Below are 42753 nucleotides of genomic sequence, written 5' to 3'. Positions count from 1 at the left end.
TTCAGCGGCACGTTTCACGCCTTGCGATTCGATAAGTACGCCGACCGCTACCTGGGCGCCTTCACTTACCGCTTCAACCGGCGCTTCAATCTTTCGGCGATGACGGACCGGGTGGTTCATGCCGTCTATATCTGCACCGCACGTCCCGAGCGTCACCTCAGGAATGCGGAGCTTGCTACCTAATCAAGTAAGGTGTTGCTCAAAGGCTCATTTCTTTCAAGCCATACTTGTACAACGATAATTGTTGCTAACTATTTTGCGAACGTGTTGCGCCTCGCCGGCTTTCATTCCATCCGTGCTGACGTGCAGGCGGCGATGCACGACATCAAGGCGCTGCTGGCAATGGCGCGGCGACAGCCACAGCCCAACCCGTACTGAGGGCCTCCTGAGAAAGCGAGAAGAACCAGCCCTAGGTCAACAAGGTGTGGAGGGCCCGGCTGAACTCTGAGTGTTGCGCAGGCTGCGGCCGGTTGATTGCTCAAGAGGTCGCTCCTCGCCTACGCAAGTGGCGCAGAACCACGACCGTACCGGTGGTTCAGCTATTGATGGACAGAGCACCCGTCATGCCGGCTACGAGAAGTCAAACGATACCCGCCGGGAGATCGATAATGTATTCGTAATGCATTGGATCAAGGCGTTCGCCGGGCTGCGCCAGTTCAAACTGCATAGATTCGAGAAAATTGAAGCATCGCACTTCCACCATGCTGCTGCCCTGCCCTCTCTGTCCCCTGTCTGCCGCCAGGATCGCCGGGCTGCGGGCCACGGTGCTGCTGCTGCTCACCCTGCTGATCAAGGCCAGGATTCAGATCAAGGCGGCGTCGGCTCTGGGGGTGTTCCTGCTGGCCCTGCAGACGCTGGTGTTCTTGGTCGCCAGTGGCGCCCTGGGGGTGGCAGCCCTTGCTGCTGGAGTCGTTGCCTTCAGCCGGCGGCAAGCCCAGGCGGTGTGACGCGGTTGCCTCCTCACATTCAGTTGCTGCGCGTCCGCCGTTGAGCAGAATCAGCCCATGGAGCTCCGTGCCGATCTGAGCCAACGGGTGATGCTGGACACCACCAGCCTCCCCTGGGCACCATCCCCCCTGGCCGGAGTCGAGCGGCGCCTGCTCGATCGCCTTGGCGGTGAGGTGGCCCGCGCCACCTCAATCGTGCGCTACGCCCCCGGCAGCCACTTCGATCGCCACAGCCACGGCGGTGGCGAGGAGATTCTGGTGCTGCAGGGTACCTTCTCCGACGAGGCCGGCGACCATCCGGTCGGCACCTACCTGCGCAACCCCGCCGGCTCCAGCCATGCGCCCTTCAGCGCAGAGGGCTGCACGCTGCTGGTCAAGCTGCACCAGATGCACCCGGCCGATCAGCAGACCGTGGGGATCGCCACCCCCAGCCGCGACTGGCTGCCTGGCCTGGTGCCGGGGCTGGAGGTGATGCCCTTGCACGCCTACGGCTCGGAGCATGTGGCCCTGGTTCGCTGGGCGCCCGGCACGGTGTTCCAACCGCACGGCCATCCTGGTGGCGAGGAAATCCTGGTGCTGGAGGGCGTGTTTCAGGACGAACAGGGCACCTATCCGGCCGGCAGCTGGCTGCGCAATCCCCCGGGCAGTGCGCATCGGCCCTGGAGTGACTCGGGCTGCACCATCTGGGTGAAGACAGGCCACCTGCCGGCCACCGTGGGACCTGACGAAGCCGCAGCCTGAGCGCCACCCTCAGTCGACGAAGCGTTGGTACAGCCAGCGCACGAAGCCGCCCACCACAGGCACCGGCGCAAAGGTCGGCCCCACGAAGTCGAAGTAGTCACGGTGGTCGATGATCTTGCCGGCGTCGTTCAGGTACAGGCGGGTTGTGCCGGGATAGATGAATTCGATGCCCTTGATCATCAGGCCCATCTCCCATTCGATGAACGCGGTCTTGCCCTGAATCGCGATCGCCCCTGCTGTGAGGTAAACGTCATCGCAGCGTTTCACCAGACCCTGCTGAGCCTCGATATACGACGCGATCCCCTGGCGCTCCTGGGTGGGGTCCTGAAAGTGCACATCATCGTCATAGAGGGCGCGCCATTGATCTTCTGCCGGGGCTGGTGTGCCGTAGGGCTTGGTGAACAGGGCTCGCAGGCTGGCTTCATCCATGGTGTTGCGTACGCGCAGGTGGTGGAGGCAAGAACCGGGGCCGGTATCAGCGGCCGAGGGGGGTGGTCAGCTGTTGGAGCAGGGTTGCGTTGAGCTCGTTTTCACACGTGAGCCAGAGGATCGGCAGGATGCTGCCCCCCTGACTCCGCTGGGCCGAGCGCTCACACACTGAATGGCGGACGCTTCTCCAGCGCTCCAGCGGCAGGCTGCCGCCCAGCAGGGGCAACAGACGTTGATCGGCCTGGTCCCGCTCCTGCCAGAGACAGGCTGCCATCTCCTGGGTGTTGCCGTTGCAGTCGGGGCGGAAGGGGAAGGCCTGGCGCCGCTGGATGGATTGCTGCAGGGTCTCCTGCTGCAGCGTCTCCTTCTGCTGCGGCGTGGTGAGCGGTTGCGCCCACCCAGCCAGTCCTGAGAACAGTGCGAAAGCGACGATCAAGCTGCCCGTTCGGTTGGCCCATGCCATGGGATCGTCCTGCCTCTGCCCTTGAGTCTGGCCCGGTGTGTGCTGGGTAAAGTTCTCCGCACAGCCGATCACCCGCGGCTTGTCCACACCGAGAGCTGCATCGCCTGGGCCTTGTAAAAGGCCGGGTTTGCCAAGGCTATCCGGCGACAACCTGGTTGACGGGTCGCCAGGTCCTCCTCGTCGATGAAGCTGAGATCGAGCGGATGGGCGCCGCTGGTGGCGGTCTGAATCACGGTCTGCAGCCCCGCTGCCTGGGATCCTTCTGCAGCGGCAGGGCGATCAGGTTGCCGAAGCCGCCTTTCGGCAGGGTGTCCTGGTTGGGGAACAACCGGTCGTAGGAGCTCAACTACAGCTGACGCGTGGCATTGCAGGTGTGGCTGATCAGGGCCGCCCCCGGCTGGCGAGTCTCCAGCGCTGCCGGCACCGCCAGCTCCCGGCACGAGCGCAGAAAGGCCCGGGCGTCGTCACGCCAGTCCTGCTCGTCAAAGTCGACGGCCAGCAGGTGGCAATGGTCGTTGTCCAGCAGGGGGTAGAGGCCGATGGTGTGGTCTCCGGCCAGATGGCCGTAGATCGCTGCATCGCTCAGGGGCAGCAGCTCGCGGTGGTTGCAGTCGCGGCAGGAGATCCGTGGCTTCTCGCAGATGCCTGGCCGCCACTCATTGGCGCAGGCCGGTGCATAGCCCGAGCGCCCGCTGCTGTTGCTCTTCCAGCGCAGGGCATGCACGTCGTCGCGACCGCGGAACAGGCGCCGGAATAGCGCCACCTTCTCCTGCGTGGAACCGGGACCGTTGGCAGGTGCTGCCTCCAAAATCGGCACGGGTTCTGTTGGGGCAGGTCCGCCGGATCTCCAGGCGATGCCGTGGGCCTCCAGCAGCTCAATCAAGCGAGCGTTCTCCCGGCGCAGCTGATCCAGATCAGAGGGCATGGAGCCAGCCATAGGGCTTCAGCGCTGATCGGCCTGGCGGTAGACAGCATTGCGCTCCCGCTTGCCCACCGCCACAACCAGCACCAGCACCTCGTGGTCACGCACCTCGTAGACCAGGCGGAAGCCGGCGGAGCGGAGCTTGATCTTGTACCGATCACTGGAGTCCCGCAGCTTGCTGGCGGGAATTCGCGGGACAACCAGCCGCTCAGCCAGCTTCTTTTTGAACTGCTCGCGAATCCCCGCGCTCAGCTGTCGCCATTCACGCAGAGCCTCGGGATGAAACGCCAGTTCAAAGGGCATCGAGGCTGACCCGCACCGGCTCCTGGCCGTCCGTCAGCCGGGCATCGGCGAGGCGACCCAGCTCCAGGTCGTCCACCAGATCCATCAGCTCTTCGTAGGCCCTGGCCGGCACGCAGTAGAAGGCCGGCTCGTTGCGGTTCAGCACTGCGACGGCCATCCCCTCTCCGGCTGCCACGGTGGCCATGGGGTTTTTCTTGTGCTCCGAGATGCTTACTGCTGTCTCAGCGAGAACGCGGTGGACCATCAGCGGAGCAGGAAGGCAATGCACCACATTCTAGGTCTCCAGTCAGGTCTCTGGACAGGTCGCTAGGCGGGTCTGGATCGAATGGGTGGCGCCCGGCTGATCTCCAGCGATTCTGGAGACCGTCCTGGGACATTTTTTCCCTGTTATTGCAGCGTCAGGCGATCGGTCGTTGATGCTGAAGCGGCTTGCCCTGATCACCTCCGGGCATGATGTTGGGCCGAATTCAGTTGGCAACCTCCGCCCAGTCGTGATTCCGGACGATCCAGTGCTGGGCGGACCATGAGTTCACCCCGCGCAGATGAATGCCTGACCAATCAATGGCGCAGTCGCGAGAGAAGCTTTGTGAGAAGGTCGATGTCACCCCTTGGCACTGCCGGTCATTGCCAAGCTCCGACTGGACTCCTGCCAGCCGATGGGAGAGAGGCCGCACGCTTGATCTTCGGCGCTTTTCAGTTCTTGACTAAAAGCGGGTGACCGGACTCGAACCGGCGACGTTCAGCTTGGGAAGCTTCTCGATTGATCGGCCGAACCGCTTGCGCCGCTGTGGGTCTCCTATGCCTTCAGGCTTGGACGTGAGAAGGTCTGTGAGAAGCTTTCGCTCAGACGCCTGCCATCGATAGCTGATCTGCAAGCAGCGCGTAGCCCATGGCCCGATAGCCCCGCAGCCGTCGCTCCCACATCCGTTGCGTGATCGGATGGCCGAGATCGACCCAGTCGATGATTCGCACGCTTGTCTTGCCGCTCTGTTGCCGATGCAGGCGGCCGGCGTATTGCTGCAGTGTGCCTTTCCAGGACACGGGCATCGCCAGCAGCAGAGTGTTGAGTGGCGGATGGTCGAATCCTTCTCCCACCAGACGGCCTGTGGCCAGGACGATGCGGGGTTCGTTGAGAGGCAACGCCTCCAGCGCGGCAAGGGTGGTGCTGCGCTGGCGTGCACTCAGCCGGCCATGCAAAAGGAATAGGTTCGGCACCTCCCCAGCCAGAGCGGTGGCGATCGTCGTGATGTGATCGGTGCGCTCGCTCAGGAGCAACAGATTGCGGCCGTCACCCCAGCAGGCGAGAGCCTCGTCCACGATCCGCTCGGTGCGGCGTGGGTCCTCCGCTAATCGGCGCATCAGCTCCTGGATCGGCAGATCGGTTGGCAGCCCCTCGAGCTGATGGGTGCGGCTCACCAGCTCCAGGATCTGGGGCGCTCCGGCAGGCCGCTGGGCGGTGTGGCGAATGGGGCCGCACTGCATGAACAAGATCGGCTGCAGACCGTCGCGGCGGACCAGGGTGGCGGACAGCCCCAGCACATAGCGGGCCTTCACCTGCCTGAGGATCGTTTCAAAGGATGCCGCCGCGATGTGGTGGCACTCGTCAACGATCACCTGCCCGTAGCCCTGGACCACGGGATTCATCTCGCCTTTGCGCACCAGCGACTGCATCACAGCGATGTCGAGTTGCCCGGTGGGCTTGGCTTTGCCACCACCGATGCAACCGATCGCCTGAGGAGCGACATCCAGGAAGGCGTGGAGCCGCTCCTGCCATTGGCGCAGCAGCTCAGCCCGATGCACCAGCACCAGGGTGTTCACACCCCGCCGGGCCAGGATCGCTGCTGCCACCACCGTTTTCCCGAAGGCCGTCGGCGCCTGCAGCACGCCGATGTCATGGTGCAGCATCGCCTCCACGGCGGTCTCCTGGTCAGCGCTCAGCTGCCCTGTGAACGACAGCACCAGCGGTGAGCCGTTCAGGCGCTCATCCACAAGTTCCCAGCCGATACCCTGCCCCTTCAGAAGGGTCAACGCCGGCTCCAGGCAGCCCCGCGGCAGGGCGAGGTGATGGGGGAACTGTTCAGCGCAGCCGATCACCCGCGGTTTGTCCCACACCGACAGCCGCATGGCCTGGGCTTTGTAGAAAGCGGGATTGGCAAAGGCCGCCAGACGGATCAGTCGATTGAGCAGCGGTTGCGGCAGGCCCCAGCGCGCCACATAGAGACGATCGGCCAGGGTGAGGGTGATCGAGGCGGGCAGCGGTCCGCTGAGCTTCGCAATTGCAGGAGGTGCCTTCCACGGGGTCGCCAGGTCCTCCTCGTCGATGAAGCTGAGATCGAGCGGATGGACACCGCCGGTGGCGGTCTGAAGCACGCTCTGCAGCCCGGCCACCGACAACCTCTGCAGGCTTGCCAGATAGGCCCACTGATCGGGATAGGGCTGCAGGTCGTCATCCACGAACACGCTGCAACCCCGCTGCCGGGCTTCCTTCTGCAGCGGCAGGGCGATCAGGTTGCCGAAGCCGCCTTTCGGCAGGGTGTCCTGGTTGGGAAACAGCCGGTCGTAGGAGCTCAACTGCAGCTGACGCGTGGCGTTGCAGGTGTGGCTGATCAGGGCTGCCCCGAGCTGGCGAGCCTCCCGGGCCGGTACCGCCTCCTCGAAGAACACCCACGCGTGAGCACCTTCCCCGGAGCGGGAGATCTCCAGCGCTGCGGGCACTGCCAGCTCCCGACACGAGTGCAGAAAGGCCCTGGCGTCGTCGCGCCAGTCCTGCTCATCGAAATCCACTGCCAACAGATGACAGGTGTCGTTCTCCAGCAGGGGGTAGAGGCCAATGGTGTGCTCGCCGGCCAGATGCCCGTAGATCGCCGCATCGGTGAGGGGCAGCAGCTTGCGGTGATGGCAGTCGCGGCAGCTGATCCTGGGCTTCTCGCAGATGCCTGGGCGCCACTCATTGGCGCAGGCCGGTGCATATCCCGAGCGCCCGCTGTTGTTGCTCTGCCAGCGCAGGGCATGCACGTCGTCGCGACCGCGGAACAGGCGCCGGAACAGCGCCACCTTCTCCTGCGTAGAACTGGGGCCGTTGGCAGGTGCTGCCTTCGAAATCGGCGCGGGTTCCGTTGGGTCAGGTCCGCCGGATCGCCAGGCGATGCCGTGGGCCTCCAGAAGCCCAATCAAGAAGGCGTTCTCCCGGCGCAGCTGGTTCAGCTCGGAGGGACTGGAGTCAGCCACGGCATGCGCTCACTCAGGCGAAACCAATGCCCAGCACCCCCAGTAGCGCTCGCTCCAGCTCCGCCAGTTCGTCCCCGCCGAGGGTGGTGAGGGGGCCGTCGCCAAGGCGGGAGCGATCCAGGGAGCGGAGCTGATCCGCCATGGCGAAGGAGTCGCAGAGCAGGCGGTCGCGGGCACGGATCGGGACCCGCAGCGCCCGGGTGCCAGGCCGGTCCTGGGTGGTGAGCGGCACCACGATCACCGTGGCCAGGCCGGCCTGGGTGATCGGATCAGCCTGAAGGATCACGACGGGACGCAGCTTTCCCACCTCCGCGCCCTGGTTGGGATTCAGACGCGCCACCCAGATCTCACCCCGACGCATCAGCGCCACCACGGTTGGGGGCTCGGTTGGCCGGTCAGCTCCCGGGAGGTCGTCTCCTCCGCCAACGCCAGAGCCTCGCAGTCGGCCGGCAGGAAATCTGCCGCCACATCCAGGCTTTCAGCGCGGGCTGAAGGATCCCTCATCAGCGCTTCGGCGGCGGCGACGAGCCCGGCCATGAAGCGCTGCTGCTCCCGGCGGCGCAGCAGCTCCTCCAGTGCCTCGCGGATCAGCTCCGAGCGGGGCTGGCCGCAGTGGAGGGCTTCCTCGCCCAGTCTGCGCTCCAGGTCCTGGGGGAGCCGAAGACTGAAGGCCGGCATGCAACATGAACAGATGATCTGTCATCCATTCTGTCATGCACGGCGTGATGCGCGCGGCCGGGTCCGTCGGTCGGCTTCAGCGCTGATCGGCACGCTGGTCGACAACATTGTGCTCCCGCTTGCCCACCGCCACGACAAGGACGAGGAGCTCATGGTCACGCACCTCGTAGACCAGACGGTACCCGGCGGCCCGCAACTTGATCTTGTAGCGGTTGGAGGATCCACGCAATTTGCTCGCGGGGATCCTGGGCTCAGTCAGCCGCCCGGCCAACTTGTTCCTGAACTGCTCCCGGATTCCTGGCGTCAGCTTCCGCCACTCCCGAAGGGCTTCCGGGTGAAAGGCCAGCTCAAAGAGCATCGAGGCTGACCCGCACAGGCTCCTGGCCGTCCGTCAGCCGGGCATCGGCGATGCGGCCCAGCTCCAGGTCGTCCACCAGATCCATCAGTTCTTCGTAAGCCCTGGCCGGCACGCAGTAGAAGGCCGGCTCGTTGCGGTTGAGCACCGCGACGGCCATTCCCTCTCCTGCCGCCACGGTGGCCATGGGGTTTTTCTTGTGTTCCGAGATGCTCACCGCTGTCTCGGTGAGTACGCGGTGGGCCATCACAGGGTCAGGCCGGGTCAGAACCGCATCTTGGGTCGCCAGTCAGGTCTCAGGTTCGGTCGATCCACGGCGACAACCCGGGGCGATCAAGGACGGTCAAATCAGGCCATGAAACGACCCGGAGGTGAGAAGCCCTGTGAGAAGGTTGAACCAATCGCGGCTATTACCTGTCATTCACAGTCAGCTTCTGGCGTGCTGCAAGCGAGTGCCAATCGAGATGATCGATTGAGGAACAACAAATTTCCAGGCCTGAACTGGTAAGCGGGTGACCGGACTCGAACCGGCGACGTTCAGCTTGGGAAGCTGACATTCTACCACTGAATTACACCCGCACGAGTAAATCCTAGCAAGCCGGGCATCGATTGGCTCTGGGCGCCCGGCTTGCTGTTGCAGCCTCAGGGCTTGGCGGGGCTGCAGTTCACCTCGGCGGTAAGTTGCTTGTGGGCGGCGAGCAGGGGCTGGGCCTTGCCTTTCAGCTGGCCGGCGGCTTCCTCCAGGGTGAGCTTCTTGCTGTTGGCCACCGTGGCCACATCTTTCTTGAAGGTCTTCACCTGCTTGCGGAAGTCCTGCAGGCGGAGTTCCTGGAGCTTCTTCTCTTCGTCAGCCAGGGCCTTGAGGGAGCCGCCGAGTTCCTTGTTGGCTGCTTCGGCCTCGCCGACGGTCGACTGGGGGGTGAGGGCAGCCGTCTTCTCAAGGGCCGCACCGACCGCTGCCAGCTGGGTGCAGATCTCCCCTTCGGTCTTCTGCTCCATCTTGGCTGTGTCCTGCTTCTGGCAGGCGGCCAGAGCCAGGCTGAGAACGGCCCCAAGGGCCAGCATTGTGCGACGCATCGCGAACACGCAAGTGCTTCAACGGTAGGTGGGCCCCTCCAGGGGACCCACCGCCCTGATGCAACCCGTTAGCCGGGCAGCTTTCCCCAGACCTGCAAGGGCTGCGCTGCTCTCCTCCGGATCGAAGCGCCATGGTCGGGTTGGGACTGGCCTGGCGATGACGTTGCACTTTCGGGTCCTTGCCGCCCAGCCGTCGCCCTTTGATGGACGCATTGGAAGGACTGCTCCGCCTCGCTCGGCCTATGGATTGCCTGCTGTTGCCCCGATGGTCTCACCAGCTCAGCCGGTCTCGCCAGCTCAGTCTCGGCCTGCTGCTGGTTCTGCTCCAGGGGGTGTCGGCGCTGCTGGGATCTCCGGTCAGCGCTGCCGAAGCCAGTGCTGCTCAAGCCAGCTCGCCCCGGCAGCGTCCCAACGTGCTGCTGCTGGTGGCCGACGATGCCGCTTTCGGCGATGTGCCCTGGGGTGGTGGCAATGCCGCCATGCCCAACCTGGAGTCCCTCGCCGAGGAGGGTGTCGCCTTCGGGAGCTTCCACACGTCGCCGGTCTGCTCCCCTACCCGGGCCTCGATGCTCACCGGCAACGATCCGATCGATGTGGGTCTGGGCGCCTTCGACTACGCCATCTACCCACCCACCAAAGGCAGGCCCGGGTACGAGGGCTACCTCACTCGCAACACCGTCAGCGTTGCTGAGCTGCTGCGCGATGCCGGCTATCGCACCCTGATGGTGGGCAAATGGCATCTGGGCGGCCCCGGTCACGGCGGCTGGGGCCCCCGGGATTGGGGTTTCGAACGCTCCTACGGGATCCTTGCCGGTGGCGCCAACCACTGGAACCAGAAGGTGTTCCTACCCAGCCCCAACAATCCCGAGCACCAGCAGCTGATGGCCCAGAGGATCCTGCCGGATGAGCCGTGGTACGAGGACGGCCAACAGGTGCAGCGGTCGGTTGGCCTCTATTCCGACGATCTCTTCACCAGCAAACTGATCAGCTATCTGGAGGAGGGTCGCGGCAGCGGCCGCCCCTTCTTTGCCTATCTGGCCTTCACCTCGCCGCACTCGCCGTTGCAGGTGCCGCCGGTGTTGATCGAACGCTACATCGATTATTTCTACACCCATGGCTATCAGGGTCTGAAGCGCCTGCGCTACGAGGCTCAGAAACGCTCGGGGCTGATCGCCGCCGATGCTCCCTTCCCCGATCAGAGCCACAACTGGCTGTTGCAGCAGTGGTCTGCTCTCAGTGAAGAACAGAAACAGCGCGAAGCTCGCGCCATGGCCACCTACACCGCCATGCTCGAGTATCAGGACCAGAGCATCGGTCGGGTGCTCAACTACCTGCGTGAGACGGGTCAGCTCGAGAACACCCTGATCATCTACCTCTCTGATAATGGACCTGAGGGCATGGACACAGAAGGTCCCGGTGCCAATCCGGATCTGGCGCGCTGGGTGAGCGAGAACTTCAGTCAGGACCCCGCCGATCTCGGCCGGGGTAACACCTTCATCGAGATGGGGCGCAACTGGGCCAACGCCTCCAATGGCGTGCTCCAGTGGTGGAAGTGGTACCTGGCCGAGGGAGGTGTGCGGACACCGATGGTGTTGCGGCCGCCCCGGGGTTATGACCTCAGCCAGCGCGGCGGTATTCGCCAGGCCTACGTCAACGTCAAGGATCTGCCGATCACGATCCTGGATTACAGCCGCGTCCCCCTTCCTGCCGGTCGCTACCGCGATCGCACCATCGTCACTCCCACGGGAGTCTCGATGCGTCCCTATCTGGAGGGCCGCGCCGATGCCGTTCGCAGCGAGCAGCAGTGGGTGGTGAGCGACATTTTCGGCAACAGTTCGATCGTTGCCGGCCGCTACAAGGCCTCCCGCCAGAGCCGGGCGATGTTCGGTGATGGTCAGTGGCGTCTGTTTGATATCCAGGCCGATCCCGGAGAAACCCAGCCGCTCAACGCCTCCGAGCCCGGCCGGCTGACGCGGCTGATCGGGCTCTACGAGAGCTATGCCAAGGCTAAGGGCATTGGGCCTGTGGCCGATCACTGGAGCCCCTGGCAGGGCTATCTCAAGGAGCTGCCCAAGCCAGCGCTTGCACCTCTTCCTGTCCCCCTGAGCCGCTGAGGCACCATCCGCTGATTCGCCATGTCCACCTCCATTCCCCTGCGCCGCCCTGGTCTGCTGGATCGCGCGATCACCTCTGCCCTGTTGCTGATTACTCCGGAATATCGGCGTGTGCGTCGAGCCCAGCAGCAGAACGGCCTTGGCCTCTCCCCCACCCTGCCTGAGCCGGCGGCGATGCCCCTGGACACGATCCCCCTGCTGGGGGAGCAGATCCGCATCGCCCGTCAGCAGCGGCCTGGCGCTCCAACGGTGCTGCTGATCTGTCCGTTACCCCAGAGCCTGCTCGCTTTCGCGCCGATCTGGCCCGCCCTGGCGGAGCGGTTCGATCTGGTGGCGGTGGATCTGCCGGGTTTCGGGCGCAGCAGCGGTGGGCTGGAGTGGATGAGCTTCGCCGCCCAGGGTCGCTTCGTGGCAGCCCTGATCGATCATCTGCAACTGCAGCGTCCCCACCTGGTCGGGCCTGATATCGGTATGGCGGCGGCGATTGCCTGCGTTGCCGAGCACCCGACCATCGCCGCCAGTCTGGTGCTCGGCGATGGTCCGGCCATCGCCCCTTCCTGCAACGGCAGCATCATCAACAAACTGGTGGATTCCGGCTTCTGGCGCTTCATGGTGACCATGGCCGGTGCGGGCACCTTCGTGGAGGTGGGCAATCGACTGGCCTGCGTGAACTATGTGCCGAATGCTGTGGAGGTGGACGACTACATCCGCTCCTATGCCGGGCGTGTGGGTGCCATCTGCCGCTGGTTCCGCGACTATCCAGCCAGCCTTGGCAGCACGGATCCGGCCCTGGCAGGCCTCGATCTGCCGGTGCAACTGTTCTGGGGTCGGCACGACGCCCTGCTGCTGGAGCAGAACGCCGACCAGCTGCTGCAGCGGTTGCCCCGCGCCCAGCTGCAGCTGCTCGAGAACGCCGGCCACTACAGCTACCAGGACGCTGCTTCGGAGTTCAGCGCGATGGTGATCCGCTGGGTGGAGACCGATCACCTCAGACTCTGATCCTTGCCCTCGTCTTGCTCACCGACAGATCCCAACCCCAGTCTTCTGCTCAGCGCTCCGATGAAGTACAACCTCAACTTCGGCACTTCCGTGCTACTGAATGTGCCGGTCGAGAAGTTCGATCTGGCCGACTGGATCGTGAATTTCTCGTGTGAAGAGTATGTGGCCTGCACGCCGGCCTCGCGCTCCCACCGATATTCGGGTCTCTACCGCGACGCCGACGGTGACATCGTGATCCGCAATGACGAATATTGTGGCGGCTTCATGATGACCCAGTTCTATCGGCCGAAGCTGATGGAGGCACAGCATGTGCGGATGGAAAGTCGCACCAAGGCCCGCTTTCTGCAGGTGTGGCCGATCATCTTTCCGCTCTACTGGGACCTGCGCGTTGAAGCCCTCAATCCCGCTCAGACCCTGTTCCACTGCCGCATCGGTGCGAGGCTCCCATTCGTGTATTTCCTGGCCAGCAAGCTGATCCAGATGTTGTTCTGGTCACAGCAGCATGCGGATGAGGAAACGCCGCTCTTCGCGCACTACGCCGCTCGCTGGGCCACCCGTAATGATCCAGACCAGCCCGCCCGCTTCTGGCTGTAAGCGAGGGTTTCCGCCGGCGCTTCTCCGAAGTGCTGGCGATAGACGCGGTTGAAGTGGCTGCCGCTGGCAAACCCGAACCGATGGGCTGTGGCCAGCACCGAGGTGCTCCCCGGTGGGGCTGTAGCCAGGGCATGGCGGGCCCCATGCAGGCGCTGCAGCCGCAGAAAGCGCATCGGCGCCATCCCGAACACCTCATCGAAGGCGTACATGAGCGTGCGGCGCGAGGTGGGCACCGCGCTGTAGAGATCCCGCAGGCTGAGCGGGTCGGCCAACCGCTCCAGCATCAGCTGCCGAGTCCGCTGGGTGATCTGCAGCCGCTCGCCGCGGCGGCTGGCCGGTTTGTGGCGGCAATGGGGCGTCTCGATGGCTGCGATCAGCAGCGGCAGCAGGTCGTCGCGCAGCTGCTGCACGGCGGCGGTCGCCACGATCGGATCGCCGGCGGCTGCCTCGGGCTGGCAAAAGGCTTGGTTCAGCTGCCGGCGCAGATCTCCGCCGCAGGCCGGATGGATGCGGAAGGCATTGCGGGTCAGCAGATCCGGCTCCAGGTCCTGTCGGCCGATCAGAGCCGCCGTCTGCCAGAACAGCGGCTGCTGGACCAGCATCACCGCGAACCGGTGGGCGGCCGGTGCCTGGAAGTGGATCTCCAGCTGCGGATCGAAGCCCACCAGGTTCTCGGCATCCAGGTCGCGCCCGTGCACCCGGGGTGGCTCCTGGACAGCCCGCAGGGTGATGTTGCAGAAGATGAGCCCGGCCGGCTTCGGGCCGCAGATGAAGGTGCGTCGGCTGAACTGCATCCGCAACAGGCTGATGCCGCCACCATCAACAAGCTCCAGGCGGCTGGGATTGGCGCCCGCCTCCAGCTGCACGAAGCGAGAGCGGAAACCGAGCAGCCGCGCCGCCTCTTCAAGGAAACCCAGATCGTCATGCTCCAGCCGCAGCCTCCGCACCGCTGGAGGGCTCAGTGGTTGAGCGGCTGGATGGTGCTGCACTCCCCGTCAACCGCTACAGCCCATGCTCGCAGAACCAATGGAGCAGCAGTTTTTCTGGAGCGTCGGCAGCGGCTACAACAATGGCCTGGAGATCAAGCTGAAGGTGGTCGTCTGAACCCAGCACCTGGTGCTGCGTCGGTGTGCCGGGCACGCCCCCCCTCCAAGACCCACGGGCTCAGAGCGCCCGTGGGATGTCCGTTTGAATCTGCGCTGGATCAGCCGGCCAGGGCCGCCGCCGTGGCCGCCATCCCTGCCCCAGGGGTGCCCTTGTGCAGCCCCAGGCCCTGCAGGGTCGCCTCGATGGCCGCGACGGCCGTGAGCACGTCGCGATCACACACGAAGCCGAGGTGGCCGATGCGGAACACCTTGCCCTTGAGGTGGTCCTGGCCGCCGGCCAGCAGGATGTCGAAACGCTCCTTCACGGCCTTGCGCAGCACCTCGGCGTCGACCCCCTCCGGAGCCACGGCGGTGATGGCGGGGCTGCCATGGCCGGCGGCGGCATAGAGCGGCAGGCCCATGGCCGTCATGCCGGCCTGGGCGGCGGCGCGGTGGCGGGCATGGCGGGCGAAGATGGCCTCCAGGCCCTCTGCCTGCATCATCTCGAGGGCTGCCTCGAGGGCGAAGTAGAGATTCACCGGCGGGGTGAAGGGGTTGCTGTCGGCATGGGCCGCTTTGCGGTACTTGCCCAGATCCAGGTAGAACTTCGGCAGATCGGAGCGCTCGTAGGCCGTCCAGGCGCGATCGCTCATGCCCACGAAGGCCAGGCCCGGAGGCATCATGTAGCCCTTCTGGGAACCGGAGCCCACCACGTCCAGGCCCCAGGCGTCCATGGGCACATCGCAGGCGCCCAGGCTGGTGACGCAGTCGGCGATGGTGAGGGCGGTGCCGTGGGCACGCACGTGGCCGGCGATCGTCTGCAGGTCGTTGATCACCCCGGTGGAGGTTTCGGAGTGGGTGAGGATCACGGCCCGGATCTCCTTGGCGGTGTCGGCCTCCAGGGCGGCACGGAACGCCTCCGGATCCAGGGGCTGGCCCCACTCAGCCTTGATCACCTGCACCTCAAGGCCAAAGGCCCTGGACAGCTTCACCCAGCGTTCGCCGAACTTGCCGTTGTCGCCGCAGAGCACCTTGTCGCCCCGGCTGAGCACGTTGATGATGCCGGCCTCCATGGCGGCGGTGCCGCTGCCGCTCATCACCAGCACGTCGCCGCTGGTCTGATGGAGCCACTTCAGCTGCTCGGTGGTGCGCTTGACGATCTTCTGGAAGTCGGCGCTGCGATGCCCGATCGGATGGCGACTCATCGCCAGCAGGACGGTTTCCGGCACCGGGGTGGGGCCGGGGATCATCAGAGTGAGCTTGTCCTGCATGGGGCTGGGGCGAAACGCGGCGCGACGCGACAGCGGCGCAATCAATCACTGTAAAAAAACGTTCTCCCAGGGCCATGCTCCCCTCGGCCGCCGGCTTCACCGCCACTGGCTTCACAGCTCCCAGACCAGCTGACGCCGAGGCAGTCGGCCCTGCAGGCACCGCCACGGGTTACACGCTGCCGGTGTGGCTTGCTGCCGCCGCCAGGGCAGCTCTGGTGGCCCTGAGGGAGGAGACGTTCTGCCCTCATCAGCCGCTTCTGCTCGAGGAACCCGATCAGGTCGCCGTGGCCACGGCAATTCCCGTGGAGTCGGCAGCCCTGCTGGCCGATGGCTGGGCCCTGGGCATCAGCCGCTGCGACCCCGGCGAGGAGGTGCTGGATCTCACCCGTGGTCTGGCCGTCTGGGCCCTGCTGCGCTGGTGGGAGCCAGGGTCTGTCGCCTCTGCTGATCCGAGCGCAACGGCCCCCGACCCCCACTGGTTGCGGCTGGAGGCGGGTGAGGGGGCCGGGGTGGAACAGGTCAGTGGCCGCCTCTGTCTGTCGGCCTATGCCCAGGGCCTGCTCGAGCGCACCCTGCGGCCCCTGGTGCCCGAGGGGCAGGGGCTGTGGCTGAAGGTGGTGCTGCCGGAGGGCCGGCGCCTGGCCGAGCGCACCAGCAACGCCGCCTTCGGGGTGGTGGACGGCCTCGCCCTGATCGGCACCCAGGCCCAGGTGCAGCGCAGTGCCGCCCCCGATCGGCTCGAGCAGGCCCTGGCCGAACTGGCGGAGCGCCTGGCAGCGCCTGATTTCGGCGGCGATCTCGTGCTGGTGATCGGCGAGAACGGACTGGATCTGGCCGTCCGGCTGGGTCTTCCCGCGGCCCAGGTGATCAAGGCCGGCAACTGGCTCGGCCCCCTGCTGGTGGCCGCGGCGGAGGGGGGTGCGCAGCGGCTGCTGCTGTTCGGCTACCAGGGCAAGCTGATCAAACTGGCCGGCGGCATCTTCCACACCCACCACCACCTGGCCGATGGACGCGCTGAGGTGCTCACGGCCCTGGCGGCCCTGGAGGGGCTGCCAGGGCCTCAGTTGGAGGCACTCCACGCCGCGCCCACCGTGGAGGCGGCCCTGGTCGAGCTGATGGCGGTGGATCCAGGCGTGGCCGGCCGGCTGCGGCGGCGGATCGCCGCCACGGTGGAGCAGCGCAGCTGCGCCTACCTGGCCCGTTACGGCCACCACTCCATGGCCGTGGGGGCCGTGCTGTTCGATCGGGGGCGGCAGATCGTGGCGACGGGGCCAGTGGGTGCGATGCACTGGGCGCGGGCTGGAGCAACGCCGTTGGCGCCGGAACGGGTGGGTGCCCACGGCGGCGACACCTAGGCTGGCCCGAATGCTCAAACGGCCGCAGGCCCCGATGTCCGAGTCCTCCCAGTCGTCCCGCTATCCGGCGATCGTGATCCTCGATTTCGGCTCCCAGTATTCGGAGCTGATCGCCCGCCGGATCCGGGAGACGGAGGTGTTCTCCCTCGTGCTCGGCTATGCCACCAGCGCCGAGGAGCTGCGCGCCATGGCTCCGAAGGGCATCATCCTCAGCGGTGGCCCCAGTTCGGTCTACGAAGAGGGGGCGCCGGTGTGCGACCCCGCCATCTGGGATCTCGGCATTCCGGTGCTGGGCGTCTGCTACGGCATGCAGTTGATGGTGCAGCAGCTCGGTGGCGCCGTCGTGGCGGCTGGCCGGGCCGAATACGGCAAGGCGCCGCTGCAGGTGGACGATCCCACCGACCTGCTCACCAACGTGGACCAGGGCTCCACCATGTGGATGAGCCATGGCGATTCGGTGGAGCGCCTCCCCGCAGGCTTCGTGCGCCTGGCCCATACCGACAACACGCCGGAAGCGGCGATCGCCAATCACCAACGGCACCTGTACGGCGTGCAGTTCCATCCCGAGGTGGTGCATTCCACCTGCGGCATGGCGATGATCCGCAACTTCGTGTATCACATCTGCGGCTGCGAGCCCGACTGGACCACCGCCGCCTTCATCGACGAAGCCATCGCCGATGTCCGCGCCCAGGTGGGCGACAAGCGGGTGCTGCTGGCCCTCTCGGGCGGGGTTGATTCCTCCACCCTGGCGTTTCTGCTGCACCGGGCGATCGGTGATCAGCTCACCTGCATGTTCATCGACCAGGGCTTCATGCGCAAGGGCGAGCCTGAGTTCCTGGTGGAGTTCTTCGATCGGCAGTTCCACATCAATGTCGAATACATCAATGCCCGCGAACGCTTCATCAACAAGCTCGCCGGCATCACCGATCCGGAGCAGAAACGCAAGATCATCGGGGCCGAATTCATCCGGGTCTTCGAAGAGGAAAGCAAGCGCCTCGGCCCCTTTGATTACCTCGCCCAGGGCACTCTCTACCCCGACGTGATCGAAAGTGCCGGCACTAACGTCGACCCCAAGACCGGCGAACGGGTCGCCGTGAAGATCAAGAGCCACCACAACGTCGGTGGCCTGCCCAAGGATCTGCAGTTCAAGCTGGTGGAGCCCCTGCGCCGGCTGTTCAAGGATGAAGTGCGCAAGGTGGGTCGCAGCCTCGGCCTGCCTGAAGAGATCGTGCGCCGTCACCCCTTCCCTGGACCGGGCCTGGCGATCCGCATCCTCGGCGAGGTGACCGCCGAGAAGCTGAACATCCTCCGCGATGCGGATCTCGTCGTGCGGGAGGAAGTCAGCAATGCCGGCCTCTACCACGACATCTGGCAGGCGTTCGCGGTGCTGTTGCCGGTGCGCAGTGTCGGCGTGATGGGCGATAAGCGCACCTATGCCTTCCCGGTGGTCGTGCGCTGCGTCTCCTCGGAAGATGGCATGACCGCCGACTGGTCGCGCCTGCCCTACGACCTGCTCGAAACCATCTCCAACCGCATCGTCAACGAAGTCAAGGGAGTCAACCGGGTGGTGCTCGACATCACCAGCAAGCCCCCCGGCACGATCGAATGGGAATAGGGGTGACTGGTCGCCGCGGGGGAGCTCCGATAGCATCGGGCCCCGGCTGATTTCCCTTGACCGTCACCAGCTCCGGTGTGACCGCTGCAGGCGCCGCTGCCGAGCCGGATTCCCAGACCCAGCGGCGGCTGCAGCAGGACAGCATCCTGCTGGCCGGCAAGGTGGTCTACCTCAACCCTTTCCTGTACTGGCGCCGATTCGACGCCAACACCGACCGCTGGCTGCGGCAGCCCGGCCAGCTTCCCGAGGAGCAGATCCGGGTCAACCGCAGCCGCTTCTATCCCGAGCTCGACTGGGACCTGCTCGATCCGGCCGAGGTCAGGATCAAGGAAGGGGCGGTGGAGATGTTTCTCAAGACCATGGAGTTGATCACCACGTTCAACCCCGAGCTCGGCTCCGGCCACCTGCTCGAGGTCGAGCGCAAGATGGCCGTCACCAAGAAGCGCAGTTTCGAGCGCTGGGTCGAGAAGGCCCTGCGTCGCCGCGAGCAGGCCGAGCAGAAGGAGCGTCGCCGTTTCGATCGCGAACGCTTCTGGCGGGGCTGGAGTGAATGGATTGTGCTGGATACCACGCGTCAGGCCTTGGTCCCCCTGATGGCCTTGCTCGTGCTGGCCGTGGGTGCCGGCTGGTGGTGGGGCAGTCAGCAGAGCTGCCGGCAGGTGGTCGTGACTCCAGGCGTGCAACGGCCCACGCCCTGAGCTGATGCCCCCATAGCGGAAGCTTGCGGGGCAGACTGTGGGATGTGCCCTCTGCCCGCACCCGCAATGGCTGCCGATCCCTTCGACGCGCTGCGGCTGACCCTGATGCAGGACGTGCTGCCGGTTGGCCTGGCCGTGGTGGAACGGGCCCGCAAGGGCGGTCCGGCTGAGGTGATGGCCGCCTTCAACGACACCAATGACCCGCTTGGCCAGCTGCGCGAAGAGGGGGAGCCGGTGGCCAGCCAGGTGCGTGAGGGTCTCGACCGCGTCCAGCCCGGCCTCGGCAATCCGGTGATGAAGGTGGAGGTGCGGGATGTGCCGACCGAGCCATCGGCGGCCACGGCGGTGGATGATGCAGCTCTGGCCCGCACCCTGGAGCGGATCTCCGGGCGATTGCGGCTGCTGGAGCAGAGGATTGACGACTCGGCCTCCTGATCGATGGCGATGGGTCCGGCTTCAGTACGCCATTCCGGCATGGGCCAGCAGCCCCTCTGGCTGCTGCTCCTCGTGCTGGCCTGCTGCAGCGCCATGGGGGCCCGGCTGGCGTGGCTGCAGCTGCTCCACGGCCCCGAATTCCGCGAGATGGCTGATGAAAACCGCATCCGCCTGATGCCCCGCAGCCCGATGCGGGGTCGGTTGCTTGATCGCCATGGCCGCGTCCTGGCCACCAACCGCCTCACCTACAACCTCTACATCCAGCCACGGGAGGTGGACGATGACCGGTGGCCGACGCTGCGCGATCAGCTGGTGCAGGTGATGGGTGTTGGCGCCGCTGAGCTCGATGAGAATCGGCGCAGTGGCGCCAACCCGGAGGGCTACCGCATCGAGCTGGCCGGTCCGCTCACCCCCCAGCAGGTGCTGCGCTTCCGCGAACAGGCTGACCGGCTGCGCGGCGCCGAGGTGGACGTTGACGTGCTGCGCAGCTATCCCAATGGCAGCCTGGCGGCCCATGTGCTGGGTTACACCAGCGGCATCACCGGCGAGGAATACGACCGGCTGCGCAGCGAGGGATACCGCATCCGCGACCGCATCGGCCGCAGCGGTGTCGAGAAGGTGTATGAGTCGCACCTTCGCGGCGAATGGGGTGGCCAGCAGCTGGAGGTGAACGCCGCCGGTCAGGTGCAGCGCGTGCTCGGAGACAAGCCCGCCAAGGCAGGCAAGGACTTGCGCCTCACCCTGGATCTCGACCTCCAACGCGCCGCCGAACGGGCCCTGGACGGCGTGCGCAAGGGGGCGATCGTGGCGATGGATCCTCAGACCGGCGCCATCCGTGCCCTGGCCAGCCGGCCCACCTTTGATCCCAACGTGTTTTCGGATGGGCCCACCACGGCCCAGTGGAATGCGCTCAACCGTCCGGAGGCGCCACTGCTGAACCGGGCCTTCCAGGGATTTCCCCCGGCCAGCACCTTCAAGACCGTCACCACGATCGCCGGGATCGAATCGGGTAAGTACACCGCGGCCTCCAAGGTGCCCACGATGAACTCGTTCTGCTACTACGGGCAGTGTTACGCCGACCATGGCGCCTTCGGGGCGATCGGGTTTCCCTTTGCCCTGGCAGTGAGCAGTAACAGTTTTTACTACCAAGTGGGCCTCAAGGTGGGACCCGATGAGCTGTTCAAGGCGGCCCGCCGCATGGGCTTCGGCAGTCTCAGCGGCGTGGAATTAATCGAAGAAGATACCCCGGGCCTGCTGGGGGACCAGGCCTGGAAGAAGGAGGTGCTGGGCGAACCCTGGACCCCCGTGGACACGATCACCTCCGCGATTGGCCAGGGGGCGGTGACGGTGACGCCGATCCAGATGGCACGGCTCTATGCGGCGGTGGCCAATGGCGGCTGGCTGGTGACGCCCCACCTGGTGGAGCGCTCCACACCACGCACCTGGATCGGCCTGCGGCCCGACACCCTGCGGGTGCTGCGGCAGGGGCTGCGCGATGTGGTGACCAGTGGCACCGCCACGCTCCTCAATGACCCTTCCCTGCCTCCGGTGGCCGGGAAGACCGGCACCGGTGAAGATCCCCCCCGTCCTGACCATGCCTGGTTCGGTGGCTATGCCCCCGCCGACAAGCCCACCTTGGTGATCATTGCCTTTGGACAGAACAGCGGTGGTTATGGCGGAACTGTGGCGGCTCCGATGGTGAAGGCGCTGATGACCACCTGGTTCAAGGGTTCGGCTCCCCAGCCAACCGGCCGCAAGAGCTGAGTCTCACCAGAACTCCTGAAACTCAGGCCACCAGCTGCAGCTGCGGATGTCCGAGCACCTGGCGGTAGTACGCCCGCAGCTGGGCAGTGGCACCGGCCCATCCCCAGCGCTCCGCCTCCTGGCGAGCGTTGCGGCGCAGCTGTTCCAGTCGGCTTGCATCGCCGAGAAGGCGTTGCACCGCGGCGGTGAGGCTGGCGGCTCCCCCGTCGGCGCCCTCCGGTTCATAGAGGCAGCCATTCTCACCGTCGGTCACGATGTCGGGAATGCCGCCGCGGTTGGCGCCCACCACCGGACAGCCGGCGGCCATGGCCTCAAGCAGCACCAGTCCCAGGGTTTCGGTGCTCGAGGGGAACAGGAAGGCATCGCCGCTGGCATAGGCAGAGGCCAGCTCTTCCCCAGCCAGGTAGCCGACGAAACTGGTGGGGGTGCCGGCAAAGATCCGCTCCAGCTGGCTGCGGTAGGGGCCATCCCCCACCAGCGCCAGGCGTGCGTCGGGCAGAGCCTCCAGCACCGGCTTGATGCGCTCGATCTGTTTCTCGGCCGAGAGGCGGCCGATGTAGAGCAGAAGCTGGCCGGTATCGCTTCGGCCATCCAGCAGCCGGAGCCGCATCGCCGGGCTGCGCAGCGCGGGACGGAACAGGTCCGTATCCACACCCCGCTGCCACAGGGCGGTGGACTGGATCCCCTTCTCGCTCAGTTCCTCCACCATGGCCGAGGAGGTGCAGAGATTGAGACGGGCCTGGTTGTGGGCCGCCTTGAGCAGCTCCCAGAGCAAGGGCTCGAGCATGCCCATGCCGTAGTGCTCGAGGTATTTGGGCAGATGGGTGTGGTAGCTCGCCACCAGGGGGATATCCCGGGTCTTGGCGAGCCAGATGCCGCCCAGCCCCAGCACGGCTGGGTTCACTACATGCACCAGATCGGGCGCAAAGCTCTCCAGGGCCTCCGACACGGCTGGCCGCGGCAGGGCCAGCTTCAGCTCCGGGTAAAGCGGCAACGGCATCGCCGGCACCCCCACCACCTGGGCTCCCCTGTAGGACTCCGGTGCTCCCTCCGGACAGAAGATCACCACCTGGTCGCCGGCCGCGACCAGGTGCTCGACGGTCTTGGTGAGGCGGGTGACAATCCCGTCCACCTTGGGCAGGAAGGTTTCGGTGAAGAAGGCGATCTTCAAGGGATCAGGCAACCGGCACGCTGTGGATGGCCTCAGCCTGCTTGTGGGTCCAGGCGGACACGCAGGGAATGCGGCTGCGATCGCAGCGATCCGCCCAGCGGCGCGCCACATCCACCACTTCCGCCAGCAGGCCGTCGTCGAGGGTGGTGGGCTTGAGGCCCAGTTCGATGAAGCAGCGGTTGTCGACGATCAGGTCGTTCTCCACCGCCTCATTGCGGGGATTGGGCAGGTAGTTGATCTCCGCCCCGGTGAGCGCTGACACTTTGCGAGCCAGCTCGCCCACCTGGTGGCTCTCGGTCATCTGGTTGAAGATCTTCACCTTCTCGCCCACCTGAGGGGGGTTCTCCAGGGCCAGCTGCACGCAGCGCACCGAGTCGCGGATGTGGATGAAGGCGCGGGTCTGGCCGCCGGTGCCGTGCACGGTGAGGGGGTAGCCGATCGCTGCCTGCATCAGGAAACGGTTCAGCACCGTGCCGTAGTCGCCGTCGTAATCGAAGCGGTTGGTGAGGCGCGGATCCTTTTCCGTGAGGGTCGTATTGGTTCCCCAGACGATGCCCTGGTGCAGATCGGTGATGCGGATCTGATCGTTTTTGTTGTAGTAGAGAAAGAGCAGCTGATCCAACGTCTTGGTCATGTGGTACACACTGCCGGGGCTGGCAGGGTGCAGGATCTTCTCGGTGAAGCGGCTGCCATCGGGCTGGGGCACCTCCACCGTGAGGTAACCCTCGGGGATGGTGGCACCGCGGTGGGATCCATAGCCGTACACGCCCATCGTGCCCAGGTGCACGATGTGGATGTCGAGGCCGCTCTCAACGATGGCGGCCAGCAGGTTGTGGGTGCCGTTGACGTTGTTGTCGACCGTGTAGCGCTTGGTAGCGCTGCTCTTCATCGAATAAGGAGCGGCGCGCTGCTCGGCGAAGTGCACCACCGCCGCCGGCCGCTCGTCACGCAGCAGATCCAGAAGCCGGGTGTACTCGTGGGCGATATCGAGGTGGACGAACCGCATCGCCTTGCCGCCCACCTGCTGCCAGGCCTTGAGGCGGTCGCCGATCGTCGCGATCGGCGTCAGCGACTCCACCTCGAGATCGATGTCGATCTTGCGGCGGCTGAGGTTGTCGATGATCACCACATCGTGGCCGGCGTCCGCCAGGTTCACCGCACAGGGCCAACCGCAGAAGCCGTCGCCACCGAGAACGAAAACCTTCACGCCAGACTCCTGCTGAACGAGCACGTGCTCCGGATGGCAAGCTACTACAGGCATCCGGCCCGGATCCCGACTGGCCGGTCCGTGGTGACGGATCAGCTGATGCCCACCGCGACTGCGACCAGCAACAGCACCAGAACGCTGCCACCCACGATCAGGGCCATGGAGCTGCGGCTGGTGCCCTCCCCCGCTTCCAGCACCTCCATCCGCGGCTCCTTGGCGAAGGCGTTGAGTCGCCCACCGTCTTCTTCCGTGACCTGCATGACGCCCTCGAGTAGGTAAGAGCACTCACCCTATGGACCGCGACGGGAGGATCTTCGTTTCCTCTATGGAACTTCACGGCTCTTGACCCCGGGGCACCTGGAGTCGGTGCGAGTCGAGGCATCAGCTGCCCACCCGGCCCTGCAGTGGTGAGCTGGCCCTTGCGTCCGGCCGCACCGGCAGCCGGCCGGCGGCATGGGCAACCCGGCCAGCCTCACAGGCCATGGCCATGGCCCTCGCCATCGCCGCTGGATTCCCTGCCAGGGCGATGGCACTGTTGACCAGCAGGGCATCCGCCCCCATCTCCATGGCCTGGGCGGCTTCGCTGGGAACTCCGATGCCGGCATCCACCACCACCGGAACGCCGGAGTTCTCGATGATCAGGGCGATGTTGGCAGCGTTGCGGATGCCCTGGCCGGAACCGATCGGTGACCCGAGTGGCATCACCGTGGCGCAACCGGCCTCCTCCAGCCGCCTGGCCAGCAGAGGATCGGCATTGATGTAGGGGAGCACGGTGAAGCCCTCTCTGACCAGCTGCTCGGCGGCCTCCAGGGTGCCGATCGGGTCTGGCAGCAGATGTTTCGGGTCTGGAATCACCTCCAGCTTCACGAAATTGTTGTCTTCCTGGCCGGCCAGCTTGGCCAGTTCGCGGCCCAGACGGGCCACCCGCACCGCCTCGTCTGCGGTGGCGCAGCCGGCGGTGTTGGGCAGCATCCAGAGGCGTTGCCAGTCGATCGCCTGCATCAGCCCCTCATGGCCGGCAGCCACGCTCTGCACCCGGCGCACGGCGACGGTCACGATGTCGCAGGCGCTGGCTTCGAGGCTGGCCTGCATCACCGCCAGGCTGGGATATTTGCCGGTGCCGGTCATCAGGCGGCTGCGGAACGTGCGCCCGCCGATCACCAGGGCATCGGCCGGAGGGTTACTGGGCTCAGGCTGGGACACGGCCGGATCAAACAGGCGAGCTGGTCCATCGACCGTATCGCGAGGGGGTTCCCGCCTATAGCCTTGGACCTCACGATCCACTCCATTCCATGCCGCTCGCCCTGTTGCTGGCCGCCATGCCTCTCACGGCGACGCCGGCCCCGCCCCGGAACGACTTCGTTCCCTTCACCACGCCCGCGCCCTATGGGTCCTCCCCGGTCCTGGGTGTGTTTGAGCCGGTGGAGACCTTTGATCCGATCGCCCGGGCCCTGGTGATGGCCCAGCAGATGCCGCGGGACTGGGTCGGGAGCTACCAGCCCTTCGGCGGTGCTCCGGTTTCCGTGGATCTGCGCCTGGCCTCCACCACCGCCATCGGCCAGATGGTCGACCTGCGTGGCCAGATCACCGTGGGCTCCGTCACCTGGCCTGTGCAGGGGAATCTCAATGCCAAGTCTGATCAGATTGATCTGTTGCTGCTCTGCAGCAAATGCGACGTTGCCGGCCTGGAGGCCGGTGGCGAGTTCCAGGGGCTGCAGGGTCTTCAGCTGAGTGGATGGAACGCCCCCCGCCTCACCGGCATGGGAGGTCGCTTAGAGCTGCAGCCTGCCGTGAACAACGTTTCCATGCCTGCAGCCCCTGCTGCCGTAAGGACGCCGATCCGCGGACTCTGGTGACTGACTGAAGTCGAGAGCGCAGGCCCAGGCTGCCCTGCTGATGGGGTGGCCATGGCCTCGTCAACCCCTGGGCGAGCACTTCGGTGACTGGACTCTGTGGGCAGCGCCTGGATTCTGTGGCCGCAGACAGATGAGCAGTCCCGACCGCTGCACTGAGGGAGTGACAGCTTCAGGTTTCTGGATTGGGAACGCTGGTCTTGAGAGCTGATTGACTGCGCTCCAGTCGCTTCAACCGGCGCAGGGCCGTCTTGTTGGAGGGATCGAGAGTGAGGGCCTGCTTGTAGGCCTCGCAGGCTTCCTCAAGTTTCTGCTGCTTCTCGAGGGCAAAAGCGACATTGTTGAGTGCCACCGGATAATCCGGCTTGGCACGCAGAGCAGATTCGTAATGACGAATCGCGGATTTGTACTGTCCCTGAGCAGCCAGGCCGAAGCCGATCGCGTTGGCAATCAGAGCCCTGGCCTCACCGGGGGATTGTTCGCCATCCACCTGTTTGAGGGCCCGCTTCAGGGTGTCAACCGCCTGGCCATAGAGCCGTTTGCGCAGCTGCACGGAGCCAAGCTCGTACAGATTGGCAGCATCCTGTTCGACTCCCGCACCCTCAAGCCGGGCCAGGGTTGACTCATCCCGCCGGACCCGCAGGATCTGGCGGGTCACCACGACAGCGGCACCTCCGAGCAGCACCACCAGACCGAGCAGGTAAGCCTGAGGCAGAAGAAGATCCATCGGGCCGACCGCCGCCGTCAGGCCTTGACGGCGCTGGCGACGCTGGAGAAGCTGCTGGGATCGACCACAGCAAGCTGGGCCAGCATCTTGCGGTTGAGACGCACGTCTGCCTTCTTGAGACCACCCATCAAGCGGCTGTAGCTGAGGCCGTTGATGCGGGCGGCGGCGTTGATGCGGGCGATCCAGAGACGACGGAAATCACGCTTGCGGCGACGGCGATCCCGATAGGCGTTACAGAGGGCCTTCATCACCCGCTGGTTGGCGGTGCGGAACAACGAGCCGTTACCGCCGCGGAAACCCCGGGCCAGGCGAAGAATCTTATTGCGACGTTTGCGGGCTACGTTGCCCCTCTTGACGCGGGCCATGGGGAGGAATCGGGTTGAAAAGGATCAGGAATCAGGCGAGCCGAGCGCAGTTGGCTCAGGCGTAAGGCATCATGCGGGCCACGTTTTCGGCGTCGCGCTCATCCACCACGGCCATCGTGCCGAGATAACGCTTCCGCTTCGGGCTCTTGTGATCGAGCAGGTGGTTGTGGAAGGCGCGCCGGCGCATGAATTTGCCGCTGCCGGTGACCTTGAACCGCTTGGCGGCAGCTTTGCGGGTCTTGAGCTTCGGCATGTCTCGCGGCGCGGACGCAAACAAGCAAAGTACGACGCGAACCTCCCATTCGCCAAGCAACCCAACTCATCCATGGCTGCAGCCCCCCGTCTCCTTGCCTCTTCTTCACCGCCGTTGCGGGGTCTCGCGGTCAGTGCACTGGTGCCCCTGATGCTGGCTGGAGGGGGCTGCCGGGCCTCGCTTCCCACCGATCACGCCTCATCCGCATCAACCCCGGCAGCAGGTCCCACCATGGCGGTCCCGGCGGCTCCACCCCCGCCGGGGGCTGTGGCCATGGAGTCGGAACTGCACTGGCCCGTGCCACCGCCGCCAAAACCCGATCCACGGGATCCGCGTCTCTGGGTGGCCCTGGCCGCCCGGCTCGCCCCCGCAAGCCAGGCTGCTGGCCCGGTGCCACCGCCGCTGCGGCTGCGCAGCGCCCGCGGTGGCCTCATCCTCACCGATGCGGCCGGCCACAGAGTCCAGGGGGCCGATCTGCTGGTGCACTGGCGCTGGCAGCCCCTGGCCCAGCCCCGGATCTGGCGGCGCCCGGCGCTCGGGCCGTTCGCCAGTTTCGAGAGTGCCGAGCAGGCTGCTGACCAGTGGCGCCAGCTTGGTGTGGCAGCCGTGATCGCGCACCCGGGCGACTGGGAGGTGTGGGCACCCGCCTCCGCCCTGCCACCCCTGGGGTTGCAGCCCCGGCTGCAGGAACGCCGGCTGCCGGGTCGCTGGGTACCGGAGCTGCGGCCGGCCGACGGTGCACGGCCACTTCAGGAGCCGATCCGGATCGAGGCGCCTGGTGGGCTGCGCTGGCAGAACGGCGTGTACGGCGGTCCCTTCCGCCTGCAACCCGATGCCTACGGCAGCTGGTCACTGCTGGAGGAGGCGCCGCTCGAGCGTTATCTCGAGGGCGTGGTGCCCCATGAAATCGGAGCCGGTTCGCCGGCAGCAGCCCTGGCGGCCCAGGCCGTGCTGGCGCGCACCTGGGCGCTGCGCAACCAGCATCGCTATGGGGTGGATGGCTATCACCTCTGTGCTGACACCCAGTGCCAGGTCTACAGCGATCCACGCCAGGCCGGCGCGGCGGTTCGCCAGGCGATCGCCAGCACCCGCCACCAGGTGCTCAGTTACGCCGGCCGGCCGATTCATGCCGTCTATCACGCCACCAACGGTGGGGTAGCGGCAGGCTTCGAGGAAGGGTGGAGTGGAGAGCCTCTCCCGTATCTGCAGTCTTTCGTGGATGGACCAGCCGCGTTGCAGGCCTCACTGCCGCTGCCTCTTCAGCAGGAGGGCCTTGCCCTGCTGCTGCGCCAGGGAGGGGCCGCCTATGGAGCCAGCCATCCCGTCTTCCGCTGGCAGCGCCAGCTGACCGCCGCCCAGATCAGTGCGGCTCTGCGCGGAGTGGCCCCAAGGCTCGGTGAGCCGCGCAGTGTGCGGGTGCTGGAGCGGGGCCCCAGTGGCCGGGTGCTGGCCCTGGAGATTGTCGGCAGTGGCGACTCCACAGTGCTGCGGCTCGATGCGATCCGCCGCACCCTGCGCACCTTGCCCAGCACCCTGTTCGAGGTTCGGCCCGTGGCGGCGGGCCAGTGGCGTGTCGTCGGGGGCGGCTTCGGCCATGGCGCCGGCCTGTCCCAGGCCGGCGCCATTGATCTGGCGCGCCGTGGCTGGGGCCTGCGGCGGATCCTGCAGCATTACTACCCGGGCACGGCACTGGTGCCGCTGACGGGTCTTCAGTCCGAGGCTCCGCCTGTGATTCCGGAGCGTCACCCTTAAAGTCTGGCCACTCACGGGGTGTCCATGGCTGCCGGCGACAGCGCCACTGCCAGCGACAGTGCCAATGCCGGCGTTGGCATTGCCAGCACTGGCAGAGATCGCCGCGCCAAATCGGCACTGTTCCTGCTGGGCTGCACCTGGGCCGGGCTCGCACCCCACTGGCTGGCAGCTGAGCGCAGCCTTCTGCCTGCGCTCAGCCTGGCGGTGCTGCTGGGCGGTTACAGCCTGCGCACGGTGCTGCTCCAGGCTCTGCGTCAGGCTCGCCGCAGTGTGGACGCGTCTGCGGGGGACTTGCCAGCCATCGATCTGCCGGCAGTGGATCTTGTGGTGGCCGCCCGCGACGAGCAGGCCGTCATCGGTCGTCTGGTGGATCGGATCCGGCAGCTGCGCTATCCGGAGGGCCAGTTGCGGCTCTGGGTGATCGACGACGGCAGCGACGATGCCACTCCCGAGCTGCTACGGGAGCTGGAGCAGACCACGCCGCTGTTGCGGGTGCTGCGGCGCCCCCGCGATGCGGGTGGGGGCAAATCGGGCGCCCTCAACGAGGTGATGACCCAGCTGCGGGGCCGCTGGATGCTGGTGCTCGATGCCGATGCCGGCCTGCAGCCTGACCTGCTCGAGAGGGTCATTCCCGCCGCCGAGGCCGGTGGCTGGTCGGCGGTGCAGCTGCGCAAGGCGGTGGTGAATGGCCCTGTCAACCTGCTCACCCGCGCCCAGGCCATGGAGATGGCACTCGATGCGGTGATCCAGGAGGGGCGCCTGTCGGTGGGCGGTGTGCCCGAGCTGCGCGGCAACGGCCAGCTGTTGCTGCGCGAAGCCGTGCAGGCCTGCGGCGGCTTCAACGAGGCCACGGTGACCGACGACCTCGATCTCAGCTTCCGCTTGCTGCTGGCCAACCAGCCGATCGGCGTGTTCTGGGATCCGCCGGTGGAGGAGGAGGCGGTGCTCAGCCTCGCCGCCCTCTGGCGCCAGCGGCAGCGGTGGGCGGAAGGGGGCCTGCAACGCTTCTTCGACTACGGCCAGGGCCTGGTGTTCGGGCCGCTCCGTTTCAGCCAGAAACTTGATCTGACCTGCTTCTTCCTCCTGCAGTACATGCTGCCGGTGGTCTCGATCGCGGATCTGGCCGGCGCTCTGATCACCCGCACCCTGCCCACGATCTGGCCGCTCTCGATCGTGGCCCTCGGTCTCTCCGGCCTGGCGATCGTGAGCGGCTGCCGGCGTCCCAGCGAGGGGCCTGCCCTGCCGGCCATGGGTCCGCTGGCCATGGGTCTGGGCATCCTCTATCTGGTGCACTGGTTCGTGGTGATCCCCTGGGTGACCCTGCGCATGGCTGTGCTGCCGAAGCGCCTGGTCTGGGTCAAGACCCTGCACCTCGGCGATGACGCCAGTGTCGAAGAGGCCGTCAGCAGTTAGAGCACCTCCAGCGCGGCCTTGAACCCGACGCGAGCAACCTCGGAGCGCAGCTCAGGTTGTCAACTCAGAGGGGCTTGCCGCCAGACGTTCAACCGAGGGTTCCTCCCTCTCGAGGGGGGCGTCCAACTCCACCACTTCCCCCTGGAAGAAGTCGGCCAGTCGCCGTGCCTTCTCATCCAGTCGGCCAGCACCAGGATCAGTGTGGGGTGGCGTCGGAGTCGCTGCTTGTTGGGAGGGTGAGGTTGGCTGAGGCACCGGGCTGGCGGCCTGCGGCTGTGGATCAGGGGCCAGTGAGCCAGCTGGCTCTCGAACCGGCTGAGCCGCAGGCCTTACTTGCAGCGCCTCGGGACGAGGCGCTGCTGACACGCTGGCAGCGGATGGGCCCGGAACGGAGCGGCCGCTGGTGTGGAAGGACTGGGCCGGTGAAGGAGCGGCGGCCGCCGGGTTGGTTTCGGCGCCGGCCACAGGACCCTGATCACTGCTTTCCAGCACCAGTTGGCGCGGACTGCCCACAACGGACGTGATCGCACGCTCCAGCAGCGGCAGGCGGCTCTGGACCATCGCGATCCAGGTGCTGGCCACCCGCACCACGGCTCGTTGCCCGTCGAGGCGCACCAGCTGGGCCTGCTGGGAGAGCAGCATGCGGGTCGACGGCAGTTCCAGCCCCGCCAGGATCTGTTGCCAGAGTTCCGGCAAGGCTGTGATGGTGTCGAGCGGCTGGGGTGGAGTGGCTGCTGCCGCGGGTGCCGGTGTCGGGCTGGCGACTGGCTGGTCCGTGGGGTGGGTCGGGCGCTCGGAGGTGGAGGCTGGTTTGGCTGATCCCGTGCGGCTCCCTGCGACTGTGCCCGTGCCCGCGCCCGTGCCCGTCGCGGTCGCCGTGGCCACGGCCGGCCTTGGGGGCACTGCGGCGGCGGTGATGGTGGGCTCCGCCAGCAGACCCAGCAGCAGCACTTCCAGCCACAGCCGCGGCTGCACGCTCTGGCGCAGTTGCTGTTCGCTGCCGCGCAGTTGCGCCTGCCACTGCAGCAGGCGGGCCTTGCCGATCTGCCGCGCCAGCTCTGGGAGCCGGGGCCGGAACTGGGGCGAGAAACTGGTGAGTTCGAGCCGTTCCGGCGCCACGCCGGCCAGCACCAGATCACGCAGCAGGCCGGCCAGTCCCTGCAGCACCGCCCCCGGTTCGCGGCCCCGTTCCAGCAACTGGCGGCTGGCATCGATCACCCCCAGCGGCTCCGATGTCGCCATGGCACCGGCCAGCTCCAGCAGCTCCTGTTCGGGCACGGCCCCCAGCAGCTCCCAGACCGCACCGGCCTCGATCGGTGGGGGCAGCAGGCTGAGCTGATCGAGCAGGCTTTCCGCATCCCGCAATCCCCCCTGAGCCCGCTGGCACACCACATGCAGCGCTTCGGGGGTGATGCCGATCGACTCCTGCTCGGCAATCCAGCGCAGGTGCTGCTCGAGGGCCTCCAGGGGGATGCGGCGGAAATCGAAGCGCTGGCAGCGGCTCAGGATCGTGGGCAGCACCCGCTGGGGGTCAGTGGTGGCGAGCACGAACACCACCCGTGGCGGCGGCTCCTCGAGGGTTTTGAGCAGGGCGTTGAAGGCTGCGGTGGAGAGCATGTGGCACTCGTCCACCACGTAGACCTTCCAGCGGGCCTGCACCGGGGCGAAGCGGGAGCGTTCGATCAGCTCGCGGATGTTGTCGACACCGGTGTTGGAGGCGGCGTCGATCTCGATCACATCCAGAGCATTGCCCGCGGCGATCGAGACGCACAGCTCGCAGACGCCGCAGGGCTCGGGTGTGGGCCCCGCATGGGCAATGCAGTTGAGCGAGCGGGCCAGGATGCGGGCGCTGGAGGTCTTGCCGGTGCCACGCGGTCCGCTGAACAGGTAGGCCGGCGCGATCCGCCCGGTGCGCAGGGCATTGCCCAGGGTGGCGGCGATCGCCTCCTGACCCACCAGCTGGTCGAAGCGCTGGGGCCGGTACTTGTGGTGCAGCGGCTGGTACGCCTGGCTCATGGCGGGTTCATGGATCGCTGCATCCCTGATCGCTGCATCACCGCTCGCTGCGTCGTGCCGTCCGGATGACGCGGCCGGAGATCCGAGGCTACTGGCCGCCCCCCTGTTCCAGCAGCCGCTCCAGACGCCCTTCCAGCTCCTCGACCTCGCTGAGCTGATCGGCCAGCTTCTGGGCAGCCAGACGCAGGGCCGCGAACTGGTCGTTGCCGGCGCCACTGCCCTGGCCCCAGCGTTCCTCGGCCCTGGCCAGCTCGGTCTCCAGCCTCCGCTGCAGGTTGAGCCGTAGCCCATCGAGCTGCTCGAGGCTTCTGAGGGCCAGGGCGCGCCCCTGCTCGAGTTGCCGGGCATCGAGGTTGAGACCCTGGCTCAGCAGCAGGCGCACGGCACCGATCAGGGCTGCCGGCACCACCTGCCCGAAGGCCTGGAGGCCGCGGCTGCCGGTCTGGAGCCAGTCCTCCACCTGGCCGCTGCGATGGCGCCCGGTCTTGCACCAGTGGGCGAAGTGCTCGCAGTTGTTGAACAGCAGGTTGTAGTTCTGCTCCCCCAGCCGGCTCATGGCGCGCCGCAGGGTCACCCCAGACGGGGAGCAGGCCTGCGGTGGATAGGTCACCAGACTCACCGGCTGGCCGCGGCTGAACTCCTCCAGGGGGCTGCGCAGGATGGCCCTTCCCTCCAGGTAGTGGGCCACCGTGCCATCGCCGAGGTCGATGCCGTGGTGATGGAACAGACCGTGCTGGCGGGGAACTTCAAGATGATCGGCTGCCGCCATCGCCGGCTACCCCGTCAGGCGGTCTTGTCGTTCTGCTCCCGGTCGAGGTTGCTGGGATAGGGCACCACCTTGGCCAGGCTGCGCTGCTCCACCAGATTCCGGCTGATCGTGAAAGTCTTCACGTCCTGGCGGGAGGGCAGGTCGTACATCAACTCCAGCATCAGCTCTTCCACAATGCCGCGCAGGGCGCGGGCACCGGTCTTGCGGCGGTGCGCCTCAATGGCGATCGCCTCAATCGCATCCGGTTCGAACTCCAGGTGCACGTCATCCATGCTCAGCAGGGTCTGGAACTGCTTGACCAGGGCATCGCGCGGCTCGGTGAGGATCGCCTCAAGGGCGCGGGTATCGAGCGGTTCGAGCACGGCACTCACCGGCAGGCGGCCGATGAATTCGGGGATCAGGCCGTAACGCACCAGATCGTCCGGCTCCAGATGCCGCAGCACCTGGGCGGCCTGATGGTCCTTGCCGCGAGGGCGGGTCCGTCCGTCAGCCTGCAGGAAGCCGATCGCATTGCGGCCCATGCGCCGCTGCACCACATCTTCGAGGCCCACGAAGGCGCCGCCGCAGATGAACAGAATCTGGCTGGTGTCGATCTGGATGCAGTCCTGATAGGGGTGCTTACGGCCCCCCTGGGGTGGCACGTTGGCGACCGTGCCCTCCAGCATCTTCAGCAGCGCCTGCTGAACGCCTTCACCGGAGACGTCGCGGGTGATCGAGGGGTTCTCGCTCTTGCGGGAGATCTTGTCGATCTCATCGATGTAGATGATCCCCCGCTGGGCCACCTCCACATCCATGTCGGCCTTCTGCAGCAGGCGCAGCAGGATGTTCTCCACGTCCTCGCCCACATAGCCCGCTTCGGTGAGGGTGGTGGCGTCCGCCACGGCGAAGGGCACATCCAGCAGCTCGGCCAGGGTCTGGGCCAGCAGGGTCTTGCCGCAGCCGGTGGGGCCGATCAGCAGGATGTTGGACTTGTGCAGCCGGGTGGCGGTGCGGTCGGTCTCTCCCTGGCCATCGCCCTGCCAGGCCAGGCGCTTGTAGTGGTTGTACACGGCGACCGAGAGCACCTTCTTGGCGTCGTCCTGGCCGACCACCTGCTGGTCGAGAAAGGTCTTGATCTGCTGGGGCTTGGGGATCGAAGCCAGGGTCGGCGCCGGCTTGGGAGCCTTCTTGGCCACGCTTTTGCGGCCGCTCTCCGGGCTGCTGCGGCTGGCACCACCCGCCGGCGCGTCGACAAGCTCCTCATCGAGAATCTCGTTGCAGAGATCGATGCACTCGTCACAGATGTAGACGCCTGGGCCTGCAATCAGCTTGCGCACCTGTTCCTGCGACTTGCCGCAGAACGAGCACTTCAGGTGAGCATCGAACTTGGCCATCGCGCAGGGGGCGTTCGGGTCAGGGTTGGGTGCCGGGGCTGGCAGGGTGACCCCGAATCTCCAGGATCAACGCAAATCGCCCTTGGAGGGCAGTCCTTAAGGATCAAACCGGTAGGGATCAGACCGGTACCGGTTGTCCGGTGGTGGCCGATCCCTCCTCGACGACCCTGTCGATCAGACCGTATTCAACCGCTTCCGCTGGAGAAAGGAAGTAGTCGCGGTCGGTGTCTTCGGCGATCTTTGCCAGGGGTTGGCCGGTGTGGTCGGCCATCAGACCGTTGAGCGTGTCCTTGAGGAAGAGGATCTCGCGGGCCTGGATCTCGATATCCACCGCCTGGCCCTGGGCACCGCCGAGGGGCTGGTGGATCATGATCCGCGCATTGGGCAGGGCCAGGCGCTTGCCCTTGGTGCCGCCGGAAAGCAGGAAGGCGCCCATGCTGGCGGCGAGGCCGTAGCAGATGGTCACCACGTCAGGAGCGACCTGCTGCATGGTGTCGTAGATGGCCAGCCCCGCCGTGACCGATCCCCCCGGAGAATTGATGTAGATCTGGATGTCCTTCTCGGGGTCTTCCGCTTCGAGGAAGAGCAGCTGCGCCACCAGGGCATCGGCGACGGCGTCGTCGATGCCGGTGCCCATGAAGATGATCCGCTCGCGCAGCAGGCGCGAATAGATGTCGAAGGCCCGCTCGCCCCGGCCAGACTGCTCCACCACCGTGGGGAGCACGCCGGGGTTGGCCATCGGCGAACCAACCGCGCTGGCGGTGGGCAGGCCGTTCCAGGGACGCTCCCCCTGCCAGCGGTTTTGAACCGGGTGGGGGCGCAGGGTGCTGAGAGGGGCGTCGATCACGCGGTGGCTGCCGGGCTGTCGGACTGGTCGGTCAATCTATGGGGAATCCCAGGCCTGTGGATTCAAGTCAGTGGGCGATTCTGCCAGGCCCCTGGCTTCAGGCCCCTGGCTTAGGCCTCGGCTGCAGGATCTCCCGTCGGGTTCGCCTCGGTTTCTTCGATGGTGCTGTTCTGCTCCAGCCACTCCAGGAGTTTGCTGCGCAGCAGGTCGTCGGTCACCGCCAGCCGCAGGCGCTCCGGATCAATCGCGTCGCTGTCGCTGAGGCTGCGGCTCACCTCCCGCAGCTTCTCCTGAATCTCCTCGGCGGCCACCTCGATCGCTTCGGCGGCGGCCAGGGCCTGGAGGGCCAGGTTGCGGCGGAGACGCTGCTCCGCCTCCGGCCTTGAGGTCTCCATCAGGCTGCGCACCAGATCGGGAGTGAAGAGCTTCTTCACGTCCATGCCCTGCTGGGCGATCTGGCCGGCGGTCTGCTCGATCAGGGCGCGGATCTCCTCCTGCACGAGGGTTTCCGGCAGTTCCACCTCCAGCTGCTCCACCAGGGCGGTGAGCAGGGCGTTGTGGCGGTTGCTGCGGGTGCGTTGCTCGGCGTCCTCCTGCAGCCGTTGCTCCAGGTCCTGGCGCAGCTCGGCCAGGGTCTGCTTGTCGCTGGCCTGCTGGGCGAAGGAGTCGTCTAGGGCGGGAAGTTCGTGGGTCTTGAGCTCCTTGAGCGTGATCGCGAAACGGGCCTGGCGGCCGCGGGCCTCCTCCTGGGGGTAGCTGTCGGGGAACTGGCACTCAATCGTGCGGTTCTCCCCCACTTCCATCCCGATCACCCCCTCCACGAACCCGGGGATCATCCGATCCACTTCGAGTTCGACCTCCATGGTCTCGCTGCTGCCACCGGTGATCGCTTCCTCGGTGTCGGCATAGACCCCCTCGAAACTCAGCACGGCCACGTCACCGGCGGCGGCCGGGCGATCTTCCACCGGCACCAGGGTGGCCAGCCGCTTGCGCTGCTCCTCGATCAGCTCGTCGACCCGGGCCGGATCGAAGGGCACGGTCTCGGCTTCGGCCTTCAGGCCCCGGGTGGCCTTGAGGCTCGGGCTGGGCTCCACATCCATCACGAGGGTGAGGGTGAGCTCACTGCCGGGGCTGAAACGCTCCAGCAGCTCCTCGAAGCCCTCGCTCAGTTCGGGGCGGCCGATCGCGTCGATCGCCTCCTGCCGGATCGCCTCCTGCACGATGGCCTCCACCAGCTCCTCAAGGGCGGTGGCGCGGATCCGCACTGGTCCGATCTGCTGAAGCAGCACCGGCCGGGGAACCTTGCCCTTGCGGAAACCGGGCAGCTTGACCGTGCGGCTGAGCTTTTCGAGGGCGGTGTCGTAGCTGGCCTGGCAGCGCGCGGCAGGGACGGCCACCTCCACGGCGATGCGGCTGCCGGGCCTTGGACTGGTGCTGACCGTCAGCGCTGGGCTGCGGTCCGTGGGGCTGGCGGACTCGGCGGTGGCAGGCATGACGGGGGCGGATCAACAGGCAGCCCCTCATCCTAGAAAGTGGCCCAGGACACGCCGCGCCACGTATTGTGCGGAGGACGACGACGACGTCCATATCCCTGCTGCCGGTCTGGCCTGGGCTGATTGGCCTGTGCCGGAACCTGCGGCAACGGTCTCGATCCCGGTCGAGGCCGCCTGAACAAGGTCGCCTGTTGCAGCGATTCTTGAAGCGAGACAATGGATTGGTTTCAATCGATTGTTAACGGTTGATGGCTCGCAGTCGAGTGTTCACAGTCGACTTGGCCTGACGCACACCCCGGCGCCTCATCCCTCTGAAGCCTCTGCCACGGCTCGAGCCCAGCCTGGAGACAGCTCCCCATTCCGGTCACCACATCCGATTCGGCGCCACCAGCTTTTCCACTTCACGTTCACCCACTCCCCAGCCTCCCCACCCTGTCGACCGGTTCGGTCGGCCTCAGCCACCGCTTTCCCCGATCGCGGCCCCGGCCTGCCCGAACCGCTTCGGCTCGGCGCCCCGACTCCGTAGCGCTCCTTCACAGGCTGCCCGGTTTTCGCCCACAGCCCGGATTTCGCCCACAGCCTGGTTCTCAGCCACAGCCCTGGCCGTTGACGCCATGGATCCCACCCGTTCCCACCGCTCTTGACCGTCTCTCACCCCCTCACCACCGCTGCCCGCCCTGCCGCCCTGCCGCAGCGCCCCCTGCGGATCGCGATCCTGGGAGCCACCGGCGCCGTTGGCCAGGAGCTGCTGCAACTTCTGGAGGAACGCCGCTTCCCCGTGGCCGAGCTGCGGCCCCTGGCATCGCCCCGTTCCGCCGGCCAGCCCCTGGCCTGGCAGGGGCGCAGCCTCACGATCGAACCGGTGACGGAGGAGGCGTTCGACGGCGTTGATCTGGTGCTGGCCTCGGCCGGTGGTTCGGTGTCGAAGCAATGGGCGCCGCTGGCGGCCGCCGCCGGCGCCGTGGTGATCGACAACTCCAGTGCCTTCCGCATGGATCCATCGGTGCCTCTGGTGGTACCGGAGGTGAATCCCGAGGCCGCCTTCAGCCACGGCGGCATCATCGCCAACCCCAACTGCACCACGATCCTGCTCACCCTGGCGCTGGCACCGCTGGCGGCCCGACGCCCGATCCGCCGGGTGGTGGTGAGCACTTATCAGTCTGCCAGCGGCGCCGGTGCCCGTGCCATGGAGGAACTGCAGCGCCTCAGCCGCACCGTGCTCGACGGTGGTGAGCCAGTCAGTGAGGTGTTGCCCCATTCCCTCGCCTTCAACCTCTTCCTGCACAACTCCCCCCTGCAGCCCAGTGGCTACTGCGAGGAAGAGCTGAAGATGCTGAACGAGACCCGCAAGATCATGGGGCTGCCCGATCTGCGGCTCACGGCCACCTGTGTGCGAGTGCCGGTGCTGCGGGCCCATTCCGAAGCCGTGAACATTGAATTCGCCGAGCCCTTCCCGGTGGAGGAGGCGCGGCAGCTTCTGGCCCGGGCGCCCGGGGTGGAACTGCTCGAGAACTTCGAGGCCAACCGCTTCCCGATGCCCACCGATGTGACCGGCCGCGACCCGGTGGCGGTGGGGCGGATCCGCCAGGACCTGAGCGATCCCAACGCGCTGGAGCTCTGGCTCTGCGGTGATCAGATCCGCAAGGGTGCGGCCCTCAATGCCATCCAGATCGCCGAGCTGCTGCGCGATCCTGCCGGCCTGACGGCGGCGACCGTTTCTGCCGGAGGTGCCGCTTGAGCCCTGGGAACACGGCACCATCGCCCTGGATGAACGCGCCCTTCGGCCGGGTCGTCACCGCCATGGTGACCCCCTTTGCCGCCGATGGGTCGGTGGACCTGGAGCTGGCCGGCCGCCTCGCCGATCACCTGGTCAGCCATGGCTCCGATGGGGTGCTGGTGTGCGGAACCACCGGCGAATCTCCCACCCTCAGCTGGGAGGAGGAGCACCGTCTGTTCGCCGCCGTGAAGGAGGCGATCGACGGCCGGGCCCGACTGATTGCCGGCTCCGGCAGCAACTGCACCGCCGAGGCGGTGGAGGCCACCCGAGCCGCGGCTGCCTTGGGTGCCGATGCCGCCCTGGTGGTGGTGCCGTATTACAACAAGCCTCCCCAGGCGGGCCTGGAAGCCCATTTCCGGGCTGTGGCCGAGGCAGCGCCCCAGCTGCCGCTGATGCTTTACAACATCCCCGGACGCACCGCCTGCAGCCTGGCCCCCGACACCGTGGTTCGCCTGCTGGATCTGCCCAACGTGGTCAGTTTCAAGGCCGCCAGCGGCACCACCGAAGAAGTGAGCCAGCTGCGCCTGCTCTGCGGGGATCGGCTGGCGATCTACAGCGGCGACGATGCCCTCACCCTGCCAATGCTGGCCGTGGGGGCTGTCGGGGTGGTCAGCGTCGCCAGCCACGTGGCCGGCCCCCAGATCAAGGCCATGATCCAGGCCTTCCTCGCTGGCGATGCCGCCGCTGCCCTGGCGCTGCATGAGCAGCTGCTGCCCCTGTGCAAAGCCCTGTTCTGCACCACCAATCCCATCCCCGTCAAAGCCGCCCTGGAGATCTGCGGCTGGCCGGTGGGTGCTCCCCGTCTTCCCCTTCTTTCCGCTGATACCGACGTGCGTCAACGCCTCATCTCTGTCCTGGCTGCCCTGCGTCCTACCTGACGCCAAGGCTTGCGCTGCCCGACGACGGACCGCCATCCGTCCTTACGCTCGCTTCATCGGTCTCTTTCTTTTTCTTCTTTCCTTTTTCCTACATGACCAATCAGAACGGCCACGCTCGTCCAAGCTCCTCCCCCGGCGCCAATGGCAAGACCCCGGCGCTGCGGGTGATTCCCCTGGGGGGCCTGCATGAGATCGGCAAGAATACCTGCGTGTTCGAATACGGCGACGACATCATGCTCGTCGATGCCGGCCTGGCCTTCCCCAGCGATGGCATGCACGGCGTCAACGTGGTGCTGCCCGACACCAGCTATCTGCGTGAGAATCAGAAACGGATCCGCGGGATGATCGTGACCCATGGACACGAAGATCACATCGGTGGCATCCCCCACCACCTTAAGAACTTCACCATCCCCGTGATCTATGGCCCCCGCCTGGCCATGTCCCTGTTGCAGGGAAAGATGGAGGAGGCCGGTGTCACCGATCGCACGGTGATTCAGACGGTGGGCCCACGTGATGTGGTGCAGGTGGGTAAGCACTTCAAGGTGGAGTTCATCCGCAACACCCACTCGATGGCGGACAGCTTCACCCTGGCGGTCACCACGCCGGTCGGGGTGGTGGTGTTCACCGGTGATTTCAAGTTCGACCATACGCCGGTCGACGGCGAGCACTTCGACATGGCCCGCTTGGCCCACTATGGCGAGCAAGGTGTGCTGTGTCTGTTCAGCGACTCCACCAATGCGGAGGTACCCGGCTTCACGCCCTCGGAGCGGGCCGTGTTCCCCAAACTCGACCAGCACATCGCCCAGGCTGAGGGTCGGGTGATCATCACCACCTTCGCCAGCTCGATCCATCGGGTGGCGATGATTCTGGAACTGGCGCTCAAGAACGGCCGCAAAGTCGGCCTGCTGGGTCGGTCGATGCTCAATGTGATCGCCAAGGCCCGGGAGCTCGGCTACATGCGTGCCCCCGATGAACTGTTCGTGCCGATCAAGCAGATCCGCGATCTGCCCGATCGCGAAACCCTGCTGCTGATGACGGGCAGTCAGGGTGAGCCGCTGGCCGCCCTGAGCCGCATCTCCCGCGGTGAGCACCCGCAGGTCCAGGTGAAAAGCAGCGACACGATCATCTTCTCGGCCAGTCCGATTCCGGGCAACACCATCTCCGTTGTCAACACGATTGACCGCCTGATGATGCTCGGCGCCAAGGTGGTGTATGGCAAGGGCGAAGGCATCCACGTCTCGGGTCATGGTTGCCAGGAAGACCAGAAGTTGATGCTGGCCCTCACCCGGCCCAAGTACTTCGTGCCGGTGCACGGTGAGCACCGCATGCTCGTCTGCCACAGCAAGACGGCCCAGTCGATGGGGGTGCCCGCCGACAACATGCTGCTGATCGATAACGGCGATGTGGTCGAACTCACCCCCGATTCGATCCGCAAAGGAGAAGCAGTCAAGGCCGGCATCGAGCTGCTGGATGCCTCCCGCAACGGCATCGTCGATGCGCGCGTGCTCAAGGAGCGCCAGCAGCTGGCGGAAGACGGCGTGATCAACCTGCTCACCGTGATCAGCACCGATGGTGTGATGGCGGCCCCGCCCCGGGTGAATCTGCGCGGCGTGGTCACCACCGCCGATGCCCGCAAGCTCTCGGTCTGGACCGAGCGCGAGATCAACTGGGTGCTCGAGAATCGCTGGAGCCATCTGGCCCGGAACAGCGGCGGCAATGCCCCCGACGTCGACTGGGTCGGTGTGCAGCGCGAGATCGAACTGGGGCTGCAGCGTCGCCTGCGCCGCGAGCTGCAGGTGGAGCCGCTGATCATCTGCCTGGTGCAGCCCGCCCCGGCCGGTACGCCTGCCTACAAGGGGCGCGCTGATGCCGAACCCGATACCCGTCCCGCGCCGCGAGGTCGTCGTGATGGCGGGCGGGAGATCATCCGCAACGGCAACGGCGCCCCCCAGCGTCAACCAGTGGCCGCTGCAGCGGCCGTTGCATCAGCGCCCGCATCTGCCGCCGCTGTCGCGGTGGCACCCCCTGTGGCTGCACCTGCCGCAGCCGTCCGGCAGGTGGCGGTCAAGGAGGAGGAGCCGGTCGGACGCACCCGCCGCCGCCGCTCCGCTGCCGTGGCCGGTTGATCGCCGGTTGTTGAACGCCCGCTTCTGTCAGGAGTGGTGCGTGCGCCCTCAGCGCAGCACCACCCGCAGCAGTCCGCGGGCCAGCTCCTCCTCTTCCTCCGGAGTGAACAGGGGCGGCGGAACGGTAACTTCTGCCTCCCCGGTCTTCTCCAGGGTGAGGCTGGCCCCACCTTTGGCTTCCACAGGAACCACCTCGATCTCCTCGGCCCGGGTGGGATCAGCCTGATTCACCTCGATGAGCTCGGGTTCATCCACCACCTCCACCGCAATCGGTGCAACAGCCATCACTGCAGCCGCCGGCGCTGTGGGTTCAGCAGCGGCTTCTTGGGGATCCGCCTGTAAATGCGGCACGGTGATACCCGCCGGCATCACTGGTGAAGCTTGCAGAAAGGGATTGGAGGCCATCGCCACGGCGCCATCTGCCGCGGGCTGGGCTCCGGGATCGCTGGCACCCAGATCCACCATCCAGGGCATGGCCGCCGCAGGCATGGCGATTCCTCCCCTGGCCACCGCCGTGGGCGTGAAGGGGAACGCCGCGCCTGTCGCACCGGCCGTTTCGATTGTCTCCGGCGTCGATCCGTCTTCCAGGCCTGTGGCTGCCGCTGTGCCGTCCAGAGCTGGCGCTGGGGTTGCCGGATTCTCTGCTTCGCCACGCTCCTGATCAGGATCGGAGTTCCCCAGCAACGAGCCCTCCGGGACGACATCCCCTTGCTCGATGCCGTCCAGCACCGGTGCAGCCCCCGCGCTGCCGCCGAGCAACACCTGGCAATGCTCCAGCCCCTGCTGGGCGATGTCCAGCAGGATCGGGGCCGGCCTGGCCTGACTCACCGTGGTGTAGTGCTCGGCGGCAGCGGTGGCATTACCGAAGCCATAGAGCTGAATGTGGCCCAGCAGCAGCTCCAGGCGCACCTTCAGCGAGGCATTCGCTGCTGGATCCAGTTGCCCCAGCAGCTGCTGACCGATGGACAGGGCCTCGGACCACCGGGCCTCGCTGTAGGCCAGTTCCACGGCCGCGTAGAGATGGTCCTGGGTCTCAGTCATGCAGCAGCGATCCGGCGGTGGGCCCAAGCAGGGCCAGTGTGCTGCGATCCCAGCGCAAGCGCCAGCCTCCGGCCAGATCGAGCCGGCCAGGACCGCGGCGCGGCGCCAGGCGGGCCAGCAGCGTCTCCAGCTGACGGCTGGAGAGAGGCTGCAGGTTGTGCTGGCTCAGCCAGTGCTGCAGCAGGGCCCGTTGGCTGGCCAGGCTGAGGGCCACCAGCGGCGCCCGTTGCAGCTGCCGGCCGAGGGAGGAAGCCTCGTGGGTGAAAACCTCGTGGGTGGAAGTCGCGGGAGTGGTATGCAGGCCGGCCAGGGCCAGTGCAACGAGTTCCTCGTCCCGCTCCAGTTCCTCGGCCAGCCTTTCGGCCTGGGCGCCGATCCGTCGGGTGGCGCCGGGATGGAGCTGCTCCAGCACCGGCAGCACCTCCTGCCGCAGCCGATTGCGAGCGAAGCGGGGATCGGTATTGCTGGGGTCCGTCCAGACCGGCAGGCCCAGCTCGCGGCAGAGACGGGCAGTGTCGCTGCGGCTGAACAGCAACAGTGGCCGCACCAGCTGGATCGCTGTCTCGGCAGCGGGATCTGGCGGTGCCGGCTCCAGCAGGGGGCGCTGGCGCCGCAGGCT

44 protein-coding genes, 1 tRNA gene and 2 pseudogenes are annotated in these 42753 nt (G+C 66.5%); 18 read left to right on the top strand and 29 right to left on the bottom strand.

Translation table 11 applies throughout. From position 1 onward, the window contains the following. The 4 genes and pseudogenes from VB716_RS07485 to VB716_RS07465 all read left to right on the top strand — a co-directional run. Nucleotides 1-183 (top strand): annotated as a pseudogene (locus VB716_RS07485) (IS1595 family transposase); the annotation flags it as partial. Nucleotides 184-192: 9 nt separating this feature from the next. Continuing rightward, nucleotides 193-378, top strand: coding sequence for a hypothetical protein (locus tag VB716_RS07480; protein ID WP_323270131.1), 186 nt, complete (start codon nucleotides 193-195; stop codon nucleotides 376-378). Nucleotides 379-701: 323 nt separating this feature from the next. Continuing rightward, nucleotides 702-947 carry a hypothetical protein gene (locus tag VB716_RS07470; protein ID WP_197157408.1) on the top strand — a complete coding sequence of 82 codons (246 nt, stop codon included), beginning with the start codon at nucleotides 702-704 and terminating at the stop codon, nucleotides 945-947. Between the two features lie 57 nt (nucleotides 948-1004). Continuing rightward, nucleotides 1005-1688, top strand: coding sequence for a cupin domain-containing protein (locus VB716_RS07465; RefSeq protein ID WP_323270130.1), 684 nt, complete (start codon nucleotides 1005-1007; stop codon nucleotides 1686-1688). Between the two features lie 9 nt (nucleotides 1689-1697). Here VB716_RS07465 and VB716_RS07460 read toward each other — a convergent pair whose 3' ends face one another. The 13 genes and pseudogenes from VB716_RS07460 to VB716_RS07400 all read right to left on the bottom strand — a co-directional run bounded on the left by VB716_RS07460 (nucleotide 1698) and on the right by VB716_RS07400 (nucleotide 9143). After that, nucleotides 1698-2117: a nuclear transport factor 2 family protein gene (locus VB716_RS07460; RefSeq protein WP_197157412.1), complete on the bottom strand. Its 420-nt coding sequence runs from the start codon at nucleotides 2115-2117 to the stop codon at nucleotides 1698-1700. Nucleotides 2118-2163: 46 nt separating this feature from the next. Further along, complete coding sequence (locus VB716_RS07455; protein ID WP_323270129.1) at nucleotides 2164-2580, bottom strand: hypothetical protein; 417 nt, start codon at nucleotides 2578-2580, stop codon at nucleotides 2164-2166. Nucleotides 2581-2648: 68 nt separating this feature from the next. Continuing rightward, entirely contained in the window at nucleotides 2649-2813 is a 165-nt protein-coding gene (locus tag VB716_RS07450; protein ID WP_323270128.1) for a hypothetical protein, read from the bottom strand. Further along, nucleotides 2810-3505, bottom strand: a pseudogene (locus VB716_RS07445) (TOTE conflict system archaeo-eukaryotic primase domain-containing protein). The gene VB716_RS07450 and the pseudogene VB716_RS07445 overlap by 4 nt, the downstream one beginning before the upstream one ends. 18 nt (nucleotides 3506-3523) lie before the next feature. Beyond that, complete coding sequence (locus VB716_RS07440) at nucleotides 3524-3805, bottom strand: type II toxin-antitoxin system RelE/ParE family toxin (protein WP_323249718.1); 282 nt, start codon at nucleotides 3803-3805, stop codon at nucleotides 3524-3526. Continuing rightward, entirely contained in the window at nucleotides 3795-4049 is a 255-nt protein-coding gene (locus VB716_RS07435) for a type II toxin-antitoxin system Phd/YefM family antitoxin (RefSeq protein ID WP_197157421.1), read from the bottom strand. The genes VB716_RS07440 and VB716_RS07435 overlap by 11 nt, the downstream gene beginning before the upstream one ends. Before the next feature lie 599 nt (nucleotides 4050-4648). Continuing rightward, nucleotides 4649-7033 (bottom strand): TOTE conflict system archaeo-eukaryotic primase domain-containing protein, encoded by a 2385-nt coding sequence (locus VB716_RS07430; protein WP_323270127.1) that lies wholly within the window; start codon nucleotides 7031-7033, stop codon nucleotides 4649-4651. Nucleotides 7034-7046: 13 nt separating this feature from the next. After that, entirely contained in the window at nucleotides 7047-7394 is a 348-nt protein-coding gene (locus VB716_RS07425) for a type II toxin-antitoxin system PemK/MazF family toxin (RefSeq protein WP_197157423.1), read from the bottom strand. Further along, entirely contained in the window at nucleotides 7394-7711 is a 318-nt protein-coding gene (locus tag VB716_RS07420; RefSeq protein ID WP_323270126.1) for a ribbon-helix-helix protein, CopG family, read from the bottom strand. Before VB716_RS07420 ends, VB716_RS07425 begins: the two co-directional genes overlap by 1 nt. A 76-nt stretch (nucleotides 7712-7787) precedes the next feature. Further along, nucleotides 7788-8069: a type II toxin-antitoxin system RelE family toxin gene (locus tag VB716_RS07415; RefSeq protein WP_197157427.1), complete on the bottom strand. Its 282-nt coding sequence runs from the start codon at nucleotides 8067-8069 to the stop codon at nucleotides 7788-7790. Then, entirely contained in the window at nucleotides 8059-8313 is a 255-nt protein-coding gene (locus VB716_RS07410; protein ID WP_197157429.1) for a type II toxin-antitoxin system Phd/YefM family antitoxin, read from the bottom strand. The genes VB716_RS07415 and VB716_RS07410 overlap by 11 nt, the downstream gene beginning before the upstream one ends. Before the next feature lie 260 nt (nucleotides 8314-8573). Then, nucleotides 8574-8645 (bottom strand) — tRNA-Gly (locus VB716_RS07405). A 63-nt stretch (nucleotides 8646-8708) separates the two neighbouring features. Then, complete coding sequence (locus tag VB716_RS07400; protein WP_197157475.1) at nucleotides 8709-9143, bottom strand: hypothetical protein; 435 nt, start codon at nucleotides 9141-9143, stop codon at nucleotides 8709-8711. 257 nt (nucleotides 9144-9400) lie between these two features. Between VB716_RS07400 and VB716_RS07395 the strand changes: the two genes are divergently transcribed. From VB716_RS07395 to VB716_RS07385, 3 genes are read left to right on the top strand one after another with little or no spacing between them, the layout of a single operon-like run. Beyond that, nucleotides 9401-11257: a sulfatase-like hydrolase/transferase gene (locus VB716_RS07395; RefSeq protein WP_323270125.1), complete on the top strand. Its 1857-nt coding sequence runs from the start codon at nucleotides 9401-9403 to the stop codon at nucleotides 11255-11257. 21 nt (nucleotides 11258-11278) lie between these two features. Then, nucleotides 11279-12256, top strand: a complete 978-nt coding sequence (locus VB716_RS07390; protein WP_322757796.1) for an alpha/beta hydrolase — start codon at nucleotides 11279-11281, stop codon at nucleotides 12254-12256. A gap of 3 nt (nucleotides 12257-12259) precedes the next feature. Further along, nucleotides 12260-12850 carry a hypothetical protein gene (locus VB716_RS07385; RefSeq protein WP_322757797.1) on the top strand — a complete coding sequence of 197 codons (591 nt, stop codon included), beginning with the start codon at nucleotides 12260-12262 and terminating at the stop codon, nucleotides 12848-12850. On the opposite strand, the gene VB716_RS07380 is transcribed toward VB716_RS07385, so the two are convergent. Together VB716_RS07380 and VB716_RS07375 are read right to left on the bottom strand one after the other, a co-directional pair. Beyond that, nucleotides 12790-13797 (bottom strand): AraC family transcriptional regulator, encoded by a 1008-nt coding sequence (locus VB716_RS07380; RefSeq protein ID WP_322757798.1) that lies wholly within the window; start codon nucleotides 13795-13797, stop codon nucleotides 12790-12792. The genes VB716_RS07385 and VB716_RS07380 overlap by 61 nt on opposite strands. A gap of 257 nt (nucleotides 13798-14054) precedes the next feature. Next, the gene (locus tag VB716_RS07375; RefSeq protein ID WP_197158947.1) at nucleotides 14055-15206 is read right to left on the bottom strand and encodes a pyridoxal-phosphate-dependent aminotransferase family protein; all 1152 of its coding nucleotides are present in this window, start codon (nucleotides 15204-15206) and stop codon (nucleotides 14055-14057) included. A 74-nt stretch (nucleotides 15207-15280) separates the two neighbouring features. Between VB716_RS07375 and cbiD the strand changes: the two genes are divergently transcribed. The 5 genes from cbiD (at nucleotide 15281) to mrdA (ending at nucleotide 21073) form a co-directional block, all read left to right on the top strand. Next, nucleotides 15281-16561: a cobalt-precorrin-5B (C(1))-methyltransferase CbiD gene (gene cbiD, locus VB716_RS07370; RefSeq protein ID WP_322757799.1), complete on the top strand. Its 1281-nt coding sequence runs from the start codon at nucleotides 15281-15283 to the stop codon at nucleotides 16559-16561. Between the two features lie 34 nt (nucleotides 16562-16595). Continuing rightward, the gene (guaA, locus tag VB716_RS07365) at nucleotides 16596-18176 is read left to right on the top strand and encodes a glutamine-hydrolyzing GMP synthase (protein WP_197157479.1); all 1581 of its coding nucleotides are present in this window, start codon (nucleotides 16596-16598) and stop codon (nucleotides 18174-18176) included. A gap of 56 nt (nucleotides 18177-18232) precedes the next feature. Further along, entirely contained in the window at nucleotides 18233-18874 is a 642-nt protein-coding gene (locus tag VB716_RS07360; protein ID WP_370594668.1) for a hypothetical protein, read from the top strand. 66 nt (nucleotides 18875-18940) lie between these two features. Beyond that, complete coding sequence (locus tag VB716_RS07355; protein WP_197157481.1) at nucleotides 18941-19309, top strand: hypothetical protein; 369 nt, start codon at nucleotides 18941-18943, stop codon at nucleotides 19307-19309. Between the two features lie 39 nt (nucleotides 19310-19348). Continuing rightward, complete coding sequence (mrdA, locus tag VB716_RS07350) at nucleotides 19349-21073, top strand: penicillin-binding protein 2 (RefSeq protein ID WP_416238090.1); 1725 nt, start codon at nucleotides 19349-19351, stop codon at nucleotides 21071-21073. A 22-nt stretch (nucleotides 21074-21095) separates the two neighbouring features. On the opposite strand, the gene VB716_RS07345 is transcribed toward mrdA, so the two are convergent. From VB716_RS07345 to VB716_RS07330, 4 genes are all read right to left on the bottom strand, one after another. Beyond that, on the bottom strand, nucleotides 21096-22244 hold the full coding sequence (locus tag VB716_RS07345; protein WP_197158949.1) for a glycosyltransferase family 4 protein: 1149 nt from the start codon (nucleotides 22242-22244) through the stop codon (nucleotides 21096-21098). Nucleotides 22245-22248: 4 nt separating this feature from the next. After that, a complete protein-coding gene (locus tag VB716_RS07340; RefSeq protein WP_197157485.1) occupies nucleotides 22249-23451 on the bottom strand; it encodes an NAD-dependent epimerase/dehydratase family protein in 1203 nt (400 codons plus the stop codon). 92 nt (nucleotides 23452-23543) lie between these two features. Beyond that, the gene (gene psb34, locus VB716_RS07335; protein WP_322757800.1) at nucleotides 23544-23711 is read right to left on the bottom strand and encodes a photosystem II assembly protein Psb34; all 168 of its coding nucleotides are present in this window, start codon (nucleotides 23709-23711) and stop codon (nucleotides 23544-23546) included. Between the two features lie 121 nt (nucleotides 23712-23832). Next, nucleotides 23833-24654: a thiazole synthase gene (locus tag VB716_RS07330; RefSeq protein ID WP_322757801.1), complete on the bottom strand. Its 822-nt coding sequence runs from the start codon at nucleotides 24652-24654 to the stop codon at nucleotides 23833-23835. Between the two features lie 89 nt (nucleotides 24655-24743). Between VB716_RS07330 and VB716_RS07325 the strand changes: the two genes are divergently transcribed. After that, a complete protein-coding gene (locus VB716_RS07325) occupies nucleotides 24744-25307 on the top strand; it encodes a hypothetical protein (RefSeq protein ID WP_197157488.1) in 564 nt (187 codons plus the stop codon). Nucleotides 25308-25476: 169 nt separating this feature from the next. Here VB716_RS07325 and VB716_RS07320 read toward each other — a convergent pair whose 3' ends face one another. The 3 genes from VB716_RS07320 to rpmI are packed head-to-tail and all read right to left on the bottom strand — an operon-like array spanning nucleotide 25477 to nucleotide 26649. Next, complete coding sequence (locus VB716_RS07320; RefSeq protein WP_197157490.1) at nucleotides 25477-26031, bottom strand: tetratricopeptide repeat protein; 555 nt, start codon at nucleotides 26029-26031, stop codon at nucleotides 25477-25479. A 17-nt stretch (nucleotides 26032-26048) separates the two neighbouring features. Beyond that, entirely contained in the window at nucleotides 26049-26396 is a 348-nt protein-coding gene (gene rplT / locus VB716_RS07315) for a 50S ribosomal protein L20 (protein ID WP_197157492.1), read from the bottom strand. A 55-nt stretch (nucleotides 26397-26451) separates the two neighbouring features. Then, nucleotides 26452-26649 (bottom strand): 50S ribosomal protein L35, encoded by a 198-nt coding sequence (rpmI, locus tag VB716_RS07310; RefSeq protein WP_197157494.1) that lies wholly within the window; start codon nucleotides 26647-26649, stop codon nucleotides 26452-26454. 72 nt (nucleotides 26650-26721) lie between these two features. On the opposite strand from rpmI, the gene VB716_RS07305 reads away from it, so the two are divergent. Further along, a complete protein-coding gene (locus VB716_RS07305) occupies nucleotides 26722-28401 on the top strand; it encodes a SpoIID/LytB domain-containing protein (protein WP_323270123.1) in 1680 nt (559 codons plus the stop codon). A gap of 24 nt (nucleotides 28402-28425) precedes the next feature. Then, entirely contained in the window at nucleotides 28426-29814 is a 1389-nt protein-coding gene (locus tag VB716_RS07300) for a glycosyltransferase (RefSeq protein WP_197157498.1), read from the top strand. 51 nt (nucleotides 29815-29865) lie between these two features. Here VB716_RS07300 and VB716_RS07295 read toward each other — a convergent pair whose 3' ends face one another. From VB716_RS07295 to tig, 5 genes are all read right to left on the bottom strand, one after another. Further along, nucleotides 29866-31830 carry a DNA polymerase III subunit gamma/tau gene (locus VB716_RS07295; protein ID WP_323270122.1) on the bottom strand — a complete coding sequence of 655 codons (1965 nt, stop codon included), beginning with the start codon at nucleotides 31828-31830 and terminating at the stop codon, nucleotides 29866-29868. Nucleotides 31831-31918: 88 nt separating this feature from the next. Beyond that, nucleotides 31919-32599 (bottom strand): lecithin retinol acyltransferase family protein, encoded by a 681-nt coding sequence (locus VB716_RS07290; RefSeq protein ID WP_197157501.1) that lies wholly within the window; start codon nucleotides 32597-32599, stop codon nucleotides 31919-31921. Between the two features lie 14 nt (nucleotides 32600-32613). Further along, complete coding sequence (gene clpX, locus VB716_RS07285) at nucleotides 32614-33972, bottom strand: ATP-dependent protease ATP-binding subunit ClpX (protein ID WP_197157503.1); 1359 nt, start codon at nucleotides 33970-33972, stop codon at nucleotides 32614-32616. A 118-nt stretch (nucleotides 33973-34090) separates the two neighbouring features. Beyond that, on the bottom strand, nucleotides 34091-34795 hold the full coding sequence (gene clpP, locus VB716_RS07280; RefSeq protein WP_370594813.1) for an ATP-dependent Clp endopeptidase proteolytic subunit ClpP: 705 nt from the start codon (nucleotides 34793-34795) through the stop codon (nucleotides 34091-34093). 134 nt (nucleotides 34796-34929) lie between these two features. Next, nucleotides 34930-36312 carry a trigger factor gene (tig, locus tag VB716_RS07275; protein ID WP_322757805.1) on the bottom strand — a complete coding sequence of 461 codons (1383 nt, stop codon included), beginning with the start codon at nucleotides 36310-36312 and terminating at the stop codon, nucleotides 34930-34932. Between the two features lie 640 nt (nucleotides 36313-36952). Between tig and VB716_RS07270 the strand changes: the two genes are divergently transcribed. From VB716_RS07270 to VB716_RS07260, 3 genes are all read left to right on the top strand, one after another. Continuing rightward, nucleotides 36953-38050: an aspartate-semialdehyde dehydrogenase gene (locus VB716_RS07270; protein ID WP_323270121.1), complete on the top strand. Its 1098-nt coding sequence runs from the start codon at nucleotides 36953-36955 to the stop codon at nucleotides 38048-38050. A 29-nt stretch (nucleotides 38051-38079) separates the two neighbouring features. Continuing rightward, nucleotides 38080-38967 carry a 4-hydroxy-tetrahydrodipicolinate synthase gene (dapA, locus tag VB716_RS07265; protein ID WP_322757807.1) on the top strand — a complete coding sequence of 296 codons (888 nt, stop codon included), beginning with the start codon at nucleotides 38080-38082 and terminating at the stop codon, nucleotides 38965-38967. Nucleotides 38968-39059: 92 nt separating this feature from the next. After that, on the top strand, nucleotides 39060-41093 hold the full coding sequence (locus tag VB716_RS07260) for a ribonuclease J (RefSeq protein WP_323270120.1): 2034 nt from the start codon (nucleotides 39060-39062) through the stop codon (nucleotides 41091-41093). 48 nt (nucleotides 41094-41141) lie between these two features. Here VB716_RS07260 and VB716_RS07255 read toward each other — a convergent pair whose 3' ends face one another. Both VB716_RS07255 and VB716_RS07250 read right to left on the bottom strand, forming a co-directional pair. Continuing rightward, nucleotides 41142-42134, bottom strand: coding sequence for a hypothetical protein (locus tag VB716_RS07255; protein ID WP_197157512.1), 993 nt, complete (start codon nucleotides 42132-42134; stop codon nucleotides 41142-41144). Then, a partial coding sequence (locus tag VB716_RS07250; RefSeq protein ID WP_323270119.1) for an ATP-binding protein occupies nucleotides 42127-42753 on the bottom strand: 627 nt, incomplete at its 5' end. The genes VB716_RS07250 and VB716_RS07255, both read right to left, overlap by 8 nt.

Origin of the sequence: Synechococcus sp. CCY9201, from assembly GCF_034931105.1 — a bacterium.
In the GTDB taxonomy this organism is placed as follows: domain Bacteria; phylum Cyanobacteriota; class Cyanobacteriia; order PCC-6307; family Cyanobiaceae; genus CBW1002.
This window is presented reverse-complemented; position numbering and strand designations above follow the sequence as displayed.

Bases quoted from the DNA above. Each gene is read 5' to 3' on its own strand.
- VB716_RS07300 (WP_197157498.1), top strand. From the start codon at position 28,426: ATGGCTGCCGGCGACAGCGCCACTGCCAGCGACAGTGCCAATGCCGGC.
- rplT (WP_197157492.1), bottom strand. From the start codon at position 26,396: ATGGCCCGCGTCAAGAGGGGCAACGTAGCCCGCAAACGTCGCAATAAG.
- VB716_RS07425 (WP_197157423.1), bottom strand. From the start codon at position 7,394: ATGCGTCGGGGTGAGATCTGGGTGGCGCGTCTGAATCCCAACCAGGGC.
- VB716_RS07255 (WP_197157512.1), bottom strand. From the start codon at position 42,134: ATGACTGAGACCCAGGACCATCTCTACGCGGCCGTGGAACTGGCCTAC.
- VB716_RS07465 (WP_323270130.1), top strand. From the start codon at position 1,005: ATGGAGCTCCGTGCCGATCTGAGCCAACGGGTGATGCTGGACACCACC.
- VB716_RS07470 (WP_197157408.1), top strand. From the start codon at position 702: ATGCTGCTGCCCTGCCCTCTCTGTCCCCTGTCTGCCGCCAGGATCGCC.
- VB716_RS07290 (WP_197157501.1), bottom strand. From the start codon at position 32,599: ATGGCGGCAGCCGATCATCTTGAAGTTCCCCGCCAGCACGGTCTGTTC.
- VB716_RS07260 (WP_323270120.1), top strand. From the start codon at position 39,060: ATGACCAATCAGAACGGCCACGCTCGTCCAAGCTCCTCCCCCGGCGCC.
- tig (WP_322757805.1), bottom strand. From the start codon at position 36,312: ATGCCTGCCACCGCCGAGTCCGCCAGCCCCACGGACCGCAGCCCAGCG.
- mrdA (WP_416238090.1), top strand. From the start codon at position 19,349: ATGGGCCAGCAGCCCCTCTGGCTGCTGCTCCTCGTGCTGGCCTGCTGC.
- dapA (WP_322757807.1), top strand. From the start codon at position 38,080: ATGAACGCGCCCTTCGGCCGGGTCGTCACCGCCATGGTGACCCCCTTT.
- VB716_RS07355 (WP_197157481.1), top strand. From the start codon at position 18,941: ATGGCTGCCGATCCCTTCGACGCGCTGCGGCTGACCCTGATGCAGGAC.
- clpX (WP_197157503.1), bottom strand. From the start codon at position 33,972: ATGGCCAAGTTCGATGCTCACCTGAAGTGCTCGTTCTGCGGCAAGTCG.
- VB716_RS07455 (WP_323270129.1), bottom strand. From the start codon at position 2,580: ATGGCATGGGCCAACCGAACGGGCAGCTTGATCGTCGCTTTCGCACTG.
- VB716_RS07420 (WP_323270126.1), bottom strand. From the start codon at position 7,711: ATGCCGGCCTTCAGTCTTCGGCTCCCCCAGGACCTGGAGCGCAGACTG.
- VB716_RS07400 (WP_197157475.1), bottom strand. From the start codon at position 9,143: ATGCGTCGCACAATGCTGGCCCTTGGGGCCGTTCTCAGCCTGGCTCTG.
- VB716_RS07320 (WP_197157490.1), bottom strand. From the start codon at position 26,031: ATGGATCTTCTTCTGCCTCAGGCTTACCTGCTCGGTCTGGTGGTGCTG.
- VB716_RS07375 (WP_197158947.1), bottom strand. From the start codon at position 15,206: ATGCAGGACAAGCTCACTCTGATGATCCCCGGCCCCACCCCGGTGCCG.
- VB716_RS07440 (WP_323249718.1), bottom strand. From the start codon at position 3,805: ATGCCCTTTGAACTGGCGTTTCATCCCGAGGCTCTGCGTGAATGGCGA.
- VB716_RS07460 (WP_197157412.1), bottom strand. From the start codon at position 2,117: ATGGATGAAGCCAGCCTGCGAGCCCTGTTCACCAAGCCCTACGGCACA.
- psb34 (WP_322757800.1), bottom strand. From the start codon at position 23,711: ATGCAGGTCACGGAAGAAGACGGTGGGCGACTCAACGCCTTCGCCAAG.
- VB716_RS07390 (WP_322757796.1), top strand. From the start codon at position 11,279: ATGTCCACCTCCATTCCCCTGCGCCGCCCTGGTCTGCTGGATCGCGCG.
- rpmI (WP_197157494.1), bottom strand. From the start codon at position 26,649: ATGCCGAAGCTCAAGACCCGCAAAGCTGCCGCCAAGCGGTTCAAGGTC.
- VB716_RS07305 (WP_323270123.1), top strand. From the start codon at position 26,722: ATGGCTGCAGCCCCCCGTCTCCTTGCCTCTTCTTCACCGCCGTTGCGG.
- guaA (WP_197157479.1), top strand. From the start codon at position 16,596: ATGTCCGAGTCCTCCCAGTCGTCCCGCTATCCGGCGATCGTGATCCTC.
- VB716_RS07325 (WP_197157488.1), top strand. From the start codon at position 24,744: ATGCCGCTCGCCCTGTTGCTGGCCGCCATGCCTCTCACGGCGACGCCG.
- cbiD (WP_322757799.1), top strand. From the start codon at position 15,281: ATGCTCCCCTCGGCCGCCGGCTTCACCGCCACTGGCTTCACAGCTCCC.
- VB716_RS07415 (WP_197157427.1), bottom strand. From the start codon at position 8,069: ATGCTCTTTGAGCTGGCCTTTCACCCGGAAGCCCTTCGGGAGTGGCGG.
- VB716_RS07435 (WP_197157421.1), bottom strand. From the start codon at position 4,049: ATGGTCCACCGCGTTCTCGCTGAGACAGCAGTAAGCATCTCGGAGCAC.
- VB716_RS07295 (WP_323270122.1), bottom strand. From the start codon at position 31,830: ATGAGCCAGGCGTACCAGCCGCTGCACCACAAGTACCGGCCCCAGCGC.
- VB716_RS07410 (WP_197157429.1), bottom strand. From the start codon at position 8,313: ATGGCCCACCGCGTACTCACCGAGACAGCGGTGAGCATCTCGGAACAC.